The organism is Leptothrix discophora (assembly GCF_030705305.1).
Classification (GTDB): Bacteria; Pseudomonadota; Gammaproteobacteria; order Burkholderiales; family Burkholderiaceae_C; genus Sphaerotilus; species Sphaerotilus discophorus.
Genome location: NZ_JAUZEE010000007.1, coordinates 166304 through 222101 on the forward strand (window position 1 = coordinate 166304; position 55798 = coordinate 222101).

53 protein-coding genes and 1 tRNA gene (2 of these 54 cut by a window edge) are annotated in these 55798 nt (G+C 70.6%); 36 read left to right on the forward strand and 18 right to left on the reverse strand.

Translation table 11 applies throughout. The features are described from left to right. Positions 1–953 carry the 5' portion of an arginine--tRNA ligase gene (gene argS / locus Q8X39_RS14275; RefSeq protein ID WP_305750349.1) on the reverse strand. Its footprint begins 733 nt before the window's first position, so the window shows 953 of its 1686 coding nt (coding positions 1–953); the start codon lies at positions 951–953; its stop codon lies beyond the left edge, outside the window. A 169-nt stretch (positions 954–1122) separates the two neighbouring features. Here argS and Q8X39_RS14280 point away from each other — a divergent pair, with 169 nt between their 5' ends. From Q8X39_RS14280 to Q8X39_RS14320, 9 genes are all read left to right on the forward strand, one after another. Next, on the forward strand, positions 1123–2457 hold the full coding sequence (locus tag Q8X39_RS14280; protein ID WP_305750350.1) for a serine/threonine-protein kinase: 1335 nt from the start codon (positions 1123–1125) through the stop codon (positions 2455–2457). 140 nt (positions 2458–2597) lie between these two features. Then, positions 2598–2855 (forward strand): hypothetical protein, encoded by a 258-nt coding sequence (locus tag Q8X39_RS14285; RefSeq protein WP_305750351.1) that lies wholly within the window; start codon positions 2598–2600, stop codon positions 2853–2855. Positions 2856–2964: 109 nt separating this feature from the next. Further along, complete coding sequence (locus Q8X39_RS14290; RefSeq protein ID WP_305750352.1) at positions 2965–3405, forward strand: CopD family protein; 441 nt, start codon at positions 2965–2967, stop codon at positions 3403–3405. A gap of 16 nt (positions 3406–3421) precedes the next feature. Then, positions 3422–4540 (forward strand): VanZ family protein, encoded by a 1119-nt coding sequence (locus Q8X39_RS14295; RefSeq protein WP_305750353.1) that lies wholly within the window; start codon positions 3422–3424, stop codon positions 4538–4540. A 38-nt stretch (positions 4541–4578) separates the two neighbouring features. Next, the gene (locus tag Q8X39_RS14300; protein ID WP_305750354.1) at positions 4579–4911 is read left to right on the forward strand and encodes a (2Fe-2S) ferredoxin domain-containing protein; all 333 of its coding nucleotides are present in this window, start codon (positions 4579–4581) and stop codon (positions 4909–4911) included. Between the two features lie 28 nt (positions 4912–4939). Then, positions 4940–5566 carry an alpha/beta hydrolase gene (locus tag Q8X39_RS14305; protein WP_305750355.1) on the forward strand — a complete coding sequence of 209 codons (627 nt, stop codon included), beginning with the start codon at positions 4940–4942 and terminating at the stop codon, positions 5564–5566. Between the two features lie 41 nt (positions 5567–5607). Further along, positions 5608–6801, forward strand: a complete 1194-nt coding sequence (locus tag Q8X39_RS14310; RefSeq protein WP_305750356.1) for a D-alanyl-D-alanine carboxypeptidase family protein — start codon at positions 5608–5610, stop codon at positions 6799–6801. A 114-nt stretch (positions 6802–6915) separates the two neighbouring features. Beyond that, positions 6916–7827, forward strand: coding sequence for a D-amino acid aminotransferase (locus Q8X39_RS14315; protein ID WP_305750357.1), 912 nt, complete (start codon positions 6916–6918; stop codon positions 7825–7827). A gap of 39 nt (positions 7828–7866) precedes the next feature. Then, entirely contained in the window at positions 7867–8142 is a 276-nt protein-coding gene (locus Q8X39_RS14320; RefSeq protein ID WP_305750358.1) for a DUF493 family protein, read from the forward strand. Positions 8143–8247: 105 nt separating this feature from the next. On the opposite strand, the gene Q8X39_RS14325 is transcribed toward Q8X39_RS14320, so the two are convergent. Beyond that, positions 8248–8457: a DUF2788 domain-containing protein gene (locus Q8X39_RS14325; RefSeq protein ID WP_305750359.1), complete on the reverse strand. Its 210-nt coding sequence runs from the start codon at positions 8455–8457 to the stop codon at positions 8248–8250. Positions 8458–8473: 16 nt separating this feature from the next. After that, positions 8474–9274 (reverse strand): DUF2189 domain-containing protein, encoded by an 801-nt coding sequence (locus Q8X39_RS14330; protein WP_305750360.1) that lies wholly within the window; start codon positions 9272–9274, stop codon positions 8474–8476. A 185-nt stretch (positions 9275–9459) separates the two neighbouring features. Here Q8X39_RS14330 and Q8X39_RS14335 point away from each other — a divergent pair, with 185 nt between their 5' ends. Beyond that, positions 9460–10332: an HDOD domain-containing protein gene (locus tag Q8X39_RS14335; RefSeq protein ID WP_305750361.1), complete on the forward strand. Its 873-nt coding sequence runs from the start codon at positions 9460–9462 to the stop codon at positions 10330–10332. Here Q8X39_RS14335 and Q8X39_RS14340 read toward each other — a convergent pair. After that, entirely contained in the window at positions 10280–11368 is a 1089-nt protein-coding gene (locus Q8X39_RS14340; RefSeq protein ID WP_305750362.1) for an esterase/lipase family protein, read from the reverse strand. The two genes, Q8X39_RS14335 and Q8X39_RS14340, sit on opposite strands and share 53 nt — an antisense overlap. A 114-nt stretch (positions 11369–11482) precedes the next feature. Here Q8X39_RS14340 and Q8X39_RS14345 point away from each other — a divergent pair, with 114 nt between their 5' ends. Together Q8X39_RS14345 and Q8X39_RS14350 are read left to right on the forward strand one after the other, a co-directional pair. Next, positions 11483–13192 carry an AMP-binding protein gene (locus Q8X39_RS14345; RefSeq protein WP_305750363.1) on the forward strand — a complete coding sequence of 570 codons (1710 nt, stop codon included), beginning with the start codon at positions 11483–11485 and terminating at the stop codon, positions 13190–13192. A 425-nt stretch (positions 13193–13617) separates the two neighbouring features. Next, the gene (locus Q8X39_RS14350; RefSeq protein ID WP_305750364.1) at positions 13618–16302 is read left to right on the forward strand and encodes a bifunctional acetate--CoA ligase family protein/GNAT family N-acetyltransferase; all 2685 of its coding nucleotides are present in this window, start codon (positions 13618–13620) and stop codon (positions 16300–16302) included. Between the two features lie 25 nt (positions 16303–16327). Here the strand turns inward: Q8X39_RS14350 and Q8X39_RS14355 are convergent, their stop codons facing one another. The 4 genes from Q8X39_RS14355 to Q8X39_RS14370 all read right to left on the reverse strand — a co-directional run bounded on the left by Q8X39_RS14355 (position 16328) and on the right by Q8X39_RS14370 (position 18471). Then, positions 16328–16516, reverse strand: a complete 189-nt coding sequence (locus tag Q8X39_RS14355; RefSeq protein ID WP_305750365.1) for an oxidoreductase-like domain-containing protein — start codon at positions 16514–16516, stop codon at positions 16328–16330. A 19-nt stretch (positions 16517–16535) separates the two neighbouring features. Beyond that, positions 16536–17396, reverse strand: coding sequence for an archaetidylserine decarboxylase (asd, locus tag Q8X39_RS14360; RefSeq protein ID WP_305750366.1), 861 nt, complete (start codon positions 17394–17396; stop codon positions 16536–16538). A gap of 89 nt (positions 17397–17485) precedes the next feature. Next, a complete protein-coding gene (locus tag Q8X39_RS14365; RefSeq protein ID WP_305750367.1) occupies positions 17486–17938 on the reverse strand; it encodes an iron-sulfur cluster assembly protein in 453 nt (150 codons plus the stop codon). A gap of 104 nt (positions 17939–18042) precedes the next feature. Further along, positions 18043–18471 (reverse strand): iron-sulfur cluster assembly protein, encoded by a 429-nt coding sequence (locus Q8X39_RS14370; protein ID WP_305750368.1) that lies wholly within the window; start codon positions 18469–18471, stop codon positions 18043–18045. 233 nt (positions 18472–18704) lie between these two features. On the opposite strand from Q8X39_RS14370, the gene Q8X39_RS14375 reads away from it, so the two are divergent. Beyond that, on the forward strand, positions 18705–21758 hold the full coding sequence (locus Q8X39_RS14375; RefSeq protein WP_305750369.1) for an adenosylcobalamin-dependent ribonucleoside-diphosphate reductase: 3054 nt from the start codon (positions 18705–18707) through the stop codon (positions 21756–21758). Here Q8X39_RS14375 and Q8X39_RS14380 read toward each other — a convergent pair. After that, the gene (locus tag Q8X39_RS14380; protein WP_305750370.1) at positions 21737–22237 is read right to left on the reverse strand and encodes a DUF2127 domain-containing protein; all 501 of its coding nucleotides are present in this window, start codon (positions 22235–22237) and stop codon (positions 21737–21739) included. The genes Q8X39_RS14375 and Q8X39_RS14380 overlap by 22 nt on opposite strands. A 10-nt stretch (positions 22238–22247) precedes the next feature. Next, positions 22248–22580 (reverse strand): hypothetical protein, encoded by a 333-nt coding sequence (locus tag Q8X39_RS14385; RefSeq protein ID WP_305750371.1) that lies wholly within the window; start codon positions 22578–22580, stop codon positions 22248–22250. Positions 22581–22834: 254 nt separating this feature from the next. Between Q8X39_RS14385 and Q8X39_RS14390 the strand changes: the two genes are divergently transcribed. The 5 genes from Q8X39_RS14390 to clsB all read left to right on the forward strand — a co-directional run bounded on the left by Q8X39_RS14390 (position 22835) and on the right by clsB (position 26681). Next, positions 22835–23464, forward strand: coding sequence for a glutathione S-transferase family protein (locus Q8X39_RS14390; RefSeq protein ID WP_305750372.1), 630 nt, complete (start codon positions 22835–22837; stop codon positions 23462–23464). Continuing rightward, complete coding sequence (locus Q8X39_RS14395; protein WP_305750373.1) at positions 23461–23901, forward strand: hypothetical protein; 441 nt, start codon at positions 23461–23463, stop codon at positions 23899–23901. Before Q8X39_RS14390 ends, Q8X39_RS14395 begins: the two co-directional genes overlap by 4 nt. A 97-nt stretch (positions 23902–23998) precedes the next feature. Continuing rightward, on the forward strand, positions 23999–24508 hold the full coding sequence (nudB, locus tag Q8X39_RS14400; protein ID WP_305750374.1) for a dihydroneopterin triphosphate diphosphatase: 510 nt from the start codon (positions 23999–24001) through the stop codon (positions 24506–24508). Continuing rightward, positions 24505–25314, forward strand: coding sequence for an endonuclease/exonuclease/phosphatase family protein (locus Q8X39_RS14405; protein ID WP_305750375.1), 810 nt, complete (start codon positions 24505–24507; stop codon positions 25312–25314). The genes nudB and Q8X39_RS14405 overlap by 4 nt, the downstream gene beginning before the upstream one ends. Further along, positions 25311–26681, forward strand: a complete 1371-nt coding sequence (clsB, locus tag Q8X39_RS14410) for a cardiolipin synthase ClsB (RefSeq protein ID WP_305750376.1) — start codon at positions 25311–25313, stop codon at positions 26679–26681. The genes Q8X39_RS14405 and clsB overlap by 4 nt, the downstream gene beginning before the upstream one ends. 189 nt (positions 26682–26870) lie before the next feature. On the opposite strand, the gene htpX is transcribed toward clsB, so the two are convergent. From htpX to Q8X39_RS14440, 6 genes are all read right to left on the reverse strand, one after another. Next, positions 26871–27746, reverse strand: coding sequence for a protease HtpX (gene htpX, locus Q8X39_RS14415; protein WP_305750377.1), 876 nt, complete (start codon positions 27744–27746; stop codon positions 26871–26873). A 126-nt stretch (positions 27747–27872) separates the two neighbouring features. Continuing rightward, the gene (gene aspS, locus Q8X39_RS14420; protein ID WP_305750378.1) at positions 27873–29669 is read right to left on the reverse strand and encodes an aspartate--tRNA ligase; all 1797 of its coding nucleotides are present in this window, start codon (positions 29667–29669) and stop codon (positions 27873–27875) included. Positions 29670–29762: 93 nt separating this feature from the next. Continuing rightward, positions 29763–30452: a DUF502 domain-containing protein gene (locus Q8X39_RS14425; protein ID WP_305750379.1), complete on the reverse strand. Its 690-nt coding sequence runs from the start codon at positions 30450–30452 to the stop codon at positions 29763–29765. A 58-nt stretch (positions 30453–30510) separates the two neighbouring features. Further along, entirely contained in the window at positions 30511–30873 is a 363-nt protein-coding gene (locus Q8X39_RS14430) for an FmdB family zinc ribbon protein (RefSeq protein ID WP_305750380.1), read from the reverse strand. 86 nt (positions 30874–30959) lie between these two features. Beyond that, entirely contained in the window at positions 30960–32540 is a 1581-nt protein-coding gene (gene ubiB / locus Q8X39_RS14435; RefSeq protein WP_407068013.1) for a ubiquinone biosynthesis regulatory protein kinase UbiB, read from the reverse strand. Between the two features lie 8 nt (positions 32541–32548). Further along, positions 32549–33064 carry a hypothetical protein gene (locus Q8X39_RS14440; RefSeq protein WP_305750382.1) on the reverse strand — a complete coding sequence of 172 codons (516 nt, stop codon included), beginning with the start codon at positions 33062–33064 and terminating at the stop codon, positions 32549–32551. A 173-nt stretch (positions 33065–33237) separates the two neighbouring features. Between Q8X39_RS14440 and galE the strand changes: the two genes are divergently transcribed. The 11 genes from galE (at position 33238) to Q8X39_RS14495 (ending at position 44413) form a co-directional block, all read left to right on the forward strand. Continuing rightward, a complete protein-coding gene (gene galE, locus Q8X39_RS14445) occupies positions 33238–34287 on the forward strand; it encodes a UDP-glucose 4-epimerase GalE (RefSeq protein ID WP_305750383.1) in 1050 nt (349 codons plus the stop codon). 99 nt (positions 34288–34386) lie between these two features. After that, positions 34387–35667: a glutamate-5-semialdehyde dehydrogenase gene (locus Q8X39_RS14450; protein WP_305750384.1), complete on the forward strand. Its 1281-nt coding sequence runs from the start codon at positions 34387–34389 to the stop codon at positions 35665–35667. 16 nt (positions 35668–35683) lie between these two features. After that, complete coding sequence (queC, locus tag Q8X39_RS14455) at positions 35684–36391, forward strand: 7-cyano-7-deazaguanine synthase QueC (protein WP_305750385.1); 708 nt, start codon at positions 35684–35686, stop codon at positions 36389–36391. Positions 36392–36437: 46 nt separating this feature from the next. Then, positions 36438–36998, forward strand: a complete 561-nt coding sequence (locus tag Q8X39_RS14460; protein ID WP_305750386.1) for a LemA family protein — start codon at positions 36438–36440, stop codon at positions 36996–36998. Positions 36999–37150: 152 nt separating this feature from the next. Further along, positions 37151–38131: a hypothetical protein gene (locus Q8X39_RS14465; RefSeq protein WP_305750387.1), complete on the forward strand. Its 981-nt coding sequence runs from the start codon at positions 37151–37153 to the stop codon at positions 38129–38131. Positions 38132–38265: 134 nt separating this feature from the next. Continuing rightward, positions 38266–39594 carry a 16S rRNA (cytosine(967)-C(5))-methyltransferase RsmB gene (rsmB, locus tag Q8X39_RS14470; RefSeq protein ID WP_305750427.1) on the forward strand — a complete coding sequence of 443 codons (1329 nt, stop codon included), beginning with the start codon at positions 38266–38268 and terminating at the stop codon, positions 39592–39594. Between the two features lie 237 nt (positions 39595–39831). Then, a complete protein-coding gene (locus tag Q8X39_RS14475) occupies positions 39832–40350 on the forward strand; it encodes a DUF4390 domain-containing protein (RefSeq protein ID WP_305750388.1) in 519 nt (172 codons plus the stop codon). A 68-nt stretch (positions 40351–40418) separates the two neighbouring features. After that, complete coding sequence (locus tag Q8X39_RS14480; RefSeq protein WP_305750389.1) at positions 40419–42767, forward strand: sensor histidine kinase; 2349 nt, start codon at positions 40419–40421, stop codon at positions 42765–42767. 7 nt (positions 42768–42774) lie between these two features. Next, positions 42775–43632: a response regulator gene (locus tag Q8X39_RS14485; RefSeq protein WP_305750390.1), complete on the forward strand. Its 858-nt coding sequence runs from the start codon at positions 42775–42777 to the stop codon at positions 43630–43632. A gap of 68 nt (positions 43633–43700) precedes the next feature. After that, positions 43701–43776, forward strand: a tRNA-Phe gene (locus Q8X39_RS14490). 154 nt (positions 43777–43930) lie between these two features. Next, entirely contained in the window at positions 43931–44413 is a 483-nt protein-coding gene (locus tag Q8X39_RS14495; RefSeq protein ID WP_305750391.1) for a DUF488 domain-containing protein, read from the forward strand. On the opposite strand, the gene Q8X39_RS14500 is transcribed toward Q8X39_RS14495, so the two are convergent. Further along, positions 44370–45194, reverse strand: a complete 825-nt coding sequence (locus tag Q8X39_RS14500; RefSeq protein ID WP_305750392.1) for a hypothetical protein — start codon at positions 45192–45194, stop codon at positions 44370–44372. The two genes, Q8X39_RS14495 and Q8X39_RS14500, sit on opposite strands and share 44 nt — an antisense overlap. A gap of 477 nt (positions 45195–45671) precedes the next feature. Between Q8X39_RS14500 and Q8X39_RS14505 the strand changes: the two genes are divergently transcribed. The 5 genes from Q8X39_RS14505 (at position 45672) to Q8X39_RS14525 (ending at position 53314) form a co-directional block, all read left to right on the forward strand. Next, positions 45672–48941: a site-specific DNA-methyltransferase gene (locus tag Q8X39_RS14505; RefSeq protein ID WP_305750393.1), complete on the forward strand. Its 3270-nt coding sequence runs from the start codon at positions 45672–45674 to the stop codon at positions 48939–48941. Beyond that, entirely contained in the window at positions 48938–51760 is a 2823-nt protein-coding gene (locus tag Q8X39_RS14510) for a BPTD_3080 family restriction endonuclease (RefSeq protein ID WP_305750394.1), read from the forward strand. Before Q8X39_RS14505 ends, Q8X39_RS14510 begins: the two co-directional genes overlap by 4 nt. A gap of 145 nt (positions 51761–51905) precedes the next feature. Further along, positions 51906–52280, forward strand: a complete 375-nt coding sequence (locus Q8X39_RS14515; protein WP_305750395.1) for a DUF779 domain-containing protein — start codon at positions 51906–51908, stop codon at positions 52278–52280. Between the two features lie 14 nt (positions 52281–52294). After that, positions 52295–52921 (forward strand): LysE family translocator, encoded by a 627-nt coding sequence (locus tag Q8X39_RS14520; RefSeq protein WP_305750396.1) that lies wholly within the window; start codon positions 52295–52297, stop codon positions 52919–52921. Between the two features lie 60 nt (positions 52922–52981). Beyond that, a complete protein-coding gene (locus Q8X39_RS14525) occupies positions 52982–53314 on the forward strand; it encodes a DUF805 domain-containing protein (RefSeq protein WP_305750397.1) in 333 nt (110 codons plus the stop codon). On the opposite strand, the gene Q8X39_RS14530 is transcribed toward Q8X39_RS14525, so the two are convergent. Then, positions 53315–54160 carry an SDR family oxidoreductase gene (locus Q8X39_RS14530; protein ID WP_305750398.1) on the reverse strand — a complete coding sequence of 282 codons (846 nt, stop codon included), beginning with the start codon at positions 54158–54160 and terminating at the stop codon, positions 53315–53317. It lies immediately after the preceding gene. Between the two features lie 92 nt (positions 54161–54252). On the opposite strand from Q8X39_RS14530, the gene Q8X39_RS14535 reads away from it, so the two are divergent. Further along, entirely contained in the window at positions 54253–54771 is a 519-nt protein-coding gene (locus tag Q8X39_RS14535) for a winged helix-turn-helix transcriptional regulator (RefSeq protein WP_369538110.1), read from the forward strand. A 44-nt stretch (positions 54772–54815) separates the two neighbouring features. Continuing rightward, on the forward strand, positions 54816–55798 hold the 5' portion of the coding sequence (locus tag Q8X39_RS14540) for an ABC transporter permease (RefSeq protein ID WP_305750399.1). Its footprint extends 757 nt past the window's final position; only the first 983 of its 1740 coding nucleotides appear in the window; it begins with the start codon at positions 54816–54818; its stop codon lies beyond the right edge, outside the window.

Below are 55798 nucleotides of genomic sequence, written 5' to 3' on the forward strand. Positions count from 1 at the left end.
AAGTAGGTGTAGGTGCCGTCGGACTTGCGCATCACGCGGTCCTTGTCGTCACCGTAGTCGGTCGAGCGCAGCCACAGCGCGCCGCCTTCCTCGTAGGTCTTGCCGGCGGCGACCAGGCGGGCGACGGTCTGCTCGACCCGGCCGCTGCTGTACAAGCCGGACTCAAGATAGTAGTGATCGAAGCGCACGCCGAAGGCCTGCAGGTCCAGGTCCTGCTCATGGCGCAGGTAGGCGACGGCGAACTGGCGGATGCCGTCCAGGTCGGCCACGTCGCCCGAGGCGGTGAAGCTGCGGTCATCGGCCGAGACCGTGTCGCGCTGCAGGAAGCTGGCGGCGATGTCGGCGATGTAGTCGCCGTTGTAGGCCGACTCGGGCCAACCGGCATCGCCCGGCTTCAGGCCGTTCAGGCGGCACTGGGTCGACGTGGCCAGCGTGCCGATCTGCACGCCCGCGTCGTTGTAATAGAACTCGCGGTGGACCTGCCAGCCCTGGGTCGCGTAGAGGTTGCAGATCGCGTCGCCGAGGGCCGCCTGGCGGCCATGGCCGACGTGCAGCGGGCCGGTCGGGTTGGCCGAGACGAACTCGACCATCACGCGTCGGCCGATCGATGCACGCACGCCGAACGCATCGGTGTCGGCCAGCACCTGGGCCACCACCTGCTGGCGCGCGGCCGGGCGCAGCCGCAGGTTGATGAAGCCGGGGCCGGCCAGCTCGGTGGCGTCGACCCAGCGCTGCACCGCCGGCTGGCGGCCGAGGGCCTCGACCAGCGCCTGCGCCAGTTCGCGCGGGTTCTTCTTCAGGGCACGCGCCAGCGGCATCGCGGCGGTGATGGCGAGGTCGCCGTGGGCGGCCTGCTTGGGGTTCTCGAAGGCGGGGATGAGGGCGTGGCCGGGTGCCACCTCGGCCAGCGCTGCTTCCAGCGCCGCCAACAGTTCCGCTTTGGCTTGAATCATCCAGTCATTCTAGGGTGGGGCCCAAGTCGACCGGGTGCCGCCGCAGCGCCTGCGGCAAGGGCCGACAGCAGGGCCTTGCGTGTCAGATGCCCCTGACTTACCCCTCATATCGGCTTGCCGCCCGGCCGTGGGGGTGAAAAACTCAAGCGTCCCCTTCCGACCCCAGACCATGATCGACCTCAGCATCGCGGAGCAGCCCGAACGCATCGGCAAGTACCGCGTCATCCGACGCCTCGGCGAAGGCACCACCAGCGAGGTCTTCCTGTGCCATGACGAGTTCCACGACCGCCAGGTCGCGGTCAAGCGCGTCCGGCCCAACGTCCTGAACGATGCCCAGGACGGCCACGTCTTCTCGCGCTTCTTCGCCTCCGAGGCCGCGCTGGCCGGCCTGCTGCACCACCCGAACGTGGTCGACATCTACGACGCCGTGCCCGACCCGTCGGCGCCCTACGTCGTCATGGAATACGTGCCCGGCACGACCCTGCGCGCCTACTGCCAGCCCGGCCACCTGCTGCCGCTGGAGCAGATCGTGGAAGTCGGCTTCAAGTGCGCGATGGCGCTGGGCTACTGCTACCGCCAGGGCCTGATCCACCGCGACGTCAAGCCGGCCAACATCCTGGCGCTGGAGGCCAACGGGGTTGTCTCGGACGTCAAGATCACCGACTTCGGCAGCGCGCTGAACCTGGCCTCGGACTCGACCCAGGTCCACCGCGTCGGCTCGCTGGCCTACATGTCGCCCGAACAGCTCGACGGCAGCCAGCTCGACGCGCGGGCGGACATCTACTCCCTCGGCGCGGTGCTCTATCACCTGATCGCCGGCCATGCGCCCTTCGAGGCGGCCAGCCAGGCCAGCCTGATGCACCAGATCTGCCACGCCCAGCCGGTCTCGCTGGTCGGCCTGCGTGCCGGCGTCTCGACCGCGCTGGACCAGGTGGTGCAGCGCTGCCTGGCCAAGCGCACCGACCACCGCTACCCGTCCTGGGAAGCGGTCGGCGACGCGCTCTCCCAGCTGATCTCCAAGCACCACGTGCCGCGCGGCGCGATGCAGGGCGTGCTGGACTCGGAGCGCTTCACGCTGCTGCGCACGCTGGAGTTCTTCAACAACTTCGGCGACGTCGCGCTGTGGGAGGTCGTGCACCGGGCCAAGTGGCAGCGCTTCCCGGTCGGCCACGCGCTCTATGCCAAGGGCGAGGAAGGGCGGCACTTCCACATCATCGCGTCCGGCGCGGTCGAGGTGTACCGCGACGGCCGGCGGGTGGCCGAACTCGGCGCCGGGACCTCGGTCGGCGAGATGGCCTACCTCGCGCCCAGTCCGGAGCTGCGCCGGCACAGCACCGACATCGTCGTCACCGAGACCGCCACCACGATCAGCTTCTCGCCCGACAGCCTCGGCAAGCTCAGCCCCGCCTGCCGCCACCTGTTCGACGAGGCCTTCATCCGCGTGCTGGTGCGACGCCTGCACGCCGCCCACGAGGCGCTGGCGCACCCGCGCCGCATCCTCTGACGCAAGGACGCGACATCGGCGCTCTCGCTTCGGTTGACGGTGGAAGCAGGCCTTGTGCGCCGCCAGGGGCCACGGTTCAATCCGGCCGGACGCCGTCCCAGTCCGGGCCGGCAACCTGCAACCGTGCCGGAGCACATGCCATGAAGACCTGGATCTCCCTGATCGCCCTGACCCTGGCCACCCTGAGCGGCGTCGCCCAAGCCGCCGACTGCGAAGCCCAGGCCGCCGAGAAGAAGCTCGCCGGCGCCGCCAAGAACAGCTTCGTCAAGAAGTGCGAACGCGAGTCGGGCGCCTCCAACGCCGGCGCCGCCTGCGAATCCAAGGCCGCCGAGAAGAAGCTGGCGGGTGCCGCCAAGAACAGCTTCGTCAAGAAGTGCGTGGCCGACGCGGCCAAGTGAGCACAAGCTGACTTCCTGAAGACGCCCGGCCGGTCCGGGCGTTTTTCATGGCGCCGGCCATCCGGAACCCAGCCGGCGACACCCGGACGGCGTGGCTATGATGGATCGCATGAGCGCCAGCTATCTTTGGGTCAAGGCCCTGCACATCGTCTTCATCGCCAGCTGGTTCGCCGGCCTGTTCTACCTGCCACGGTTGTTCGTGAACCTGGCGATGGTCGCGCCCGACAGCGTGGCCGAGCGCGAGCGCCTGCTGCTGATGGCGCGCAAGCTGCACCGCTTCGCCAGCGGCCTGATGTGGATCGCGCTGGCCAGCGGCTTCTGGCTCTGGCTGGGCGTGGGCATCGGCAAGGGCCCCGGCAACGGCTGGCTGCATGCCAAGCTGGCGCTGGTGCTGCTGGTGATCGGCTACCACCACGTCAACGCCGCCCACCTGCGGCGCTTCGAGAACGGCAGCAACACCCGCGGCCACCGCTGGTTCCGGGTCTACAACGAGATCGCCGTGCTGGCCTTTGCCGCCATCGTGGTGCTGGTGGTCGTCAAGCCCTTCTGAGGGCCGGCCGGACACGATGCGCACCCAACGTTCGTCGGCCTGGCCACTCGCGCTGGCCTGGGTGCTGCTCATCGTCTACGCCAGCCTGCACCCGTTCGACGGCTGGCGCTGGCCACCGGGCGAGCCCTGGTACCAGCGGCTGTGGCTGCCCAGCCCGGCCTCGTCGCGCTTCGACCTGTGGTCCAACTTCCTGGCCTACCAGCCGCTGGGCTTCCTGCTGGCGATGGGCTGGCTGCGCGGCGGCACCGGACCGCTGCGGGCCGGCTTGCAGGCTCTCGGTGTCGGCGTGCTGCTGTCGCTGGGCATGGAGTGGAGCCAGGTGATGCTGCCCGGCCGCGTGCCCTCGCGCATCGACTGGGCGCTCAACAGCGCCGGCACGCTGGTCGGCGCGCTGCTGGCGGCGAGCGCGCACGACCTCGGCCTGCTGCGGACCTGGCAGCGCTGGCGCGACCGCTGGTTCGTGCCGCACGGTGCCGTCGGCCTGACCTTGTTGCTGACCTGGCCGGTCGGGCTGCTGTTCCCGCCGCCGGTGCCGATGGGCCTGGGCGAAGGCCTGGTCCGGCTGGGCGAGGCCCTGCACGAGGTCCTGGCGGACAGCGCCTTCGAGGGTTGGCTGAGTGCCCCGGCCGAGCCGCCGCCACTGCCCCAGGGGCTCGAGATGGTCGCCATCGCGCTGGGCCTGCTGGCGCCCGGCTGGATCGCCTGCGCGATCGCGCGTCAGCGCCGCCACCGTCTGGTGCTGCTGCTGGGCGCGGGCGTGCTGGGCGTGGCCACGACCACGCTGTCGACGGCGCTGAACTTCGGCCCCGACCATGCCCTGACCTGGCTGACGCCGGCCTTCTGGCCCGCGCTGGCGCTGGCTGGCGTGCTGGGCGTGCTGCTGACCCTGCTGCCCGTGCGGGTGGTCGCCGCGCTCGGGCTGGTCGGCCTGACGGCGCTGATCGCGCTGGCTTCGCAGGCCGGCACCGATCCCTATTTCGCCTCCAGCCTGGCGCGCTGGGAGCAGGGCCGCTTCATCCGCTTTCACGGGGTTGCCCGCTGGGTCGGCTGGATCTGGCCCTTCGCGGCGATCGGCTGGCTGCTGGCCGAGGTGGCCCGGGTCGGTCACCGGCCCCTGCGCGCGGACAGACGTTGAAACCGTCGCCGCAAGGGCGACTTCTACAATCCGCGCCCATGAGCAGCAGCTACTACCAGCGTCACATCTTCTTCTGCCTGAACCAGCGTTCGAACGGCGAGGCCTGTTGTGCCGACCACGCCGCGCAGGCCGGCTTCGACCACTGCAAGCAGAAGGTCAAGAGCCTCGGCCTGGCCGGTCCGGGCCAGGTCCGCGTCAACAAGGCCGGCTGCCTGGACCGCTGCGCCGGCGGCCCGGTCGCCGTGGTCTACCCGGAGGCCACCTGGTACACCTTCGTCGACCAGGCCGACATCGACGAGATCGTCGAATCGCACCTGCGCGACGGCCAGGTGGTCGAGCGCCTGGTGCTGGCGCCGGACGTCGGCCGTTGACCGCGTCGAGCGTGCAGGAAGGCCCACGATGAACGCGCAGACCGAACGCCGGCTGATCGACGGACCCATCGGCCCGATCGAGTGCGCCATCGACCGGCCGAGCGATGACGCCCACCGCGACACGCCGCGCGGGGTCGCCGTGGTGGCCCATCCGCACCCGCTGTTCGGCGGCACGATGGACAACAAGGTCGCCCAGACCCTGGCCCGCGCGCTGGTGCTGCTGGGCTACGAGACGGTGCGCTTCAACTTCCGCGGCGTCGGTGCCACCGCCGGCACGCACGACGAGGGTCGTGGCGAGTCCGACGACCTGCTCGCGGTGGTTGCCGCGATGCGCCGCCCGGGCCTGCCGCTGGTGCTTGGCGGCTTCTCCTTCGGTGCCTATGTGACGACGCTGGCGGCGGCCCGCCTGGACGGCGCCGACGCGGCCGAGCGCCTGGTGCTGGTCGGCCCGTCGACCCAGCGCGCGACGCCCGCGCCGGTGCCGGCCGACACGCTGGTGATCCACGGCGAGCAGGACGATGTCGTGCCGCTGTCGGCCACCCTGGACTGGGCCCGGCCGCAGCAGCTGCCGGTGATCGTCATGCCCGGCGTCGGCCATTTCTTCCACGGCCAGCTGACCCAGCTGCGCCAACTGATCGTGCGCAGCTGGCATTGAGCCGGCCGCGCCGGGCCCTCGGCCCCAACCGGATACCCACCATGCAGTCGAATCTCTCCGCCCTGTTCACCGGGCTGCGTCGCCGTCTCGGCGTCGCCGCGCTCTCGCTGGGTCTGGCGGCCAGCCTCGCCACCGTTCCGGCCGCGGCCCAGGTCCCCGCGCCCGAGGTGGCCGCGCGGGCCTACATCCTGTATGACGCCAGCGCCAGCCAGGTGCTGGCCGAGCGCGACGCCGACGCTGCCGTCGAGCCGGCCTCGCTGACCAAGCTCATGACCGCCTACCTGGTCTTCCAGGCCCTGCGCGACGGCAAGCTCAGCCTGGACCAGCAGCTCACGGTGTCCGAGCGGGCCTGGCGCACCGGCATGACCGATGCCTCGCGCATGTACATCCAGGTCGGCACGCAGGTGCGGGTCGAGGACCTGATCCTGGGCATGATCGTGCAGAGCGGCAACGACGCCACCGTGCAGCTGGCCGAGGCGGTCGGCGGCTCGCTGGAGAACTTCGTGGCGATGATGAACCGCCAGGCCCAGGCCTTCGGCCTCAAGGTCACGCAGTTCCGCAACCCCGAAGGGCTGCCCGCGCCGGGCCATGTCAGCACCGCGCGCGAGCTGTCGGTGATCGCCACGCGGCTGCTGCTGGACTTCCCCAACGAGGCGAAGTTCTACACGACCAAGGAGTTCACCTACAACAAGATCAAGCAGACCAACCGCAACCTGCTGCTGTGGCGCGACCCGACGGTCGACGGTCTCAAGACCGGCTACACCGATGCGGCCGGCTACTGCCTGATCGCCACCGCGAAGCGTGACCTGCCCGCCGGTCCGCGCCGGCTGGTCGCCGTGGTGCTGGGCTCGGCCTCCAAGGAGACCCGCGCGACCGAGGCGCAGAAGCTGCTCAACTGGGGCTACAGCGCCTGGGACGCGGTCAAGATCTACGACGCCAAGGCCACCATCACGACCGCGCCGGTCTGGAAGGGCGCGGCCAAGGAAGCGAAGCTGGGCCTGATGCAGCCGCTGGTCGTGACCGTGCCGCGCGGCGAGCTGGGCAAGCTGCAGACCGAGGTCACGCGCACCGACCCGCTGCTCGCGCCCCTGACGGTAGGCCAGAACGTCGGCACGCTCAAGATCACCTCGAACGGCAAGGTGCTGGCGCAGACGCCCATCACCGTGACCCAGGACGTGCCGCTGGCCGGCTTGCTGGGCCGCAGCTGGGACAGCCTGCGCCTGTGGGTGCGCTGAGTCCGGCACGGACCCTGCCGCGCGTCATGGCGCCGGCCGGGCAAGCGCGCTAATCTGGCCGCGTCCCGCTGCTGCGGCAACCCTGTCGCAGCCGGGAAAGCCCGGAGACCGCTCATGTCCCACCACGTGTCCCTCAGCGAACTGCCCTGTCACCTCGACGGACGCTGGCTGGCGCTCGACGAAGCCCGCGTGCCGGTGCTGGACCGGGGCTTCATCTTCGGCGACGGCATCTACGAGGTCGTGCCGGTCTACCGTCGACGGCTGTTCCGCTTCGACGAGCACATGCTGCGGCTGGAGCGTTCGCTGGCCGCCGTGCGCATCCCCAATCCGCACGATCGCGACGGCTGGCTCACGCTGATGCGCGAACTGGTCGAGCGTGTCGCGGCGGCCGGTGGCGGTGACGAGCAGTTGCTCTACCTCCAGATCACGCGGGGCGTCGCGCCGCGCGCGCACGGCATGCCCACGGGGCTGCGGCCGACCGTTTTCATGATGAGCACGCCGCACCACCCGCCCGGCCCGGAGGAGCGCCGCCGTGGCGCCACGTGCATCACGCATGCGGACTTCCGCTGGTCGCGCGGCGACATCAAGACCACCTCGCTGCTGGGCAACGTGATGGCGCGCCAGGCGGCCATCGATGCCGGTGCCGACGAGACCATCCTGTTGCGCGAGACCCCGCACGGCGGCGTCACCGTCAGCGAGGGCTCGTCGAGCAACGTCTGGATCGTGCTCGAAGGCGCGCTGATCGGCGTGCCGCCCTCGGGCCACACGCTGGCCGGCATCCGGCTGGAGCTGCTGCAGTCGCTGTGCGAGGAAACCGGCATCGCCTGCCACCTGCGGCCGATCGGCGAGGCCGAGCTGTACGCGGCCGACGAGATCCTGCTGAGTTCGGCCGGCCGCGAGCTGATGCCGGTCACCCGGCTGGACGGCGAGCCGGTCGGCCACGGCGCCGGCCGCGGCAAGCCCGGCCCGGTCTATGCCCGGCTGCACGAGGCCTACGAGCAGGCCAAGCTTGAACAATCGATCTGACGCCCCACGTCCGATGACCCACACGAGACGACGCCCGCCATGCCCGACATCCCGCCCGAACAGTCCCTGATCGAGTACCCCTGCGACTTCCCGATCAAGGTGATGGGCCCGCACGTCCCGGGCTACCTCGACGCCATCGTCGCCGTCGCCCGCGAGTTCGACCCCGGCTTCGACCCCACCACCGTCGAGCAGCGCCCCAGCAAGAGCGGCAACTACCTCGGCCTGACGATCACCATCCACGCCACCAGCCGGGAACAGCTCGACGCGCTGTACCGCGCCCTGTCCGGCCATCCGATGGTCAAGATCGTGCTCTGAGCGAGGGGCGGACATCCCCGCAGGCCAGCGCCGGGCCGCCCCAAGCGGCCTGCGCGTCCCCTCGGGGGACCGACCGGCGTACCCGCCGGGCGAGGGGCGGACATGTCACATCTCGAGGACCCAGGCGATCACGTTCTTGGCGACAAAACCCAGCATCCCGAACGACAGCACCAGGAACAGCACGAAGGTGCCGAAGCGGCCGGCCTTCGACTCGCGAGCGAGCTGCGCGATGATGAAGAGCATGTAGAGGATGAAGGCCGAGACGCCGACCGTCAGGCCGAAATGGGCGAGCTGTTCTTCGGAGTAGCCGAACATGGTGTCGTCCGCTGGATCAGGCGCCGGCCAGGGCTCGGGCGGTGGCGTCGAGGTCCGATGACGGCGGCACCAGGTCGCGGTAGGCATACCAGCTGGCATGGCCCAGCATCGGCACCACCGCGATCAGCCCCATCAGCAGGGAGCCCAGCCCGAGCAGCGTGAAGCCCATCAGCAGCGCGGCCCAGATCGCCATCGGCAACGGGTTCTCCAGCACCGCGCGCCAGCTCACCAGCACGGCGGTCAGCACGCCGACCGGGCGGTCCAGCATCAGCGGAATGGCGAGCACGCTGGAGGCATAGACCGGCGCGGCCAGCAGCGCGCCCAGCGCCAGCCAGATCTCGAACAGCCAGGACTGCCGGTTGGCGACCACCAGGCGCAGGAAGTCGATCGGCGTGACGACCGGGGCCGGCGACATCGCATGGATCAGCGCCGCCGAGGTCAGCACCCAGCCGGTCCCGGCCAGCCCGAGCAGCAGCCCGAAGGCGACCAGCCGGCGATCGACCGACAGCCAGACCGAGATCACCGTCGACCAGCCGACCGGCTCGCCGCGCTCGATCGCGCGGCTGACCGCGTAGAGGCCGGTGGCCGCCACCGGCGCGACGATCAGGAAGCCCGACAACGCGCCGGCCATGACCCAGAACTGGTGCCGCGCCACGCCCAGGATGAACCAGCCGGCCAGCGCCAGCAACGCCCCATGCGAGAAGGCGATGCCCGGAGCCTGCCGGATGTCGTGCCAGGCGCGCTCCAGCCAGGTCAGCGGCTGCAGGGGCCGCAGGATGCGGATCGGCGTCTGGTGGGCGGTGGCGTCGACAGTCATCCGGCGATGCTAGACCAGCGTCCGGCACGCTTTCATGCGCTTCGTCATGGCCCGCTCGGGCATGGCGAGGTTCAAGGCGATGTCGGAGCCGGCCGATAAGTTCATCATCAGGGCCCCTGTCGGTGTCCGTGTTCATGCCCATGCGGACATGACGACCACGCCGACACCGCCGGAAGACCGCTGCCATGTCCACAGACCTGCCCACCGCCCACCGCCCCCTCACCGACGCCCCACGCGACCTGGCCGGCTGGACCGCCGCGCTGCGTGACCGGCCGATCCCGGTGCTGGCCAGCAGCGCCGCCGCGCTGGCCGTGCTGGCCGAGGCAGAAGAGGCACGCGGCAACGTCGACGCGCACCGCATCGACACCGCCATCGACGACGACCCGCTGGCCACGCTGTGGGTGCTGAACCTCGCCGCCCGCCAGCGTCACGTCCGCCAGGTCACGCCGGCCGAGACCATCACCTCGGCGGTGATGATGCTGGGCATCGGCCCCTTCTTCCGCGCCAGCGCCGACGTCGAGGTGGTCGAGGCCCTGCTGGCCGAGCAGCCGCAGGCCCAGGATGGCTTGCGCGCGGTGCTGCGCCGGGCCCACCGCGCGGCCCGCTTCGCGCTGGGCTTCGGCATCCACCGCATGGAATCCGACGTGACGCTGCTGCGCGTCGCCGCGCTGCTGCACGACGTCACGGAGATGCTGCTGTGGTGCCATGCGCCGGCGCTGATCGGCGAGGTCGCCGCACGCCTGCGGGCCGACCCGACGCTGCGTTCCGAGACGGCCCAGCGCGAGGTGCTGCACGTCAGCCTGGTCGACCTCGAACAGGCGCTGCTGCGCGCCTGGCACCTGCCCGAGCGCCTGCTGCGCCTGACCGACGACCATGCCGAGGGCATCGCCCTGGTCCAGCCCCAGCGCCGGATGGTCAAGCTGTCGGTCCAGCTGGCCCGTCACACCCAGGCCGGCTGGGAAAACGCCGCGCTGCCCGATGACATCGAGGAACTGGCGCTGCTGCTCAACCTGTCGCCACTGTCGGTGCGCACCTTGCTGGGCGAGCTGGACAGCTGAGGGGTCCGGCCTCGGTCGTGCCTTCGGCGGCCACCTCCGCCAGCAGCCGTTCCAGCAGCGGCCAGACCCGCGCATCGCGCGACAGCTCCAGGTGCGCCAGGCCGGGCCAGTGCAGCGCCTCAGCCGCACCGTCCAGCAGCGCCCTTGCGGGCGGGAACACGACGTTGTCGCAATGGCTGTGAACGCAGGTGAACCGGGCACGCCAGCGGGCGTCCTCGCCGGCGGCCAGGGCGAGCAGCCAGGCGCTGTCGGGCTGCATCTGGCGGGCGTTGGGCGGGCCGAAGCCGCGTGACAGCCAGGTGCCACGGTGCGGCGTGGCCAGTGTCAGCACGCGTGGCATCGGCAGGTCCGGGCGTCCGATCGCGCCACGCCAGCGCCACCAGGCCCGCACCGCCAGCCCGCCCATGCTGTGGGCCACGATCAGCGGCGGCCGGCCGGTGACGGCGACCAGCCGGGCCACGGCGGCCTCGATCTGCGGCGCGTAGGTGTCGATGCCGGTCCAGGCCGGCACCAGGTCGACGGCGATGAAGGGCTGGCCACGCGCGGCCAGCCAGGCGGGCCATTCCGGCCACCAGAAACCGCGGTTGCAGTGGTAGCCGTGGACCAGCAGCACGCCGACGCGGCCGGATGCCAACCCGGTGCCGGGCTCGAGCCGGTCGGCAAAGGCCCGGCTGCGCCAGACCTGGCGCCAGCCGAACACCCGCGTCGCCAGCACCGACTCGCGCCAGCCCGCGCGCAGCAGGGCGCCCGGGCCGGGACGCGGCGCCGGATCGTCGCGGTGCTGGGCCGCCACGGCCAGCATCTCCAGGCCGAAGGTCAGCCACGTCAGCGCCATGAGCGACCACAGCGGCAGGCCGGCCACCAGCAGCCTCGCCGGCATCGGCAGGCCGCTCGCGCCGAACCAGGCCAGCATGCCGAGGATCAACGCACCGGCCAGCCCGAGCAGCCAGACGACACGGGCCAGCAGGATCGCGGCGGGAAGGCGGGGGTTCGCCGGCACGTTGCGCGGCCCGGCAGGTCGATGGGACGGGTGCATGTCGCCAGTCTGACCGATCGTTGCGGCCCCGACATGGTGCCGATCCCAGTGGGCCGGGCGCCGTCCGGCTGGCATGCTCGATGCGCATCTGTTTTGGTTCGACGAGGACAACGCATGGACACGCCCACCGCCCGCCCCTGGCTGGCCCAGTATCCCGACGGCGTCGGGGCCGACATCGAGCCCGGCGGTTGGACCAGCCTGGTCGACCTGCTCGACGCGTCGTTCGAGCGCCATGCCCGGCGCGAGCAGCTGCTCTTCATGGGTCACGCGCTGCGCTATGCGGACGTCGACGCCCAGTCGCGCGCGATCGGCGCCTGGCTGCAGTCGCTCGGCCTGAAGCCGGGCACGCGGGTCGCGCTGATGTTGCCCAACGTGCCGCAGATGGTCGTCTCGCTGGCGGCGGTGCTGCGGGCCGGCTACGTCGTCGTCAACGTCAACCCGCTCTACACGCCGCGCGAGCTGGCGCACCAGCTGGTCGACTCGGGTGCCGAGGCCATCGTCATCCTGGAGAACTTCGCCAACACGCTGGCGGCGGTGATCGAACAGACCCGCGTGCGCCACGTGCTGCTGACCCAGCTCGGCGACGCGCTGCCGGCGGTTAAGCGGCTGCTGGTCAACACCGTGGTGCGGCATGTGAAGAAGCTGGTCCCGCCCTGGACGCTGCCCGAACGGACCGGCCACACCCTGGCGCGCTGGCCGCAGGCGCTCAAGGCCGGGGCCAGCCTGCCGTGGCGCAGCGCGGCGCCGCGTCCGGACGACCTGGCCTTCCTGCAGTACACCGGCGGCACCACCGGCGTGTCCAAGGGCGCGATGCTCCAGCACCGCCACGTGCTAGCCAACATCGCCCAGTGCGAGAGCTGGTTCAGCCCGGCCACCCGTGGCCATGAGGACGAGCAGCTGACCGGTGTCTGCGCGCTGCCGCTCTATCACATCTTCGCGCTGACGATCTGCTTCATGCTGGGCGCGCGGCTGGGCCAGCGCATGCTGCTGGTGCCCAACGCGCGCGACATCCCCGGCACGATCAAGACCCTGGCCAGCGTGCGCTTCCACCTGTTTCCGGCGGTCAACACGCTCTACAACGCGCTGCTCGACCATCCGGACATCAAGCAGGTCGACTTCTCCGGGCTGGTCATCTCGATGGGCGGCGGCATGGCCGTGCAACAGGCCACCGCACAGCGCTGGCTGGCGCTGACGGGCTGCCCGATCGTCGAGGGCTACGGCCTGTCGGAGACCTCGCCGGTGGCCTGCGCCAACCGGGTCGACGTGCGCGACTACACCGGCACGGTCGGCTACCCGATGCCGTCGACCGAGATCGCGATCCGCGACGACGACGGCCACGACGTGGCGATCGGCGAGTCCGGCGAGATCTGCATCCGCGGGCCGCAGGTCATGGCCGGCTACTGGCAGCGCCCGGACGAGACCGCGCTGGCGATGGACGCGGCCGGCTGGTTCCGCAGCGGCGACATCGGCGTGATGGATGCGCGCGGCCAGGTCCGCATCGTCGACCGCAAGAAGGACATGATCCTGGTGTCCGGCTTCAACGTGTACCCAACCGAGATCGAGCAGGTCGTCAACCTGATGCCCGGCGTGACCGACTGCGCTGCCGTGGGCATGCCCGACGAGCGCACCGGCGAGGCCGTCCGGCTGTGCATCGTGCGGCGCGACCCGCAGCTCACGGCCGAGGACGTCGCCGCCTGGTGCCGCGAGCAGCTGACCGCCTACAAGCGGCCGAAGGTGATCGAGTTCCACGCCACGCTGCCCAAGACCAACGTCGGCAAGATCCTGCGCCGCGAGCTGCGCGACTCGCCGCTGCAGGGCTCCTGAGAGCGGACTTGCCCACACGCTGGCCACAGCCTGCACACAGGCCGGGACAAGTCTGTGGGCAAAGCCAGCACAGACCGGGATGGATCCACAGGCGCGGCGCCGCCCGCCAAGTTGTTGTCACCTTGCCCTGCGGCAAACAGGTGCCTGGCCCACAGGCTTGCGGGCTCGACAAGTCCTTGATCCAAAAAGGATTTCCTGTCTTGTCCACAGGACGGATCGGCCCCTATTACTACGACTACCCTTGAAATTTTCAAGAAATCCGGTGAATACAGGGAACAACTTCCGACCCTTCGGGCCCTTGCCGGGGTGGACGCCGGTGCCGGTGTTGCGGTGCAACAAGAAAGCGTGAACCGGGCCGGAAACCGACGTGCGGCTGACCTCGCGCTGGCCTATCCTGAACCCACCCAGCTGTCCGGACCTTCGATGTGGACCGTCATTTCCTGAACCCCCTGTTCCTGCCTTCCAGCCTGGTCGTCTTCGCCGGCGGCGACGATCCCGAAACCCAGACGCACGGCCCCGCCCGGGTGCTGTTGAAGGCCCTGAAGGCGCAGCCCTTCGCGGGACGCATCACCCACCTCGACACCGAGATGACCGGCACGCTCGGCGACCTGGCGGTCACGCGGGCCGACCTGGCGGTGATCGCGCTGCCGCACGAGCGCATCGCCGCCGCGCTGGAGATCGCCGGACGCATCCGCTGCCGCGCCGCGCTGGTGCTGTCGAGCAACCTGCCGCTGGCGGCCTGCCAGGAACTGCACGCGATCGCGCGGCGGCACGACATCCACCTGCTCGGCCCCAACAGCCTGGGCTTCCAGCGCCCGCACGAGAAGCTCAACGCCAGCCTGGCCGGCCGGCTGGCTGCGCCGGGGCCGCTGGCGCTGGTCTCGCAGTCCGGTGCGCTGACCGCGTCGATGCTGGACTGGGCCGCGCGCAACGGCGTGGGCTTCTCCAACGTCATCTCGCTGGGCGCCAACACCGCCGTCGACCTGCCGCAGGTGCTGGACTTCCTGGCCCATGACGCGGCCACCCAGAGCATCCTGGTCTATCTGGAAGGCATCCAGAACGCCCGCCGCTTCATGAGCACGCTGCGTGCAGCGGCCTATGCCAAGCCGGTGGTCGTGATGAAGGCTGGCCGCCGGCCGGCCGGCAGCCACGTGGCGCTGACGCATTCGGCGGCCATCGTCGGATCGGACGACGTCTTCGAGGCCGCGCTGCGCCGTGCCGGCGTGGTGCGGGTGCGCACCTTCACGCAGATGTTCTCGGCCGCCAAGTGCCTGGCCTCGCGCTACCGGCCGACCGGGCGCGGCCTGGCCATCATCACCAACGGCGGCGGCCCGGCGGTGCTGGCCGCCGACCATGCCAACGAGATGGGCCTGAACGTGGTCAGCCTGGGCAAGGCGCTGCGCGACGAGCTGACACCGACGCTGCCCCAGGGCGCGACGCTCGACGGCGTGATCGACCTGAGCGAGGACGCCGGCCCCGAGCACTACCGCGCCGCGCTGCTGGCCTGCGCCCGCGACCCGGCCGTCAACGGCCTGCTGGTGCTGCACGCGCCCAAGCCCGAAGGCGATCCGGACGCGATCGCGCAGGTGGTCTGCGAGACGCTCTCGCGCGTCGCCAAGCCGGTGCTGACCAGCTGGATGGGTGAGGAAAGCGTGCGCGACGCCCGCATCCTCCTCAACGACCGCCAGATCCCGACCTTCCGCACGCCGGAATCGGCCGTCGACGCCTTCCACAACATCGCCAGCTTCTATCAGAACCAGCAGCTGCTTCAACAGACGCCGCCGCCGCTGTCCAACCTCGCGGTGCCGGATGCGGAAGGCGCGCGGCTGCTGATCGAGGGCGTGCTGGCCGAGCGCCGCAAGGTCCTGACCGAGATGGAATCGAAGGCGCTGCTGGCGGCCTTCCACATCCCGGTGACGCGCACCATGCGGGCCCGCGACGGCAACGAGGCCATGCTGATCGCCAGCCAGCTGGGCTATCCGGTGGCGCTGAAGATCGACTCGCCCGACATCAGCCACAAGTCCGACGTCAACGGCGTGGTGCTCAACCTGCGCAGCGCCACCGCCGTGCGCGACGCCTGCCAGGACATGCTCTCGGCGGTCGCCCGGGCGATGCCTCAGGCGCGCATCCACGGTGTCACCGTGCAGCCCATGAGCGGCAAGCGACATGGCCGCGAGGTCTACATCGGCATGACCACCGACGACCCCTTCGGCCCGGTGATCACCTTCGGCGCCGGCGGCACCATGATCGAGCTGATCGCCGACCGCTCGATGGAACTGCCACCGCTGAACCAGTTCCTGGCGCACCGGCTGATCGAGCGCTCGCGCATCGCCGAGATGCTGGACGCCTGGCGCGGGCTGCCGGCGGTGAAGATGGAGGCGATCGAGCAGGTGCTGCTGCGGGTCTCGGAGATGGTCTGCGCGCTGCCGCACCTGCGCGAGATGGACATCAACCCGCTGATCGTCGACGAGGACGGCGTGGTCGCGGTCGACGCGCGCATCGTCATCGAACACACCGCCAGCGCGATGCACGGCTATGACCACCTGGCCATCCTGCCCTACCCGGCCAGCCAGGAACGCGAGTGGCCGATGAAGGGCGGCGACCTCTACACGATCCGGCCGATCCGGCCGGACGACGCCGACATGCTGCAGGCCTTCACCCGCAACCTGTCGGAGGAAAGCCGCTACTTCCGCTTCGCCAGCGCGATGCACGAGCTGCCCGCGCGCATGCTGGCGCGCTACACGCTGATCGACTACGACCGCGAGATGGCGCTGGTGGCTGTGCACGTCGACAAGTTGCCCGACGACAGCGTCGAGGGTGGCGTGCGCGAGGTGCGCCAGATCATCGGCGTGTCGCGCTACATCACCAACCCGGACCAGACCAGCTGCGAGTTCTCGCTGGTGGTGTCGGACGCCTACAAGGGCCAGGGCCTGGGCTCGCGGCTGATGCTCAGCATCATCGAGGTGGCGCGCAGCCGCGGCCTGTCGGAGATCGACGGCCTGGTGCTGGCCAACAACCCGAACATGCTGAGGCTGATGCGTGGCCTGGGCTTCAGCGTCGCGGCCTTCCCGGAAGACCCGGAGTTCAAGCTGGTCAGCAAGCCGCTGTAGGGCTGCGTCGGCTCCTGGGAAGGGCTCAGGAGGGGTCGGGCTGGATCGGGATGACGCGCGCGGCCTGGCGGCCTTCCCAGGCCTTCAGCGCCGCCTTCCAGGCCAGCCACTCGGCCCGCCAGGTGTCCTGCACGCAGGGGTCGCAGCCGCTGTCGCAGCAGGCGCCCTCGGGCAGCGCTTCGGGCTCGACCGGGCGCGGGTCGTCGGGGGTCATGCTGGCGAGCGTCCCGCGTTCAGAGGCTGGCCATCGCCTCGCCGAGGCGGATCGCGCGGGCCGGCGCCCAGGCCGGGTTGAAGCGCAGCGGGCCGGCCGGGAACAGCATCACGACCGTCGAGCCGAGCAGGAAGCGGCCCATCTCCTCGCCCTTCTTCAGGTGGACCGACTGCGCACCGGCGGCGTCGTAGGTCCAGGTCCGCAGGTGGCCGGGACGCGGCGGGTTGACCATGCCGTGCCAGACCGTGGCCATGCTGCCGACGATGGTCGCGCCGACCAGCACCAGCACGAAGGGGCCGTGCGGGCCCTCGAAGAAGCAGACCACCCGCTCGTTGCGCGCGAACAGGCCGGGCACGCCGCGGGCGGTGGTCGGGTTGACCGAGAACAGCGCGCCGGGCACGTGCGTCATGCGCGTCAGGCGGCCGTCGCAGGGCATGTGGATGCGGTGGTAGTCGCGCGGGCTCAGGTAGAGCGTGGCGAAGTGGCCGCCGGCAAAGGGCACGGCCTGGAAGGGGTCGCCGCCGAGCAGCGCGGTGGTGCTGTAGTGGTGGCCCTTGGCCTGGAAGACCTGGTCGCCGGCGTCACCGGTCAGGCGGCCGAACTGGCTGATCGCGCCGTCGACCGGGCAGATCAGCTCGGCGTCGGCGAGCGGCCGGGCGCCGGGCTTCAGCGCGCGGGTGAAGAACGCGTTGAAGCTCGGATAGCTGGCGATGTCCGGGTTCGCGGCCTCGGCCATGTCCACGCCGTAGCGGGCCACGAAGCGCCGGATCACCGCCGTCGTCAGGCCGCCGGCACGGGCCGATGCGAAGCGGCCGGCGAGCGCCGTCAGGGCTTGTTTCGGCAGGAGGTACTGCGGCAGGACGGCAAGGCGATCGGACACGGCAGGCACCGGTGGTGGACAAACGGGCCGCAGTGTATCGGCGCGACCTTGCGCGTCCTGACCCCCGTCGGCACGGGGAAGCCAACGTCTCAGCCGGCCGTGCTGACCTTGCCGCCGCAGCCGACCGGGCGGTCGTGGCGCAGGTAGAGGTCGGTGTCGGGCAGCGTGCTGCGCAGGGCCTCGAAGGCCCTTTCGGCCAGCGCGTGGGCGTCGACGCACAGGCCCTGGCCCATGCGCAGCGTCAGCGTGGCCTCGCCGTCGGCGATCTCGAGGGCCTGGACCCGACCGCTGGTGACGATGTCGCGGCCTTCGCGGAATTCCTGCACCCCGCGCAGGGCGGCCAGCACCGCGGCCAGCTGCTCCGGCGGGCCGTCCAGCAGCGGCTGGCCCTGGCCTTGCCAGCTGGCCGACGGCAGGCTGGCGCAGGGGCCGCAGATCTCCGCCTCGGCACCCCCTGGGGCGGTGCGTCCTCCGGAGGTCTGGCCCGCGCCGGGGCCGGGCGCCGGCTGGATCCAGATCGTCGTGCTGCCGCGTGTGTCCATGGGGTGGGATGGTGCGCCCGGACGGGTCCAGGCAAGTTGAGCGAAGTCAAGCTTGGCACGGCCGGCCCCGAAAGTCGACGCCTGTTGCCGTTGGGGTCTCCGGATCAGCCGCAGCGGGCCCGTTCCAGCGCACCGCGCAGGGCGCGCGAGGCCCGTCCCGGCGTCCACTCGAGCCAGGGGTCGTGGCCGACGTAGATGTCGGTATCGGGCAACGCCGCCTGCAGCGCGCGCAGCGCCCGGTCGGCGGCGAAGTCGCACAGGGGGCAGTCCGCCCCGATGCCCACCAGGCGCAGGCGGACCTCGCCGTCCTCGATCTGCAGCGACTCGACCAGGCCCAGCGCGACGATGTCCGCGCCCAGCGCCGGGTCGTGCACCGAGCGCAGCGCGGCAAGCGCGCGCAGCAGCGGCTCGACCGGACCGGCCAGCGTCAGTTCGGCATCGACCGGCGCATGCCAGCGTTCGGACGGCCGCGCCGCCGCGTGCGTGGTCGGACAGCTCATCGGCGTGTGCGAGGCATGGGGGGATGGCGGCATGGCGGACCTCCGAGGGGCACGGGACGGGTCCGGGTCACTATGGAACGGGTCGTCCGTGACGGCTTGCGCCGGGTCAAGCGAAGCGATTTGCGCGGCGCTGTCAAGCGGTCCGAATGCACCTGAACTGATCCAGCGCGCATCCACCCGCCGGCCGTCCCGACCTTCCCGGCTTGGGCCTGTGCGAGCCTGGGCGTCCGCACTATGCTCCGCCCCTGATCCACGGAGACCCCTCCATGTCCGACCCGAATCGCCAGGATTTGTCGCTGTTCGACAGCGACGCCGCTGCCCCTCCAAGCCGTGCCGCCACCGTCCGCCGCACCGCCGTCACCGCCCCCGAAGCCCCCAGCCGCGCCAACCTGCCGCCGCAGGCCATCAGCACCGAGTTGCTGCAGGAAAAGTACGCCAAGGGCGACGAGAAGACCATCGCCGACGTGCGCCAGCGCGTGGCCGCCGCACTGGCCGCGGTCGAGGCGCCCGAGCAGCGCGAGGCCTGGGCCGCGAAGTTCCTGTCCGCCCAGGAACGCGGCTTCGTGCCGGCCGGCCGGATCGCCTCGGCCGCCGGCACGACGCTCAGCGCCACGCTGATCAACTGCTTCGTCCAGCCGGTCGGTGACTCGATCGCCGAGCCCGAGGACGGCTTCCCCGGCATCTACACCGCCCTGACCGAAGCCGCCGAGACCATGCGGCGCGGCGGTGGCGTCGGCTATGACTTCTCGCGCATCCGGCCGCAGGGCGCCTGGGTCGGCTCGACCGAGAGCCATGCCTCCGGCCCGGTCAGCTACATGCGCGTGTTCGACCGCAGCTGCGAGACGGTCGAATCGGCCGGCAGCCGGCGCGGCGCACAGATGGGCGTGCTGCGCTGCGACCACCCGGACATCGAGACCTTCATCCATGCCAAGGACCAGGGCGACCTGCGCAACTTCAACATCTCGGTGGGCGTGACCGACGCCTTCATGCAGGCGGTCGAGGCCGACGGCCCGATCGAGCTGGTTCACAAGGCCGAGCCCGGCCCGAAGCAGAAGGCGGCCGGCGCCCGCCAGCGCGCCGACGGCCTGTGGGTCTACCGCGAGGTCCCGGCGCGCGACCTGTGGGACCAGATCATGCGGTCGACCTACGACCATGCCGAGCCGGGCGTGCTGTTCCTGGACCGCATCAACCAGGACAACAACCTGGGCTACTGCGAGACCATCGCCGCCACCAACCCCTGCGCCGAACAGCCGCTGCCGTCCTATGGCTGCTGCTGCCTGGGCTCGGTCGACCTGACCCACTTCGTGACCCGCCCCTTCGAGGCCGATGCCCGCTTCGACGCGGCCGGCTTCCGCGAGGTCTGCGCGGTCGCCACCCGCATGCTCGACAACGTGCTGGACGCCACCGTCTGGCCGCTGCCGGCGCAGCAGCAGGAAGCGGCCAACAAGCGCCGCGTCGGCCTGGGCTTCACCGGGCTGGGCGACACGCTGATCATGCTGGGCCTGCGCTACGACACGCCGGCCGCGCGCGACATGGCGCGCCACATCAGCGAGGTCATGCGCGACGCGGCCTATGACGCCTCGGTCGACCTGGCGATCGAGCGCGGCGCCTTCCCGCTCTTCAACGCCGACCTGTACCTGAGCCGCGGCAGCTTCGCCTCGCGCCTGCCCGCCGCCGTCAAGGACCGCATCCGCAGCCACGGCCTGCGCAACTCGCACCTGCTGTCGATCGCGCCGACCGGCACCATCAGCCTGGCCTTCGCCGACAACGCCTCCAACGGCATCGAGCCGCCCTTCAGCTGGACCTACACCCGCCGCAAGCGCGAGGCCGACGGCAGCTTCAAGGAATACAGCGTCGAGGACCACGCCTGGCGCCTGCACCGCCACCTCAAGGGCGCCGACGCGCCGATGGGCGAGGCCTTCGTCACCGCGCTGGAGATGAGCGCCGAGGCCCACGAGATGATGGTCGCGGCGGTCGCACCCTGCGTCGACACCTCGATCAGCAAGACCGTCAACGTCCCGGCCGACTACCCCTACGAGGACTTCCAGGGCCTCTACATGGCGGCCTGGAAATCCGGCCTGAAGGGCCTGGCGACCTACCGCCCGAACAGCGTGCTCGGCGCGGTGCTGAGCGTCGAGCCGACCCCCGTCGCAGCCGTGGCCACCCCGGCCGTCGAAGCCAGCCCGGCGCCGCTGACGGTCGCCGAGACCACGCCCTCGGGCGCCAACCAGCGCCTGCGCCTGGACCGCCTGCCGCAGCCGGTGATGGCCAGCCTGCGCTGGCCGAGCCGGCCGGAGATGAGCGGCGGCAACCCGGCCTGGAGCTACATGATCCAGCACCCGCATGGCGACTTCGCGCTGTTCGTGGGCGAGCTGCCGGCCGCCGCCGGGCCGGATGCCGGCCTGTTCGAGCGCAACGTGCCCTTCGAGGTCTGGGTCAACGGCGCCGAGCAGCCGCGTGGCCTGGCGGCGCTGGCCAAGACGCTGTCGCTGGACATGCGGGCCAACGATGCCAGCTGGCTCAAGCTCAAGCTCGATGCGCTCGCGACGGTCGCCGAGGAACGGGCCTTCGAGATGCCCTTCCCGCCGACCGGCGAGAAGAAGCTCTTCCCCGGCGTCGTCGCGGCCACCGCGGCGGTGATCCGCTGGCGCTGCGAGCAGCTCGGCGCGTTGCAGGAAGGCGGGCCGTCGCCGGTCCTGGCGGCCATGTTCAGCCGCGAGGAGCCGCGCACCGGCACCCAGGGCACGCTGGCCTGGGCGGTCGACATCCACAACCCGGCCACCGGCGAGGAGTTCACGCTGACGCTCAAGGAAGTGACCCTGCCCGGCCCGGACGGCAGCCACGTCACGCGGCCCTGCGCGATCGGCTTCGCCGGCAACTACCCGCGCGCCCTCGACGGCCTGGCCCGCCTGCTGTCGCTGGACATGCGCGTGATCGACCCGGCCTGGGTCGGCATGAAGCTGCGCAAGCTGCTCAACGTCGGCGAGCCGCTGGGCCACTTCATGGCGCCGCTGCCGGGCCAGAAGCGCCAGCAGGTCTGGCCCAGCACGGTCGCCTACGTCGCCCGCCTGGTGATCCACCGCTACGCCATGCTGGGCGTGCTGACCGAGCAAGGCGAGCCCGTCAGCGCGATGGGCGTGCTGGCCGCACCGGTCGCGGCGCTGTCGTCGTCCGACAGCGCCGAGCCTGGCGACGCCGCCACGCCGTCTCGCAAGCCCATGGCCGGCAAGCCCTGCCCCGAGTGCGGCAACGCCACCATGATCCACAAGGACGGCTGCGACTTCTGCACCAGCTGCGGCTATGTCGGTGCCTGCGGCTGAACGGCCGGCGGCAGGACGGCCGTTCCGGCCCGTTCCTGCCGCCACAGACGCCACGTCAGATACCCCACCAGCGCGGCGTTGAAGGCCATCACCGACACGTTGAGCCAGCCCGGGCCGCGCAGGATGTCGGCCAGTTCGAAGGGCAGGTAGATCGCGCCCGAGGTGGCGCCCAGCCACACGCCCCAGCGGCGGGCGTGCCAGAGGCCCCAGGCTTCCAGCAGGCGCACGCTGGCGTAGGCGGCCACCAGCAGGGTCAGCGGCGTGTAGGAGCCCGTCGTGCCGGTCGTGCCGCCGTGCAGCAAGGCGGGCGGGGCCAGGTCGGCGGGGTGCAGGCCGAGCAGGCCGGCGACGTTGGCCAAGCCCAGGCCCAGCTCGCGGGCCGGCAGGTGCAGCACCGCGACCAGCAGGGCGATGGCCAGCAGGCCCTTGAGCGCTTCCAGGCCGGCGATGACGCGCAGCGGGCGCGGGTTCGAGCGCATCGGGCCGGCCTCAGGCGGGGCCGGCCGAACGCAATGCCTCGAGGCTGCTCACCGCCCCGACGTGGTCGTTGTGCCGGACCTGCCAGGCGGCCTGTTCCAGCACCACCCGCTGCTGCGCCGTGCCGGCGTCGGCGACCAGCTCGCGGCGGGCCCGCTGGATCGCGTGCAGGGCCTGCCCGCGGTGGTCGCAGGACAGCTCGACCTGGGCGGTGCGCAGCTCGGCGTTCAGGCGCGCGCGGGCGCTGGAGGACTCGACCGGCTCGATGGCATCGCTGCTGCCGTAGCCGACGGCGCCGGTCAGGGCGGTCACCAGGGCGACCACGGGCGTGGTGGCGTTGATCATGCGGAGCTCCTTGCAGGACGACGGTGGGGATGACGGGCCGGACCCGATCCGACAGGCCGATGCTGGGCGGCCCGGATGTCAGCGCCGCTTCCGGATCGGGCTCGCCTGTTTCAGCTGCAACGTGGCACGAGGTGACGATCACCGGCGACCCGGCGACCCGTGGCATCGCCGCGATTGCGGACTTGCCCGGGGCCGACAGGCGCGGGCTTCTGCGCTACGGTCGGCGTCCATTGCCTGCCTCCCGGAGAGCCTTCATGCCCAGCGAACTCGTCTACTACACCCACCCGCAGTCGCGCGGCCGCATCGCGCACTGGATGCTCGAGGAGGTCGGCCAGCCCTACGACACCGTCTGGCTGCCCTTCGGGCCGGAGATGAAGTCGGCCGACTACCGCGCCATCAACCCGATGGGCAAGGTGCCGGCGCTGCGCGACGGCGATGCCGTCGTGACCGAGGCCGCCGCGATCTGCGCCTACCTGGCCGACCGCTTTCCCCAGGCCGGCCTGGCGCCCGAGCCCGGCCGCCGCGAGCGCGCCGCCTACCTGCGCTGGCTGTTCTTCGCCGCCGGGCCGCTCGAACAGGCGACCGTCGCGCATGCGCTGGGCTGGCAGGTGCCCGAAGGCCGCAGCGGCATGGTCGGCTTCGGCAGCCGGGACGACACGCTGGCCGCGCTCGAAGGCCTGCTGTTGAACTCGACCTGGGTCTGCGGCGAGCGTTTCAGCGCGGCCGACGTCTACCTCGGCTCCAGCCTGGGCTGGGGCCTGATGTTCGGCACCATCGACCGTCGCCCGGCCTTCGAGGCCTACGTCGCCCGCGCCCAGGCCCGCCCGGCTGCGCAGCGTGCCCACCAGATCAACGAGGCCCGCATCGCGGCGACGAAGGCATGACGAACCGGCCCGCAACCTGGACCGCGCTGGCCGGCCTGCTGGCTCTTGGCGCGATCACGCCGGCGCGCGCGCAGGAGGCGGCCCAGCCCCTGCCCGCCATCCCGTACACCCGCGTGGCCGAGGCGCTGGCCGCGCTGGCGGCACGCGACGGCAACGGCACCGTCGTCACCCATGCCGACGGCTGGACCACCGTCAACGAGCCGATGGCCTCGGCCCAGTGGTCCTTCACGCCCGCCGGCCACCCGGCCCACCCGGCGCTGGTGCGCCGCATCGTCGAGCGCCAGCCGGTCGGCGAGCTGCGCATCGACGTCCAGACGCTCTGCGAATCACCCAGCGCGGCCGCCTGCGCCCAGCTGCGCAGCGACTTCGAGGCCATGAACGACCGCATCCGCCAGGCCATGAAGGCGCGTGGGCGCATGCCGCAGCAGGCGCGCTGAAGGCAGGGAACGCGGGGAACGGCCGCCTGCCGTCCGACCCAGGTCATGGCCGGCCGGTATCCTGAGAGGATCGCCACCCGCGCCCCGTCCGTCGACCATGTCATTGCCCGAACCCGTCGTCCCGCCGGCATCGTCCCGACCGACCAAGATCCCCGAATCGGTGCTGGTCGTGATCCACACGCCCGAGCTGGAGGTGCTGCTGATCGAGCGGGCCGACAAGCCCGGCTACTGGCAGAGCGTGACCGGCTCGAAGGACCATCCCGACGAGGACCTGCGCCTGACCGCCGTGCGCGAAGTGGCCGAGGAGACCGGCATCGTGGTCGGCTCGGCGGCGGTGCCCGAGGCGGCCCTGCGCGACTGGGCGCTGCGCAACGTCTACGAGATCTACCCGGTCTGGCGCCACCGCTACGCAAGCGGCGTGACGCACAACACCGAGCATGTCTTCGGCCTGACCGTACCGCGCGACATCGCCGTGACGCTGGCCCCGCGCGAGCACCTGCAGCATGCCTGGCTGCCCTGGCGCGAGGCGGCCGACCGCTGCTTCTCGCCGAGCAACGCCGAGGCGATCCTGATGCTGCCCCGCCACGCGCCCGGGGCTCGCCCATGACGCGCAGCCTGCGCCCGGTCCCGCGCGTCGACCCCGAGGGCGGCCCGAGCCGGCACCTGCGGGTGGCGACCTACAACATCCACAAGGGCGTGCGCGGGGTCGGTCCGCGCAAGCGCCTGGAGATCCACAACCTGGGCGATGGCGTGGCCCAGCTCGATGCCGACCTGGTCTTCCTGCAGGAAGTCCGGCTGTTCCACCACGGCGACGCGCGACGCTTCGACCACACCTCGTTCGGCTGGCCGGCCCAGGGCCAGGCCGAGTTCCTCGCGCCCGACGGCTACGAGACCGCCTACCGCACCAACGCGGTGACGAACGGCGGCGAGCACGGCAACGCGCTGCTGTCGCGCTGGCCGCTGGGCGACATCGGCCACCACGACGTGTCGGACCACCGCTTCGAGCAGCGCGGCCTGCTGCACGCGATCGTGCACTGGCAGGGCGTGGCGGTGCACGGCATCGTGGCCCACTTCGGGCTCTTCCATGCCAGCCGGATGCGCCAGGCGCTGCGCCTGGGCGAGTACGTCGCCAGCCGCGTGCCGGCCGACGCGCCGGTGATCGTCGCGGGCGACTTCAACGACTGGGGCGAGCGGCTCGACCCGGCCTTCACGCGGGCCGGGCTGGCACGCGCGGCGGTGGCTGGGGTGGGGCGGCATCCGCTGACCTTCCCGTCGCGGCTGCCGCTGTTCTCGCTCGACCGGGTCTACACCCGCGGGCTGCGCTGCCTGCGCACCGAGGTGCCGCGCGGCGCACGCTGGGCCCGCATGTCGGACCACCTGCCGCTGGTGGTCGAGCTGGAGCTGACCGGGTGACGACGCCGGCGCCGCCGCTGGAGAAGGCCCGCCATCGCCTGCGCCGTGGCCGCTATGGCTGGTACCTGCAGCAGCGCCCGGTGCTGCAGGGGGGTCACCGGATCACGCTGCTGCGCGGGGGCGAACAGCTGTTCCCGGCGATGCGCGCGGCGATCGACGCGGCGCAGCACGAGGTCTGGCTGGCAACCTACATCTTCAACGACGACGACGAGGCGCTGGCCATCGCCGATGCGCTGGTGGCCGCCGCTGCGCGGGGCGTGCGGGTGCGGGTGGTGATCGACGGCTTCGGCACCAAGCACAGCCGCAGCCGCATCGAGCGACGCCTGAGCGCCGCGCCCGGCGTCGTGCCGGTCCCGTCCGGCCGCAGCGCCCGGCGGCTGCAGCTGGCGGTGTTCCGTCCGATCGAGCGCTGGACCCACTGGCTGCAGCCCGGCCAGCTGCGCCGACTGCACATGAAGCTGTGCACGGTCGACGACACGGTCGGCTACATCGGCGGCATCAACCTGATCGACGACCGCATCGACCTCAACCACGGCCGCACCGAGGCGCCCCGGCTGGACTATGCGCTGGCGGTGCACGGGCCGGTCGTTGACACGATGGCGCAGGTGGTCCGTGCGATGTGGTCGCGCGCCTGGCATGGTCGCGACTGGCGCGATGCGCTGCGCCGGCTGATCGTCGCGCCGCGGCCGGTCCAGCGCCTGCGCACGCTGATGCGCGAGCTGCGCATGCCGATGCGACCCGGGACGCAGGCGGGTTCAGGCGAGCCGGTGCTTCCGGCGACGCTGCAGCCGGTCCAGGCCGCCCTGGTGGTGCGCGACAACCTGCGCCAGCGCCGCACCATCGAACGCGCCTGCATCGAGGCGATGCGCGGCGCGCAGCGGCGCATCTGGCTGGTCACGCCCTACTTCTATCCCGGCACCGATTTCCGCCAGGCCCTGGCCGACGCGGCACGGCGCGGCGTCGAGGTCCGCCTGCTGCTGCAGGGCAAGGCCGACTACCGCCTGGCCGCCTGGGCGGCGCGCGCGCTCTACCGCGAGCTTCACCTGCACGGCGTGCATGTCCACGAGTACCTGCCGGCCTTCCTGCATGCCAAGGTCATGCTGATCGACGACGACTGGTGCACGGTCGGCAGCAGCAACATCGACCCGCTGTCGCTGCTGCTCAACCTGGAGGCCAACCTGATCGTGTCGGATGCCGGCTTCCACGCCACGCTGGCCACCGAGCTGTCGCGGGCCTTTGCCGACAGCCGCGAGATCCTGCCGGACAGCCTGCGCGAAGGCAGCTGGATGCGGCTGGTGCGCCGCGCGGTGGTCGCGTGGGTGGCGTATGTCTACCTGCGCGTGGCTGGCGTGACAGGCCGGTACTAGGTGCCCCTCGCCCGGCGGGTACGCCGGTCGATCCCCCGTGGGGATGCGGGCCGGCTTGGGGCGGCCCGGCGCTCGGCCCGGGGGGTATGAGGTGCCCCTCGCCCGGCGGGTACGCCGGTCGATCCCCCGTGGGGATGCGGGCCGGCTTGGGGCGGCCCGGCGCTCGGCCCGACGGGGCAGGGGCTCCGATCAGCGGGCGTTTTCGAGGGCGCGGATGCGCTCCTCGATCGGCGGGTGGCTGGACATCAGCGCCATCAGGCCGCCGGCGCGGCTGCCGATGCCGAGGGCTGCGATGCTCTTGGGCAGGTCGCCGGGCTCGAGGCCGCCCAGGCGTGCCAGCGCACGCTGCATCGGCACGCGGCTGCCCATCAGCTGCGCGGCGCCGGCGTCGGCGCGGAACTCGCGCTGGCGCGAGAACCAGGCCACCACCATCGCGGCGACCACGCCCAGGACGATGTCGAGCACGATGGTCGAGACGTAGTAGCCGATGCCCGGCGCGTCCTTGTCGTTCTTCAGGATCACGCGGTCGACCACGTAGCCGACCACGCGCGAGAGGAAGACGACGAAGGTGTTCATGACGCCCTGGATCAGCGTCATCGTGACCATGTCGCCGTTGGCGACGTGGGCGACCTCGTGGCCGATGACGGCCTCGACCTCCTCGCGCGACATGCTCTGCAGCAGGCCGGTCGAGACGGCCACCAGGGCCGAGTTCTTGAACGCGCCGGTGGCGAAGGCATTGGGCTCGCCCTCGTAGAGCGCGACCTCGGGCATCTGGATGCCGGCGGCGGCCGAGAAGCGCTGCACCGTGCCGACGATCCAGCGGTGCATCGGGTCGTGCGAGTCGTTGATGACGACCGCGCCGGTGCTCCACTTGGCCATCGGCTTGGACATCAGCAGCGAGATGAAGGCGCCGCCGAAGCCCATGATCAGCGCGAAGCCCAGCAGCGCGCCGAGGTTCAGGCCGTTGGCGGTCAGGAACTTGTTGACGCCGAGCAGGCTGGCCGTGACGCCCAGCACCAGCATCACGGCGAGGTTGGTGACGAGGAAGAGCGCAATGCGTTTCATGTGGGTTCCGACGAAGGTGGAGGCGCGAGACGCGAAGCCCTCAGATGCAGGCAGGCCCTGAAAAGTTCAAGCCGGCTGCACGCACGATGGCGTGAGCCGGCTTGAAGGGCCCGGGCGGTGCGGGTTTCAGCCCTGGGCGGCGATCGTGGCGTTGCGCAGGCGGATGTGCAGCTCGCGCAGCTGCTTCTCGTCGACCAGGCTGGGCGCGCCGGTCAGCAGGCACTGGGCCCGCTGGGTCTTCGGGAAGGCGATGACGTCGCGGATCGACTCGGCCTTGGTCATCAGCGTGACCAGGCGGTCCAGGCCGAAGGCCAGGCCACCGTGCGGCGGCGCGCCGTACTGCAGCGCATCGAGCAGGAAGCCGAACTTGACCTGGGCGTCTTCCTTGTTGATGTTGAGCGCGCTGAAGACCTTGCTCTGCACCTCGGCGCGGTGGATCCGCACCGAGCCGCCGCCGAGCTCCCAGCCGTTCAGGACCATGTCGTAGGCCTTGGCGATGCAGGCACCCGGGTCGGTGTCCATCAGGTCCTCGTGACCGTCCTTGGGCGCCGTGAAGGGGTGGTGCACCGCGTTCCAGCGGCCCTCTTCCTCGTCGTGCTCGAACATCGGGAAGTCGACCACCCACAGCGGCGCCCACTTGTCCTCGAACAGGCCGAGCTTCTTGCCGAACTCGCTGTGGCCGACCTTGATGCGCAGCGCGCCGATGGCGTCGTTGACGACCTTGGCCTTGTCCGCGCCGAAGAAGATCAGGTCGCCGTTGCAGGCACCGGTGCGGGCGATGATCTCGGCGATCGCGCCGTCGTGCAGGTTCTTGACGATCGGCGACTGCAGGCCGTCACGGCCCTTGCCGGCGTCGTTGACCTTGATCCAGGCCAGGCCCTTGGCGCCGTAGATCTTGACGAACTCGGTGTAGCCGTCGATCTCGCCGCGGCTCATCTCGGCACCGCCGGGCACGCGCAGGGCGACGACGCGGCCGCCCTTGCTCTGGGCCGGGGTCGAGAAGACCTTGAAGTCGACGTCCTTCATGACCTCGGTCAGCTCGGTGAACTGCAGCTTGACGCGCAGGTCGGGCTTGTCCGAGCCGTACTTGAACATCGCCTCGGCATAGGTCATCACCGGGTAGACCGGCAGGTCGACGCCGATGGCGTGGCGGAAGACCGTGCGGATCATGCCCTCGAACATCGCGCGGATCTCCTCCTCGCCCATGAAGGAGGTCTCGATGTCGATCTGCGTGAACTCGGGCTGGCGGTCGGCGCGCAGGTCCTCGTCGCGGAAGCACTTGGTGATCTGGTAGTAGCGGTCGAAGCCCGCGACCATCAGCAGCTGCTTGAACAGCTGGGGCGACTGCGGCAGCGCGAAGAAGTGGCCGTCGTGCACGCGGCTGGGCACGAGGTAGTCGCGCGCGCCCTCGGGCGTGCTCTTGGTCAGCATCGGGGTCTCGATGTCGACGAAGCCGTTGGCGTCGAGGAACTTGCGCACCTCCATCGCGACGCGGTAGCGCAGCATCAGGTTCTTCTGCATCTGCGGGCGGCGCAGGTCCAGCACGCGGTGCGTCAGGCGGGTGGTCTCGCTGAGGTTCTCGTCGTCGAGCTGGAAGGGCGGCGTCACGCTGGGGTTGAGCACCTCCAGCGCGTGGCACAGCACCTCGACCTTGCCCGAGACCAGTCCGGCGTTCTCGGTGCCCGACGGCCGGGCGCGGACCAGGCCGGTGACCTTCAGGCAGAACTCGTTGCGCACACCCTCGGCCGTCTTGAACATGTCGGCGCGATCGGGGTCGCAGACGATCTGCACGATGCCTTCGCGGTCACGCAGGTCGATGAAGATCACGCCCCCGTGGTCGCGACGGCGATGGGCCCAGCCCATCAGGGTGACGGTCTGGCCCATCAGCTTCTCGCTGACGAGGCCTGCATAGCTGCTGCGCATGGTGGGGAGTCTCCGGGGCAAGTCTGTTCGGGTGGGAAAGCGCCCGGGCACGGGCCGGGCGCGGGGCGGGCACCAGGCCCGCCGGGGCGGTCGTCAGTTTCGGGCCGGCTCGACCGCGGACGTCGCCACTGCAGCGTTCGCAGCGGCGTGGTCGCCGCCACCGTGGCCGCCGGGCTCGGGGCCGACGACGCCCATCGAGATGATGTACTTCAGCGCCTCGTCCACGCTCATCGCCAGCGGTCGCACGTCGGTGCGCGGGGCGATCAGGAAGAAGCCCGAGGTTGGGTTGGGCGTGGTCGGCACGTAGAGGCTGACGAAGTCGCCATCGAGCGCCTGGCCGACCTCGCCGCCGGGCTTGCCGGTGACGAAGGCGATGGTCCACAGCCCTTCGCGCGGGTACTGCACCAGCACCGCCTCGCGAAAGGCCTGGCCGCTGCTGGAGAACAGCGTGTCCGACACCTGCTTGACCGAGCTGTAGATCGACTTGACGATGGGGATGTTCTGGAACACGCGGTCCCACATCCGGATCCACCACTGACCGACGAAGTTGGCCACGAACATGCCGGTCAGCAGCATCAGGCCGATCAGCACGATCACGCCCAGACCCGGCACGTGCGCCAGCGCCTCGAGGGCGGCTGCCGCGCTGGTCGGCAGCACGGCGGCGGCCATCGACAGCAGCGCCTGGAAGACGCCGTCGAGCACGCCCAGCACCCAGGCCAGCACCCAGATGGTGACGGCCAGCGGGAGCCAGACAAGCAGGCCGGCGACGATGTATTTCTTCACGACGGGGCGCCCAGCGGCGTGGTGAGGACGGACGGTTGAGGAAGCCGACGACGCGGGGTCAGTGGCAGGCGCAGGAGCCGCCGCAGGACGCGCCACCCGAGGCGCCACCGGAGGCGGACGCGGTCGGGCCGCTGTCGCCGCTGGTACTGCCACCGGTGTTGCCGCCGGTGTTGCCACCGTCAGCCGGCGCCGGGGTCGCGCCCGTTGCCGGTGCGCTGGCGGTACCCGAGGAACTGCCGCCGTTGCGGAAGTCGGTCGCGTACCAGCCCGAGCCCTTGAGCTGGAAGCCGGCGGCGGTCACCTGCTTGGCGTAGGCCTCGGCGCCGCAGGACGGGCAGGTGGTCAGTGCCGGGTCGGACATTTTCTGCAGCACGTCCTTGGCATGTCCACACGCGCTGCATCGGTAGGCATAGATCGGCATGGCTGTTGAAACAGTGGATCAGACCGTTGATGCGAAACCCAAAATTATAGGTGGCAGGCATGACCGGCTGCCTCCCGACCCCCGGCTCAGTGCAGTCGGTGCAGCCAGTGCCACAGCCCGGGCAGCAGCCACCAGGCGAACAGCGCGCCGCTGACGAAGCCGCCCGTCGCGCCCAGGCCGATGGTCAGCAGCCGGTTGGTGCGGCGCTGCTCGCGCAACAGCGCGCGCAGCAGCTGGTCGTGGGCAGGGTCAGGATGGGCCTGCCGCCTGAGCGCATCGTGCAGCAGCCGCGGCAGCTCGGGGATCAGCTTGGCGTAGCGCGGGGCCTCGTCCTTGATCGACGCCAGCAGCGCGCGCCAGCCGACCTGCTCGTTCATCCAGCGCTCGAGGAAGGGCTTGGCGGTCTGCCACAGGTCCAGTTCCGGATCGAGCTGACGCCCCAGCCCCTCGACGTTGAGCAGCGTCTTCTGCAGCAGCACCAGCTGCGGCTGGATCTCGACGTTGAAGCGGCGCGAGGTCTGGAACAGCCGCATCAGCACCTGGCCCAGCGAGATGTCCTTGAGCGGTCGGTCGAAGTGCGGCTCGCAGACCGCCCGCACCGCGCCTTCGAGCTCGTCGACGCGCGTGCTGGCCGGCACCCAGCCGGACTCGACATGCAGCTCGGCCACGCGCCGGTAGTCGCGCCGGAAGAAGGCCAGGAAGTTCTGCGCCAGGTATTCCTTGTCGCGTGAATCGAGCGTCCCGACGATGCCGAAGTCCAGCGCGATGTAGCGCCCGAAGGTCGCCGGCGCGATCGACACCATGATGTTGCCGGGGTGCATGTCGGCGTGGAAGAAGCCGTCGCGGAAGACCTGCGTGAAGAAGATCGTCACGCCGTCGCGGGCCAGCTTGGGGATGTCCACGCCGGCCGCGCGCAGCGTGTCGATCTGGCTGATCGGCACGCCGCGCATGCGCTCCATCACCAGCACCTCGGCGCTGGAGAGGTCCCAGATCATCTCGGGGATCAGCAGCAGGTCCAGGCCGGACATGTTGCGGCGCAGCTGGGCCGCGTTGGCGGCCTCGCGGCCGAGGTCCAGCTCGTCGTGCAGGTACTTGTCGAACTCGGCGACGACCTCGCGCGGACGCAGCCGGCGACCGTCGGGCGACAGGCGCTCGATCCAGGCGGCGGCCTTGCGCAGCAGGCCCAGGTCGGCCTCGATGATGTCGAGCACGTTCGGGCGCAGCACCTTGACGGCGACCTCGCGGCCGTCGTGCAGCACGCCGAAGTGGACCTGCGCGATCGAGGCGCTGGCCACCGGATCGGGCTCGAAGCTGCGGAACACCGCCTCGATCGGCCTGCCGAGCGAGCGTTCGACCATGGCACGCGACTGCTCGCTCGGGAACGGCGGCACGCGGTCCTGCAGCCGCGCCAGCTCGTCGGCGATGTCGTGCGGGATGAGGTCGCGGCGGGTCGACAGGACCTGGCCGAACTTGACGAAGATCGGCCCCAGCCGCTCCAGCGCCAGGCGCAGGCGTTCGCCGCGCGGCGCGTCGTGGGTGCGGCCAATCGCCAGCACGCGGGCCAGCAGCCGCAGGCCGGCATGCGGCAGGCTGCGCAGGACCAGCTGGTCCATGCCGTGGCGCATCAGGACCCAGACGATCAGGCCCAGGCGCAGCGTGTTGCGCAGGCTGCCCTTCATGCCTGCGGGCGCAGGCGTTGCAGCAGGGCCTGGATGCCCTGTACGGCGGCGCGGCCGAATTGCGCCAGCTGGCGGGCCGGCGCGTCGCCGACGACGCGGGCGAGGTCGTCCTCGATGTCCCAGCGCAGGTGCTCGGCCAGCCAGCCGATCTCGGCGGCCAGGCCGACGTCGCCGCGCACGGCCATCGGCGGGCGTCCCTGGGCGCCGGCGAAGGCCCAGGCGGTCAGCGCCGGCTGGTCCAGCGAGACCACCAGCGTGCGGGCTGGATCGACCGGGTCGGCGGCCGAGCCGTCCTCGACCTCCAGCAGGCCGGCCGGCGTGACGCGCCATTGCGCCGGGGGCGGCGGTGGCAGGAAGGCCGGCCAGCCGGTCCACTCGACCTCGACCAGCGCGCCGGTGTGGTCCATCAGCCGGCGCATGGCCTCGGGCTCGGCGGCGATGACGTGGTTGACCAGCAGCGTGACGCGGGCCTGGGCCTCGCGGCCAAGGGGTTCGAGCAGGGTTTGAAACATCGCGGAATTGTAGGAGGCAGTTCACGAAACCTTGATCCGGCGCGATGTCCGGCGCGCAGGGGGTTTGACAGAATGTTTTGTCCGGGATCTGTCGAGTCTGCTGTCCTGGAATGGCCGCGCCGGGCAGGTGGCGGGGCCAGGCTGTACCACCTCCTGCCACGGAATCGACCGCCATGACCACTGTCCTCCTGACCGGTGCCACCGGCTACATCGGCTCCCACACCTGGATCGCGCTCAAGCAGGCCGGCTACGACGTCGTCGGCGTCGACAACTTCGCCAACAGCTCGCCGCAGGTGCTTGACCGGCTCGCGCTGCTGCTGGGCGAGGCGCCGGTGTTCGAGGAGGCCGACGTCAACGACGGTGCCGCGATGGCGCGCGCCATCTCGGCCCACGGCGCCCAGGCGGTGGTGCACTTCGCCGCCCACAAGGCGGTCGGCGAGTCGGCCGAGAAGCCGCTCGAGTACTTCCGCAACAACCTCGGCGGCCTCGTCAGCGCGGCCCAGGCGATGGCCGACCAGGACGTCTTCTCGCTGGTCTTCAGCTCCTCGGCGACGGTCTATGGCCAGCCCGAGACCCTGCCGATCGCCGAGACCGCCGCGCTGTCGGCCACCAACCCCTACGGCCTGACCAAGCTGATGGGCGAGCAGCTGCTGCGCGAGCTGGAGCGCTGCGACCCGCGCTGGAAGATCGCCTACCTGCGCTACTTCAACCCGGTCGGCGCCCATCCCAGCGGCCTGATCGGCGAGGACCCGCGTGGCATCCCGAACAACCTGATGCCCTACGTGGCCCAGGTCGCCGTCGGCAAGCGGCCCTTCCTGCAGGTCTACGGCAACGACTACGGGACGCCCGACGGCACGGGGGTGCGCGACTACATCCACGTGCTGGACCTGGCCGCCGGCCACGTCGCGGCGGTGCGGCACCTGCTCGAACGCAAGCAGTCGCTGACGGTCAACCTCGGCACCGGCCAGGGCTACAGCGTGCTCGACGTGATCCGTGCCTTCGAGCGCGCCAGCGGCCGCCCGGTGCCGTACAAGACCGTCGCGCGCCGCCCCGGCGACGTCGCCGCCTGCTACGCCGACGCGACGCTGGCGCGCGAGCTGCTGGGCTGGCAGGCCGAGCGCGGCCTGGACGCGATGTGCGAGGACGCCTGGCGCTGGCAGTCTCGCAACCCGCAGGGCTATGCGCCGGCGCTGGGTGCGGCCGGCACCTCGATGGCGGCCTGATCCGGGCCTGGCCTCGGCCACGTCCCGAGACGCGTTTTGCGGCCTCGGGACGACCCTGCCGGGGCCTGCGCGGTGGCCTGCTCTGCGACAATCCGGGCCATGGACGTGCACGATCTTTCCGCCTACATGGCCCATGTCGGCGCTGCCGCCCGCAGCGCCTCGACCCGCATGGCGGCCGCCTCCACGGCGGCCAAGAACGAGGCCCTCGTGGCGCTCGCCCGGCTGCTGCGTGACAACGGCCCGACGCTGGCCGAGGCCAATGCCCGCGACCTGACGGCCGCGGCCGCGGCCGGTCTCGACGGCCCGATGCTTGACCGCCTCAAGCTCGGCGACAAGGTCATCGCCACGGTGGCCGAGGGCTGCGAGCAGATCGCCGCGATGCCCGATCCGATCGGCGAGATCCTCAACCTGAGGCGCCGCCCGAGCGGCATCAGCGTGGGCCAGATGCGCGTCCCGCTGGGTGTCTTCGGCATGATCTACGAGAGCCGCCCGAACGTGACCATCGAGGCCGCCTCGCTGGCCATCAAGAGCGGCAACGCGGCGATCCTGCGCGGCGGCTCCGAGGCGCTGCATTCCAACGTCGCGCTGTGGAAGCTGGTCCAGGCCGCGCTGCTGGAAGCCGGTCTGCCGGCCGAGGCGGTGCAGCTGATCGAGACCACCGACCGCGCCGCCGTCGGCAAGCTGATCACCATGCCCGAATCGGTCGACGTGATCATCCCGCGCGGCGGCAAGGGCCTGATCGAGCGCATCAGCGCCGAAGCCCGCGTGCCGGTCATCAAGCACCTGGACGGCAACTGCCACACCTACGTCGATGCCGAGGTCGACCTCGACATGGCCCTGGTCGTGACCGAGAACGCCAAGACCCAGAAGTACAGCCCCTGCAACGCGACCGAGTCGCTGCTGGTGCATGCGGCCCAGGCCGAGGCCTTCCTGCCGCGCATCGCGGCGGTGTTCGCCGCCAAGGGCGTGGAGGTGCGCGGCTGCGCCCGCACGCTGGCGGCCGTCGCCGGCGTGCCCGGCCTGAAGACCGCGGCGGCGACCGAGCAGGACTGGGGCGAGGAATACCTCGGCCCCATCATCAGCGCCAGGGTGGTCGACTCGCTCGACGAGGCCATCGCCCACATCAACCGCCACGGCTCGCACCACACCGACGCGATCCTCACGACCCACCACCCGAGCGCGATGCGCTTCCTGCGCGAGGTCGACTCGGCCAGCGTGATGGTCAACGCCAGCACCCGCTTCGCCGACGGCTTCGAGTACGGCCTGGGCGCCGAGATCGGCATCAGCACCGACAAGTTCCACGCCCGCGGCCCGGTCGGCCTGGACGGGCTGACCTCGCTGAAGTACGTCGTGCTGGGCCAGGGCGAGATCCGCACCTGATCGGGCTGCCACCGCGATGAGCCGTGACCCGCGCACCGCCCTGGTCCTGTTCTCGGGCGGGCAGGACTCCACCACCTGCCTGGCCTGGGCGCTGGACCGCTACGCGCGGGTCGAGACCGTGGCCTTCGACTACGGCCAGCGCCACCGCATCGAGCTGGACTGCCGCCTGACCGTGCGCGCCGAGGTCCGCCGCCGCTTCCCCGACTGGACCGACCGCCTCGGCGACGACCACCTGCTGGACCTTTCCGTGCTGGGCCAGGTCGGCGACAGCGCGCTGACGGTCGAGCGCGGGATCGAGATGCAGGCCAACGGCCTGCCCAACACCTTCGTGCCCGGCCGTAACCTGCTGTTCCTGACGCTGGCCGGCGCGCTGGCCTACCGGCGCGGCGCCAGCGTGCTGGTCGGCGGCATGTGCGAGACCGACTATTCCGGCTATCCGGATTGCCGCGACAACACGCTCAAGGCGCTGCAGGTCGCGCTGTCGCTGGGCCTGGCCGCGCCGATGACGCTCGAGACGCCGCTGATGTTCCTGACCAAGGCGCAGACCTGGGCGCTGGCCGAGGACCTCGGCGGCGCCGCGCTGGTCGAGCTGCTGGTCGAGCACAGCCACACCTGCTACCTCGGCGAGCGCGGCCAGCGCTATCCCTGGGGCTACGGCTGCGGCCACTGCCCGGCCTGTGCGCTGCGTGCCGCCGGTCATGCGGCCTGGCTGGGCGGGCGCTGAGCCGCGTCGCCGCCGGCACCGTCGCACCAACCCGAACCCGAACCCGATGCCGAGCACGCTCGCCTGGGCCCTCTTCCTGGCCGTGCTCGGCTTCTGGATGCTGGGCGCGCACAACCGGCTGGTGCGGCTGCGGCACACGATGCGGTCGGCCTATGCGCCGCTGTCGAGCGCACTGCGCCAGCGCCATGCCGTCGCGCTGACGCTGGCCGAGACCTCGCGCTCACGCATGGCCGATGCGCCGCAGGCCGACCTTGTCGATGCTGCCGCAGGCGCCGCGCGCCGGGCCGGCCATGCCTGCGACCAGGTCCAGCTCAAGTCGCTGCGCGGCGACGTCCTCCAGCAGCTCGCCGTCGCCGAGGAACGCCTGGTGGCGATGCTGGAGGAGCTTGGCCTCGCGCTGCAGGACCTGACCTCGGGCGACGGCCCCGATCCGGCCATCAGCGATCTGCTGCGCCAGCGCGACCAGCTGCAGGAGCAGATCGCCTTCTCGCGCCAGGTCTACAACCGCGCCGCCGACGACTACAACCAGGCCATCGCGCTGTTCCCGACCACGCTGGTGGCCAACCTGCTGCGCTTCCACCGCGCACCCGAGTTCCCGCCGATCTGAGCCCTGCCGCCGGGCGCGGGTTACACGCGCCGGCTGGACAAGCGCCCGGCAGCGGCGGAGCATAGGCAGGCCTTCCGCCCCGATCGCCCGTTCCCATCCCGCCTCTGGCGCAGTTCCAGGCCGTGCATGCCGAGATGACCGAGACGCCCGCGATGCCTCCTCCTGCCGTCCTGCCCATGGCCGCACCTGCTGTCCCGGACTCGCCCGCCACCCTCGGGCCGGTGACGGTGCCGATGGGTGCCGCCCCGCGTGTGGCGACCGGCGGCCGGTCGGCCGTGCCGCTCGGACCGGCGGCACGCGACGCCTGGGCCCGGCTGCGGCTGCGGCGTGGGCCCGGCGAGCTGCGCGCGATGCTGCTGGCGCTGGTCCTGACGCCCGGCAGCTCGCGCGAGCGGCAGTGCTGGATCGAGGAGACCGACGACCTCGATGGCGCCGCCTTCCTGATGGGCGACCTCGAGACCCTGCCCGCGCATGCCCGCCTGCCGGCGCTGGAGGCGGTGCTGGCGCATGCCGCCCTGCTGCCGCTGGCCGACCGGCAGGACCTTGCGCCGGCGGTGCGCCGCGTGATGTGCGCCGACGGCCGCGTGCGTCCGCTCGACCGCCTCAAGCTGCTGCTGGTGCGGCACCGCCTGGCCGGCGTCCAGGTGCCGCAGCGGGCCAGCCTGCGCGAAGCCGATCCGGACCTCGGCCACCTGCCGCTGGCGCTGCGCATCGCGGCGGCCGACGTCAGCGCCTTTCTGGCGCGCCTGGTGCCGCAGGCCGATCCGCGCGTCCGTGTCTGTGCGGCCGGGGCCGGCTGGCATGCCCGCGTCGTCACGGCGCTGTGGGGCAGCTCGCCGCATCCGCCCGCCTGCCAGGTGCCCGACACCGACGCGCTGGTGCGCGCGCTCCAGACCCTGCGCCATCTCGACTGGATGCGCCGGCCGCTGCTGGTGCGGGTCTGGCTGGACGCGCTGCATGCGCTGGCCGAGCAGGTGGGTGCGCCGGCCGCCAGCGGCGGCGTGTCCGGGCTCGGCGGGCTGGACCTCGACGGCGCCGAAGCCCTGCGCATCGCCTGCGGGTTGCTCGACACCCCGGTGCCGCCCGAGCTGTCGCGCCTGTTCGCCGAACTGCCGGGTGCGCCGGCGGCCTGACAGGGCGCGCAGCCTGCGCCCGTAGACTGCCGCCCGTGACCCGAACCGACCCCGCCCACGCGCGCCGCGCTGCCGCCTTCGCCGCTGCCCTTCCTGCCGCCCATCCCGCTGATGCCCACCTCTCGCCGGCCAGCCTGCCGCTGCAGCGCCTGCTCGGCCATGCCGCCGATGCGGTCGGCGCCGTGCTGGCCGGGCGCTCGCTGACCGACGCGCTGGCCGCCTGCCCGGCGCCGGCCCGTCCCGGCACCCAGGCGCTGGCCTTCCATGCACTGCGCCAGCTGGGCGGCGCCCAGCGCGCGCTGGCCCACCTGGCGCCGCGCAAGCCGCCACCGGAGGTCGCCTCGCTGCTGTTGTGCGCGCTGGCGCTGCTGTGGCCGCAGACCGACCCGGATGCCGCCACACCCAGCTACGCCGATCACACCCTGGTCGACCAGGCGGTGGCCTGCATGCGCCAGCGGCGTGCGGCCAGCGCCGGCTTCGTCAACGCCGTGCTGCGGCGCTTCCAGCGCGAGCGCGACGCCCTCGTGCCAGCCTGGCAGGCCGACGACCCGGTCGTGCGCTGGCAGCATCCGCGCTGGTGGATCGAGCGCCTGCAGCGCGACTGGCCGCAGCACTGGCAAGCGCTGTTGACGGCGGCCAACCGCGCCGCGCCGATGGCCTTGCGCGTCCATGCCCGCCAGACCGATGCGGTCGGCTACCTGGCCGAGCTGGCCGAGGCCGGCATCGAGGCCGAGGCGGTCGGCACCCATGCGCTGGTGCTGACCCGCCCGGTGCCGGTGACGGCGCTGCCGGGCTTCGCCACCGGCCGCGTCTCGGTGCAGGACCTGTCGGCCCAGATCGCCGCGCCGCTGCTGCTGGGCGAGGGCGCCGACCGCCTGCCGGCCGGCGCCCGCGTGCTCGACGCCTGCGCCGCGCCCGGCGGCAAGACCGCCCACCTGCTGGAGCTGGCCGACCTGGACCTGCTGGCGCTGGACGTCGAGCCCGAACGCCTGGCTCGCGTCGACGACACCCTGCGCCGCTGCGGCCTGAAGGCCGACCTGAAGGCGGCCGACGCCGCCCGCGTCGACCGCTGGTGGGACGGCCGGCCCTTCGACGCCATCCTGCTCGACGCGCCGTGCAGCGCCTCGGGCATCGTGCGGCGCCATCCGGACGTGCGCTGGCTGCGCCGCCCGGCCGACATCGACGCGCTGGTGCGCACCCAGGCCGGGCTGCTGGACGCGCTCTGGCCGCTGCTCAGGCCGGGCGGTCGTCTCGTCTACGCGACATGCTCGGTCTTCAAGGCCGAAGGCGAGGCCCAGCTTGCGGCGTTTCTGCAACGAAGCAGCGATGCACGCACACAAGCGGTGCCCGGTCATCGCCTGGGCATCGCTGAAAATGGTCCCAAGACGGCGGGCGAGGCGTCCGTGCAACCCGCGATCCGGGGTGACGGCTTCTTCTACGCCCGCGTCGACAAGATTTCCTGACCTGCGGCGACGACGTCCCGGGTCGCGGAGCGGCCCGACGGGCGCGTGGCCGCGAACCGGCCGGATGCGACGCAGCGGTGACGCCAGCCCCCGCTCCCCATCCCCGTGTCCTCGCCCGCTCCGACCGACCTTCGCACCCTCGCCCTGCCCCTGGCGGCAGCCGGTGCGGGCGCGTCCGGGCCTGCGGCGGCGCGGTGCCGAATCGGGTGCGGCTGGCGTGTCCTGCTGGCCCTGCTGGTGCTGCGGGCGACCGGCCTGATGCCAGCCCGGGCCGCCGCCCCGGTCGAGCTGGCCCGGCTGGAGGTACTGCGCACCGAACAGGGCCTGGCGATCGACTTCGACGCCCGCTTCGAGCTGCCTGCCGGCGTCGAGGACGCGCTGCTCAAGGGCGTCGCGCTGCACTTCGTCGCCGAGGCCGAGCTGCTGCGCTCGCGCTGGTACTGGCGCGACAAGCGCCTGGCCCAGGCGCGCCGGACCTGGCGCCTGGCCTACCAGCCGCTGACGCTGAACTACCGCGTCAGCCTGGGCGGCCTGTCACAGACCTACGCGACCCTGAACGAGGCGCTGCGCGCCATCCAGCGCCTGAGCCCCTGGCGGATCGGTGACGCCGACGACGCCCAGGAGGCCGACTCGCTCGAATTCCGCTACTGGCTGGACGTCGACCAGCTGCCCCGGCCGCTGCTGATATCGGTCGGCAACCAGCCGGAATGGAGCCTGCGCATCGAGCGTACGATCCTGCTGCCGCCGGCCCGCTGAGGCCGCGCCAGTCCGCCGCTTCCCGCCGCCCCCGAGCGCGTGCGCGCCTTCCCTTCCACCTGCCGCCGATGAGTCGCCGTTCCCTGCGCTGGACCCTGCTGGTCGCCCTGATCGCCGCCGGCGCGACCGTGCTGGTGCTGGCCTTCCTGCTGGCCGTCGCCACCAACAACCGGGCCCTCTACGAACGCCACTTCGGCTGGCTGCTGTGGGTCAACATCGGCGTGGCCTCGGTGCTCGGGCTGGTCGTCCTGGCCGCGCTGGTCCACCTGTGGCGGCGCATGAAGCGCGGCAAGTTCGGCAGCAAGCTGCTGTTCAAGCTCGCGGCCATCTTCGCCTTCGTCGGCGTGGTACCGGGTGCGCTGATCTACGGCGTGTCCTACCAGTTCGTCTCGCGCAGCATCGAGAGCTGGTTCGACGTCGAGGTCGAGGGCGCGCTCGAGTCCGGTCTCAACCTCGGCCGCACCTCGCTGCAGATGCTGGTGACCGACCTGGGCGGCAAGACCCGCCTGGCCGCCGAACGCGCCGCCGAGACGCCCGACCGCCTCGGCGTCATCGCCCTGGAGCGCCTGCGCGAGCAGCTCGCCGCGCAGAGCGTCGCGGTGCTGTCGCCCAACGGCCAGGTGATCGCCAGCGCCGGCGGCTCTCTAGCCAGCGCCTTCCTGCCCGACCGGCCCAGCGCGGCCATGCTGCGCCAGGCCCGCAGCCAGCGCGTGCTGTCGCAGCTCGAGGGCCTGGACGGCGACCCGAGCGAGAAGCGCGACCAGCTCGCCACCATCCAGGACGCCCGCATCCGCGTGATCGCCTGGGTGCCCTCTGGCACCTACAGCCTGACCAGCGAGGATCGCTTCCTGCAGGTCTCGCAGCAGGTCCCCTTCGAGCTGGCCAACAACGCCCTGCACGTGCAGGCCGCCTACAGCGAGTACCAGCAGCGCGCGCTCGGCCGCCTGGGCCTGCGCAAGATGTACATCGGCACGCTGACGCTGGCGCTGATCCTGGGCGTCTTCAGCGCCCTGCTGCTGGCCGCCGCGCTCGGGCACCAGCTGGCCCGGCCGCTGCTGGTGCTGGCCGACGGCGTGCGCCAGGTGGCCAGCGGCGACCTGCGGCCCAAGGAGGTCTTCAGCTCGCGCGACGAGCTTGGCGGCCTGACGCGGTCCTTCGCCGACATGACCCAGCAGCTGGCCGACGCGCGGGCCCAGGTCCAGACCAGCCTGGCGACCGCCGAGAGCGCACAGGCGCACCTGCAGACCATCCTCGACAACCTCAGCGCCGGCGTGATCCTGTTCGCCGCGCGCGGCCTGGTCGACACGGTGAACCCCGGCGCGGCGCGCATCCTGCGCGTGCCGATGGCCGCCTGGCGCGGTCACCCGCTGGCCCAGGTGCCTGGGCTGGAGACCTTCTCGCGCTCGATCGACCAGCACTTCGAGCGCGCCCTGCAGGACACCGCCGATGGCGCCGACACCCCCAGCCCCGAGCGCGAGCGCGGCCACTGGCAGCACACCTTCGAGCTGGCCGGCGTCGACGGTGCCGAGCTGACCCTGCTGGTGCGCGGCGCGCTGCTGCCCGACGGCAACCGCCTGATCGTCTTCGACGACATCAGCGACGTCGTCTCGGCCCAGCGCAGCGTCGCCTGGGCGGAGGTCGCCCGCCGTGTCGCCCACGAGATCAAGAACCCGCTGACGCCGATCCAGCTGTCGGCCGAGCGGCTGCGCCACAAGCTCGAGGCCAAGCTCTCCGAGCCCGATGCGCAGATGCTCGAACGCTCGGTCTCGACCATCGTCAACCAGGTCCAGGCCATGAAGACGCTGGTCAACGAGTTCCGCGACTACGCCCGGCTGCCGGCCGCGCAGCTGGTCGCGCTGGACCTCAACGAGCTGGTCGGCGAGGTGCTCGGCCTGTACGGCCAGCACCTCGAGTCCGGCCGGCTCGAAGCCCGGCTGGCCGGCGACCTGCCGCCGTTGATCGGCGACGCCAGCCAGCTGCGCCAGGTCATCCACAACCTGGTCCAGAACGCGCTGGACGCGGTGGCCGAACGCGGCGAGGCCGGTCATGTCGTCGTCTGCACCGAGGCCGCCCAGCACGACGACGGCAGCCTGCGCAGCGTGCGGCTGAAGGTGCAGGACAACGGTGCCGGCTTCAGCGAGGCGCTGCTCAAGCGCGCCTTCGAACCCTATGTCACGACCAAGAGCCGGGGCACCGGATTGGGCCTCGCGGTGGTCCGCAAGATCGTCGAGGAACACGGTGCGCGCATCCAACTCGGTAACCTTGCCGACTTGACGCCTGTTCAACCGGGTAGCCCCCCGCGGAGTGGTGCGCAAGTTTCGATATCATTTTCCCGCTGGGCAGAGACGGCCCAGCCGGCCCTCGATGCCCGGACGCCCCGGGGTCGAACCCCGCCTCCCCTGGTGAGCGTGTCCTGATTCCCCCATGGCCAACATCCTTGTCGTCGACGACGAAATGGGCATTCGTGCCCTGCTGCACGAAATCCTTTCGGACGAAGGCCACCATGTCGAACTCGCGGAGAACGCGGCCCAGGCCCGTGCCGCGCGCGAACGCATGCGACCCGACCTGGTCCTGCTCGACATCTGGATGCCCGATGTCGATGGCATCACCCTCCTGAAGGAGTGGGGTGCCGCGACCCAGATGGGCATGCCCGTGATCATGATGTCCGGTCACGGCACCATCGACACGGCGGTCGAGGCCACCAAGTACGGCGCGATGGCCTTCCTCGAGAAGCCCATCACCCTCCAGAAGCTGCTGCGCGCGGTCGAACAGGGCCTGGCCAAGCCGGCGCCCGCCGCCGCCCCGCGAGCGGCAGCCCCGGCGGTCGCCCCGCTGGGGTCCGGCCTTGGGTTGGCGTCAACGCTCGCACCGATGCGCAGCCCGACCTCCAGCCTCGGCAGCGGCATGGGCGGTGGCATGGGCTACGGCCTGTCCGACCGCGACGTCGGCCTGGCCGACCCGCCGATGCTCGGCAGCGTCACCGGCCACGCGATGGGCCACACCAGCCTGCACCCCGGCAGCCACCCGGTCGGCGGCGCACCGATGATCTCGGCGATGCTGTCCACCGGTCCGCAGCCCGAGCAGAGCTTCTCGCTCGACCGCCCGCTGCGCGAGGCACGCGACGCCTTCGAGAAGGCCTATTTCGAGTTCCACCTCGCCCGCGAGAACGGCAGCATGACCCGCGTGGCCGAGCGCACCGGCCTCGAACGCACCCACCTCTACCGCAAGCTCAAGCAGCTCGGCGTCGACCTCAACCGCAGCAAGCGCGGCGCCGGCAACTGAGGTTCCCCCCGCCAGCCCCACGAAGTGCTGGTGTTCCAGCTATTTCAGGTTATACTTTCGGGCTTGATGGCCTGGTAGCTCAGTTGGTAGAGCAGCGGATTGAAAATCCGCGTGTCGGTGGTTCGATTCCGCCCCAGGCCACCAGAACATTCCGAAGTGCCACGAGCACTCCGCGCAGCAAGACAGCCCGGCTCGACCGGGCTTTTTTGCGCCTCGCGAAAGGCGGTCCGACGGCCGCTATCTCCTCGTGCGCGTCCCGCAGGCGCGCGGTACGCTGAGGGAATTCCAGATCCAGACCATGGCCAGCACCGCGCTCTACACCTTCGGCTACGAGGGCCTGACGATCGAGGCGTTCATCGAGCGGCTCCAGCAGGCCCGCGTGCAACTCATCGTGGACGTGCGTGAACTGCCCTTGTCCCGCAAGAAGGGCTACTCCAAGACCGCCTTCCGCGCCGCGCTGGCTGCAGCCGGGATCGACTATCAACATCGCCCCGCGCTGGGTTGCCCCAAGCCCGTGCGAGATCGCTACAAGGCGGACGGGGATTGGCAGGCGTACACCCACAGCTTCCTGGCCTACCTGTCCACCCAGGCGCCTGAGATCGACGCGCTGAGCCGCACGGCACTAGCCCGTCAGGCCTGTCTGGTCTGTTTCGAGGCCGACTTCGGGTTCTGCCACCGCACCTACGTGGCCCGTGCGGCACATGCGAGCGGCGCTCCCGTCGTCCGGCATCTGACCGCTAGAACAGTGCTTGCTGACGAGCCAGAACGTCTGGCAGCCTAGGCGGGTACAGCACGCTGACGATCAGCCACTGCTTCGGGAAGCGGTGGATGGTGCCGAGCAGGAACAGCACGTCCTTGGCGCCGAACTCGGTGATGTATTTCTGGCGGAACGCGGCCTGCCAGTCAGACCGGCGGTGGATGTTCCAGTACAGGGCGCCAGCTTCCCAGTCCACCAGCTTGTGCGTGTGCTCGGTCGTGCCCGCAGCCGACTCGCAGGCGTAGCGGTAGTGAAAGTCGAAGGGCAGCTTTTTCAACGTCTTCAGCGACCGCTGATCCGCCACGGCATCGAACAGGTTGCCCTGTTGTTGTTCCTGCAGCAGCTTGGCCTTTTCGTCCTCCGTCCAGTCCGGATTCGTCACGGCCTTGATATCCATGCCCAACAGGCGCGTGGGCCTGACCAGTCCCAGCGTCACGCCTCGGGATTCGCGCGCCGCGTCCAGATCCGTGAACGATTCGAAGACCGGCACGGCCTTGATCGCCTCCCGCCGCGCGATCCAGTGATCATCCAAGGGTAGTTGTTCACCTTCGAGTTGAATGGTGTCGACCGATATCCGATGGCTTTCGGGCCTGGCGTCATCCTGGGCTCGGCGGACGCGGGCGCTGATCCATTGCCACTTCTTGAATTGCTGCTGGTCTTCCACGAGCCGGAATGGCACCGGGAACAGTCGCACCAGGCGGCCATCCTCGGCCATCCCGGCCACGCAGGAGGTTTCGACGTAGCGCGCGCTGGGCGACGGGTAGGTCTTGCAGAGGACCAGGATGCGCTGGTGGTCTGATGCCATGTGAGTTCTCCCTGAGATACCGGCATCGTCTATGACCTCGTCCCATCGGCGCACAGGATCAACCCGCTCCCCGCGACGATCGATGATTCGCTTGGGAATATCGATGACATGACGTAGCGTCTTTCCGCGTATCACTCTGCGGCGACCCGCTGCAGACGTTCCTGCGTCGGAGCCTTGATCGCTGCATCCTGGGCGCCGGAGTTTGCGCACCGTGATCGCCAGGTCCGGTGCTGGCCGGTGCTGGCTGTTGCGGGCTGTTGCGGGCCATCGCCCGATATCGCCGGGCTGGCGAGAGACAGCCTGCCGATCCCCGACGTCGGGGGGGGGGGCCGCAAGACGCCAAGCCGAGAAGTTCATCGCACGCGGTGGCGTGAACGACTGGGGCGTGTCCCGCCTGTCGACGGTCTCGCTTGGATATCTTGCCTGCGGTCGACTGTTAATCTTCGAGTTTCAAGCGATCGATATCAGGGACGAAACATGGGTCAGGCGCGTCTGGACAAGCTCGAAGGCATTCTTCTGGATCTCCTGCCGGTCGACGGCAGCAACCTCGGCAACGGCCAGCTCCAGACACGCTGGATCACGGCCGCGGCGGCCGCCGGCGAGGACGTCACCGAAGCCGACTTCACCGCCCTGCGCGAGGACCTCGTCGCACGCGGGAAGGTGGTGAAGGGCCGCGGGCGGGGTGGTTCCACAGGCCGGGCGGCGGCTGCGGCGCCCGATGCGGCGGCCTTCGATCTCCAGTCCGTCCAGCCGGACGATGAAGAGGCCGCCGAGCCGACGCTGGCCGCGTCGCGCAAGGCGCGTTCGACCGCTCCGAGGCCCCGAGTCGCCGACGAGGGCGATGCCCAGGTGCTGAGCTACCGCCATACCGACCGCCGCAAGAACAATCCCGAGGTCGGCCTCGTCAGCGAAGCCAGCGACCCGCAGCAGCCCAAGCAGGCCTGGGCCTACAACCCGCACCTGGACCCGGTGCTGAACTTCGATTCCAGCCGCGCCGAGCTGGAGAACCAGGTGGCCGATGCGCTGGCATCCGGCGACCCGGCCGTGATGAAGGCCGCGCTCGAAGAGATCCAGCGCCGTGGCGCGCCCTACCTGCAGTGGGCGGGCAAGGCCGAGCGCACCCGCTTCGAGGTCGACACCGTCAGCCTGCACGTGCACGAGCGCATCGACCCGATGAGCATCCTGTCGGCGGTCCGCCAGGGCGGCCCCGGCGAGAAGAACGCGAAGCCGGCCCGGGATCAGGACCAGGCCCGGATGCGCCAGGCCAGCCTGTTCGAGGCCCCCTTCGAGGCCCTGCCGCTGCGCGACGCGGTGGACTTCTATCGCCACGACAAGGGCTGGGCCAACCGCCTGGTCAGCGGCGACAGCCTACAGGTGATGAACAGCCTGCTGGTCAAGGAGGGCATGGCAGGGCAGGTGCAGATGGTCTATATCGACCCGCCTTATGGCATCAAGTACGGCAGCAATTTCCAGCCCTTCGTGGGCAAGCGCGACGTCAAGGACAAGAGCGACGCGGATCTGACCCAAGAACCCGAAATGATCAAGGCGTTTCGGGATACTTGGGAGCTGGGTATTCATTCCTATCTAAGTTACCTGCGTGATCGACTTCTTGCGGCGCGAGAACTGTTGGCAGAGTCGGGTAGCCTATTCGTCCAGATTTCCGATGAAAACCTCCACCATGTGCGCGAGATCATGGACGAAGTGTTCGGTCCTGACAATTTTGTCAGCGTCGTTGTTGTACAAAAGACGGGAGGACAAACCTCAGAGCTGCTTTCAAATATCGCTGACTACCTTGTTTGGTTCGCTAAAGATAAGTCGAGTTTGAAGTACCGACAGATCTACCTTGATAAAGTTTCCGGTCAGGGCCATGGCTCAGGAGAGCGATACAACCTATCCGATCGTGACGGCCGTGCCTACCGCTGGTCGCCGCTCGTTTCTAACCGGCCTCCGGGCTCGTTTGATGTGCAGTTTCAAGGAAAGCCTTGGGGCCCTAGCGGAGGGTACTGGAAGACTGGCGAAGTGGGCTTTTCTCGCTTGATTATGTCCGGCCGTATCAGCGGCGGGAAGAAGACTCTTCAATACAAGCGGATGCTCGAAGACTTTCCCGCCTACGAGATCTCGAATGTATGGTCCGACGTCGCCGGAACTTCTGACAAGGTATACGTAGTGCAAACTGCGCTGGCCGTCTTGCAGCGCTGCATTTTGATGTGCACTGATCCTGGTGATATTGTCCTCGATCCGACATGCGGGTCCGGCACCACGGCTGTTGTTGCCGAAAAGTGGGGCCGCCGTTGGATCACCTGCGATACCTCCCGCGTCGCCGTCACGCTCGCCAAGCAGCGCCTGATGACCGCCAGCTTCGACTACTACGAACTGGCCTACCCGCATGAGGGACTGAAAGGCGGGTTCATCTACAAGACGGTGCAGCACGTCACCCTGAAGTCGATCGCCAACAACGCCGACATCGACGCCATCTACGAGCGGCTGCATCCGGGCATCGAAGAGGCCCTGAGCCGGCTGAATCTGGCCTTGGACAAGCATCCGCCGCTGGAACTGATGCTGGTCACCGAAGGCGTGCGCAAGGGTCAGAAGCTGAAGCTGGGCAAGGCCGGCGTCGCGCTGCATGAGTGGGAGGTGCCTTTCCCTGGCGACGACGGGGCGCTGCCGCTGGGCTGGCCGGCCGAGCTGCGCGAGCCCTTCGAGGCCTTCCATGCCGCCCGCCAGCGCATGCAGGCCGAGATGGACCGCTCCATCGCCGCCAATGCCGACAACGAGACGCTGTACGACCAGCCCGAGAAGAGCCGCACCAAGCTGCGCATCACCGGCCCGTTCACGGTCGAGGCCGTGCCCTTCCCGACGGTGCTGGGCCTGGAGGCCGCCGAGGGCGGCCAGGCCTCGGACGGAACCACGCCCACCGAGGACCAGGCGTGGCAGAACAGCATCGCCCGCAGTGGCGAGAGCCACCGCCAGCAGCAGTGGCGCGATGAGCTGCTGAAGACCGGCATCCGCGGCAAGGGCGGCCAGAAGCTCGAGTTCTCCGAACTGGAGGTGATGGCCGGCACCACCTGCCTGCACGCCACCGGCACGCTGGCCGAAACCGGCGAGCGGGTGGTGGTGAGCTTCGGTCCCGAGCATGGCGCGCTGGAGCAGCGCCAGGTCGAGCATGCGTTGAACGAGGCGGGTGAACTCTTTCCTCGCCCGAAGATGATCGTGTTCTGCGCCTTCACCTTCGATCCGGAAGCGGCCAAGGACATCGACGCGCTCAAGGGCATCACCGCGCTGAAGGCGCAGATGAACACCGACCTGCTGACCGAGGACCTGAAGAAGGCGCGCTCCAGCAACCAGAGCTTCTGGCTGATGGGCCAGCCCGACGTGGCCCTGACCCAGACGGCCGACGGCCTGTGGCGGGTGGAGGTGAACGGCTTCGACTACTTCGACACCGTCCAGGGCGAGCTGATCTCCGGCGGCAAGGGCAAGATCGCCATGTGGAGCCTGGACACCGACTACGACGGTCGCAGCCTGTTCCCGCACCAGGTGTTCTTCCCCATGGCCGGCAAGGACGAGGGCTGGAAGAAGCTGAAGAAGACCATCCGCGCCGAGCTGGACGAGTCGCTGCTCGACCAGTTCCACGGCACCGTCTCGCTGCCCTTCGAGGCCGGCAAGCACGGCAAGGCGGCGGTCAAGATCGTCGATGACCGGGGCATCGAGTCGTTGAAGATCCTGCCGCTGGTGAAGGGTGCGGCATGAGGCGCCCCGGCAACGTCATCATCAACTCGCCCTTCCTCGTCCCGCAGCGCCATTGGCAGCAGCAGAACGACGGCACGTTGGCGCTCATCGACGGCCGCCGGCCGGCCAGCTACGAGATCTACGACGTCCGCAACAACACGCGGCGCGTGGAGGTGTTGGATCAGGTCAACGAGATCCGCAGCCGCGTCGACGCCTGGCGTGCCGACGACTACTCCGGCGTGACGGCGGTGACGCGCCAGCTTCTGGCGCACTGGCACGACCAGGCGGCCGGCGTGCGCACCCATGCCTTCTATTTCTGCCAGCTGGAGGCGGTGGAGACGCAGATCTGGTGGGTGGAGGCTGCCGCGTCCTACCGGCAGGGCGTCTTCCTGCAGGGCGACGGCGGACCGTTCGAGCGGGTCTGCAACAAGATGGCCACCGGCTCGGGCAAGACCGCCGTGATGGCGATGCTCATCACCTGGCAGGTGCTCAACGCGGTCACCTACCCGAAGCGCCACAAGGACTTCTCGCGCGCCGTGTTCGTCGTGGCGCCCGGACTGACGGTCAAGGGCCGGCTCAAGGTGCTCTACCCCGGCGAGCCGGGCAATGCCTACGACGAGTTCGTCACCTGCCCGTCGGATGCGCTGCGCAGCAAGCTCAACCAGGCCGAGATCCTGGTGGAGAACTGGCACACGCTGATGCCGCTGAAGGAGCCCGACCGATCGGTGGTGAAGAAGGGCAAGGAGCCCGACGAGGTGTTCACCCGGCGCGTGCTGGGCAAGCTGGCCTCGTTCAAGGACATCGTGGTCATCAACGACGAGGCCCACCACGCCTACCGCAAGCCCGCCGACGTGAAGATCGGCAAGGCCGAGGCCGAGCGCCTCGGCATCGACCTGGACGAGGCGACGCGCTGGATCGAGGGACTGGACCGCATCCACAAGACTCGCCGCATCCAGCGCTGTTTCGACCTGTCGGCCACCCCGTTCGCGCCGACCGGCAGGACCAACACCGAGGAAGGCCTGTTCACCTGGGTGGTCAGCGACTTCGGCCTGAACGACGCGATCGAGGCCGGCCTGGTCAAGACGCCACGGGTGGTGGTGCGCGACGACGCGCTGCCGAACGCGCAGACCTACCGGTCCAAGCTCTACCACCTGTACCGCGAGCCCGAGGTGCAGGAAGACCTGAACCGCCGGGGCGCCGAACCTCATGAGGCCTTGCCCAAGCTCGTGCAGGACGCCTACACGCTGCTGGGCGCCGATTGGCGCGCTGCGTTGCTGGACTGGCGCGCGGCAGGACATGCCTCGCCCCCGGTGATGCTGACCGTCTGCAACCGCGTCGAGACGGCCGCGCGCATCGAGCACTACCTCAACCACGGCGATGCGCACTGGACCGAGCTGCGGGCGCCGGAGCGCACCTTGCGGGTCGATTCCAGGGTGCTGGAGAAGGCCGAGATCGGTGAGAAGGCAGCCAGCAGCCCGGAGTACCTCAACCGCCTGCGCGACATCGTCCGCGCGGCCGGCTTGCCGAAGGACCGCGAAGAGCGCCTGCTGTCGCTGGACAAGGAAGACCTGCTGCGCGCCATCGTGGACAGCGTGGGCAAGCAGGGTCAGGCCGGCCAGGCCCTGCAGAGCGTCATCTCGGTGGCGATGCTGTCCGAGGGCTGGGACGCCAAGAACGTCACCCACATCATGGGTCTGCGCGCCTTCACCAGCCAGCTGCTGTGCGAGCAGGTGATCGGCCGCGGCCTGCGCCGCGTCGGCTACGACCGCGACGAGAACGGCCTGTTCACGCCCGAGTACGTCAACGTCTTCGGCGTGCCGCTGTCGGTGTTCGTGGATGCCGGCGAAGGCGGCGAGACGCCGCCGCCGCCCAAGCCCAGCACGCAGATCGAGTCGCTGCCCTCACGCAACGAGCTGGAAGTGCGCTGGCCCAACCTGCTGCGGGTCGATGCGGTGGTCAAGCCCGTGCTGGCGGTGGACTGGAGCGCCGTGTCCACCTTGCGCCTGGACCCCGCCGCCACGCCGATCAGTGCCGAGCTGGCACCGGCCGTCGGCGGCGCGACCGACCTCGGCAAGACGACGAGCATCGACCTGGAGAAGCTGCCGGAAGACTTCCGCGCGCAGCGCATCATCTTCCAGGCCGCTCGCAAGGCCTTCGACCAGATGAGCGGGCGATTCAAGGGCAACCGCGCGTACCTGGTCTTCCAGCTGATCCGCCTGGTCGAGCAGTTCATCAGCCCGGAGACCGGCAAGCTGGACATCCCCAGCCTTTACCACCGCGACGGCCTGCGCCGCCGCATCCTGATCGCGCTGAACGCCGATCTTGTCGTGCAGCACCTGATCAAGCACGTCGAGCAGCAGAACGTCGCGAGCATCGAGCCGGTGTTCGACCCCGAGCAGCCGATCGGCTCGACCCGAGCCATGCGCACCTGGTACACGACCAAGGCCAACCAGCCGACGAAGAAGTCGCAGATCAGCCATGTGGTGGGCGACAGCTCGTGGGAGATCTACGCGGCCAACATCTTCGAGAGCAGCGAGCTCATCACGGCCTACGCCAAGAACGATCACCTCGGCTTCCAGATCATCTACCTGTGGGGCGGATCTCGTCGTCGCTTCCTGCCCGACTTCATCGTGCGCCTGGCCAACGGCAAGACGCTGGTGCTGGAGATCAAGGGCGAGGACTCGCCGCAGAACGTCGCCAAGCGCGATGCGCTGAAGCACTGGGTCGATGCCGTCAACGCGAAGGGCGGCTTTGGCACGTGGTGCTGGGATGTGGCGTTCGAGCCGGCGCAGGTGCATGACATCGTGCGTCGGCATGGCGCGGTGGGCGCGCTCGGCTAGGCGTCAAGTTGCTCGGCGGACCTGAATCGCGTCGGGGCGATGCCATGGATCCGGGGATGGCGGATCGGACAGCGTCAGGCTCGCTGTGAACCGCTCCTCGACCCCCTTCCTATACTCCGCGCGCCCATCCGTCCGGAGCCCCCGCATGCCCGCCGTCCAACGTGTCATCACCACCCCCGCCGCCCAGGCGCTGATCGAGTTGCTGCGGGAGCGGCATGGGGCGATCTACTTCTATCAGAGCCACGGTTGCTGCGACGGCAGCACGCCCATGCTGTTTGCGCCGGGTGAGATGCCGATCGCGGCGGACGACGTGCTGTTCGCGACCGTGCATGGCGTGCCCTTCTGGGCCGGACGCACGCAGGCCGACTACATGCAGGGCACGCAGCTGACGCTGGACGTCGGCCAGGGCAGCCTGGGCACGATGTCGCTGGAGAACGAGGAGGGCGTCTATTTCCGCACCCGCACCCGGCTGTGGAACGACGAGGAATCGGCCTGGCTCGCGGCACATCCGCTGACCTGAATCGAGGGACCGCCATGCCCAGCCTCGACACCTTGCTCGTCTTCTTCGCCGCCTCGGCCGCGCTGGCCCTGGCACCCGGTCCGGACAACCTGTTCGTGCTGACGCAGTCGGCGCTGCACGGCCGGCTGGCGGGCTGGCTGGTGACGCTGGGCCTGTGCACCGGGCTGATCGTGCACACCGCCGCGGTCGCGCTGGGCGTGGCGGCGGTGTTCCAGACCTCGGCGCTCGCCTTCGACCTGCTGAAGTGGGCCGGCGCGGCCTACCTGCTCTACCTGGCCTGGGGCGCCTGGCGGGCCGGCGCCAGCGCGCTGCCCGACGGGGAACGCGCGCCGCTGGGCCCACGCGCGCTGTATCTGCGCGGCATCGTCATGAACGTGACCAACCCGAAGGTGGCGATCTTCTTCCTGGCCTTCCTGCCGCAGTTCGCCGATCCGGCACGCGGCCCGCTGGCCGGCCAGGTGCTGGTGCTGGGTGCCGTCTTCATGCTGGCCGCGCTGACCGTGTTCGGTGCCATCGCCTGGGCGGCCGGCCACATCGGCCACTGGCTGCGGGGCTCGCCGCGTGCGCAGGTGGTGATGAACCGCGTCGCGGCCGGCGTGTTTGTCGCGCTGGCCGGCCGCCTGGCGCTCAGCTCGCGCTGAATGCGGGCCCACGTCGCGCGGCGGCCACGCCCCCGATCGATCCACTGACGAAAGACCCCGATGGGCTTCACCGACGCCGTCCGCACCTGCTTCACGAAATACGTCGACTTCAAGGGCCGCGCCAGCCGCTCCGAGTTCTGGAACTGGGCGCTGTTCAACCTGATTGCCTCGATCGTGCTGGGCATCCTGAGCGACCGGCTGTCGCTGGCCTTCGCGGTGGCGACGCTGCTGCCCTACATCGCGGTGGCGACGCGCCGCCTGCACGACACCGGGCGCGGCGGCTGGGCGCAGCTGGTCGGCCTGATCCCGCTGATCGGCTGGATCGTGGTCCTGGTCTGGCTGGTGCGTCCGGGCGAGCCGGGGCCGAACCGCTACGGCCCCGAGCCGTCCTGATCAGGCCAGCGCCTGGGCCACCGCGGCCGACAGCGGCGTGGTCGGGCGGCCGATCAGGCGCGACAGCGCATGGCTGTCGTCGAACAGCACGCCCTTGGTGATCTCGAAGTCCCACTCGGCCAGCGCGGCAGCCAGCCAGCCCGGCAGGCCAAAGCTGGCCAGCGCGGCGGCGTGGTCGGCCGGCGGCAGGTCCTTGTAGGGGATGGCCTTGCCGCTCTGGCGCGAGATCTCGGCCGCCAGGTCCGACAGCGTGTAGGCGACGTCGCCGGCCAGTTCGTAGGTCTTGCCCTCGTGGCCGGCGGTGGTCAGCACCGCGACGGCGGCGGCGGCGTAGTCGGCCCGGGTCGCGCCGGCGATGCGGCCGTCGCCGGCGCTGCCGATGAAGGCACCGGCGGCAACCGCGCCCTTGGCCGAGACGGTGTGGTTCTCGATGTACCAGCTGTTGCGCAGCAGCGTGTGGGCGATGCCGGAGGCACGCAGCATGGCCTCGGTCTCGACGTGCTCGGCGGCCAGGCTCAGCGTCGACGTGTCGGCCCGCAGCAGGCTGGTGTAGACGATGTGCTTCACGCCCGCCGCCTTCGCCGCGTCGATCACCGCACGGTGCTGGGCGCTGCGCTGGCCGACCTCGCTGGACGAGATCAGCAGCAGCGTGTCGACGCCGGCCAGCGCGGCGGGCAGGGTCTCGGGGCGGCTGTAGTCGGCCTCGCGGGCGGGCACGCCCAGGTCGGTAGCCTTGGCCGGCGTGCGCACCAGCGCGACGATGTCGCCGGCCGGCACCTTGGCCTTGAGTTGTTCGACGACGAGGCGGCCGAGCTGGCCGGTGGCTCCGGTGATGGCGATGGTCATGTCGTGGCTTCCTGCACTTGCGGGGTGTGTTGAAGAAGCACACACTTTAAGTTAGCCACAAACTTTTCGTAAGTACGTACGCCGAGGTAAGGATGACCAGCTTTGACAAGACCGGCAAGGCCAGCAAGACCAGCAAGACCGGCAAGACCCCTGCCATGACCACCGGCCCGTCCCGCCCGCGCCGCAGCGCCCAGGCCGACGACGACGGCAACCCGTCCAGCGCCCTGCTGGCCGCCCATCGCGGCAACCTGCTGGCCGAGGCCTGCCCGTCGCGCGAGGTGCTCAAGCACGTCACCAGCCGCTGGGGCGTGCTGGTGCTGATGGTGCTGGAGACCGGCACGCACCGCTTCAGCGAGCTGCGCCGCAGCATCGGCGGGGTCAGCGAGAAGATGCTTGCGCAGACGCTGCAATGGCTGGAGAGCGACGGCCTGGTCGAGCGCATCGCCTACGACGTGGTGCCGCCGCACGTCGACTACAGCCTGACCCCGCTGGGCCAGGAGGCGGCCGAGAAGGTGCGCCAGCTGTCCGACTGGATCGAGGTCAACCTGCCACGCGTGATGGCCGCCCAGGCCGGCCGCGCGGTCCCGGCCGGCGACGGGCTCGGTGCTTGAGCCCGGCGGGAATGTGCCGCCCATGAATTGCCCATGAGCCGCCCATGAGCCGCCCCCAGACCTTCTTCACCCGCACCGTCGTCGAGGCCGGCGGCAACCGCTGGGACTGGGCCCTGCTGCCCATCGTGCTGGGCCTGCTGGTGGCGCTGGCCTACGGCGCACGCCAGATGGCCGTGCCCTACCAGGTCGGGCAGGCGATGCCGATCTCGCTGGACCTGCGCGAGCTGCCCTACGACCTGCTGCGCACGACGCTGCGCATGTTCCTGGCGCTGGCCGCCTCGCTGCTGTTCGCGATCGTCTTCGCGGTCGCCGCCACCCGCTCGCGCACGGCCGAGAAGGTGCTCGTGCCGCTGCTGGACATCCTGCAGTCCATTCCGATCCTGGGCTTCCTGTCGATCACGGTCACCGGCTTCATCGCGCTGTTCCCGGGCAACCTGTTCGGGGTCGAGTGCGCCGCCGTGTTCGCGATCTTCACGTCGCAGGCCTGGAACATGGCCTTCAGCCTCTACCAGTCGCTCAAGACCGTGCCGGCCGAGCTGGTCGAGGCGGCCGAGGTCTTCCAGCTCTCCGCCTGGCAGCGCTTCTGGCGCCTGGACCTGCCCTGCGCGACGCCGGCGCTGCTGTGGAACATGATGATGTCGATGTCCGGCGGCTGGTTCTTCGTGGTCGCCTCGGAGGCGATCTCGGTGTCCAACCAGAGCATCAAGCTGCCGGGCATCGGCTCCTGGATCGCCGCAGCCATCGAGGCCCGCGACCTGCACGCGATCGGCTGGGCGGTTGCCGCGATGGGCGTGGGCGTGCTGCTCTACGACCAGCTGTTCTTCCGCCCGCTGCTGGCCTGGGCCGACAAGTTCCGCTTCGAGGAGACCGGCTCGGCCGACGCGCCGCGCTCCTGGCTGCTCGACGGCTGGCGGCGCACCCGGCGCCTGCGCGCGCTCGGCGAGGCGCTGGTGCGGCCGCTGGACCGCTCGATCGCGCTGCTGCGGCGGCGTCACGACGGCACCTCGATGCGGGCCCGGCCTCGCCT

Bases quoted from the DNA above. Each gene is read 5' to 3' on its own strand.
- Q8X39_RS14320 (WP_305750358.1), top strand. From the start codon at position 7,867: ATGCCCGACATCCCGCCCGAACAGTCCCTGATCGAGTACCCCTGCGAC.
- Q8X39_RS14515 (WP_305750395.1), top strand. From the start codon at position 51,906: ATGCCCGCCGTCCAACGTGTCATCACCACCCCCGCCGCCCAGGCGCTG.
- nudB (WP_305750374.1), top strand. From the start codon at position 23,999: ATGTCATTGCCCGAACCCGTCGTCCCGCCGGCATCGTCCCGACCGACC.
- Q8X39_RS14485 (WP_305750390.1), top strand. From the start codon at position 42,775: ATGGCCAACATCCTTGTCGTCGACGACGAAATGGGCATTCGTGCCCTG.
- Q8X39_RS14525 (WP_305750397.1), top strand. From the start codon at position 52,982: ATGGGCTTCACCGACGCCGTCCGCACCTGCTTCACGAAATACGTCGAC.
- Q8X39_RS14305 (WP_305750355.1), top strand. From the start codon at position 4,940: ATGAACGCGCAGACCGAACGCCGGCTGATCGACGGACCCATCGGCCCG.
- Q8X39_RS14520 (WP_305750396.1), top strand. From the start codon at position 52,295: ATGCCCAGCCTCGACACCTTGCTCGTCTTCTTCGCCGCCTCGGCCGCG.
- Q8X39_RS14285 (WP_305750351.1), top strand. From the start codon at position 2,598: ATGAAGACCTGGATCTCCCTGATCGCCCTGACCCTGGCCACCCTGAGC.
- Q8X39_RS14440 (WP_305750382.1), bottom strand. From the start codon at position 33,064: ATGTTTCAAACCCTGCTCGAACCCCTTGGCCGCGAGGCCCAGGCCCGC.
- Q8X39_RS14390 (WP_305750372.1), top strand. From the start codon at position 22,835: ATGCCCAGCGAACTCGTCTACTACACCCACCCGCAGTCGCGCGGCCGC.
- Q8X39_RS14365 (WP_305750367.1), bottom strand. From the start codon at position 17,938: ATGGACACACGCGGCAGCACGACGATCTGGATCCAGCCGGCGCCCGGC.
- Q8X39_RS14295 (WP_305750353.1), top strand. From the start codon at position 3,422: ATGCGCACCCAACGTTCGTCGGCCTGGCCACTCGCGCTGGCCTGGGTG.
- Q8X39_RS14430 (WP_305750380.1), bottom strand. From the start codon at position 30,873: ATGCCGATCTATGCCTACCGATGCAGCGCGTGTGGACATGCCAAGGAC.
- Q8X39_RS14280 (WP_305750350.1), top strand. From the start codon at position 1,123: ATGATCGACCTCAGCATCGCGGAGCAGCCCGAACGCATCGGCAAGTAC.
- Q8X39_RS14460 (WP_305750386.1), top strand. From the start codon at position 36,438: ATGCCGAGCACGCTCGCCTGGGCCCTCTTCCTGGCCGTGCTCGGCTTC.
- Q8X39_RS14370 (WP_305750368.1), bottom strand. From the start codon at position 18,471: ATGCCGCCATCCCCCCATGCCTCGCACACGCCGATGAGCTGTCCGACC.
- Q8X39_RS14495 (WP_305750391.1), top strand. From the start codon at position 43,931: ATGGCCAGCACCGCGCTCTACACCTTCGGCTACGAGGGCCTGACGATC.
- Q8X39_RS14450 (WP_305750384.1), top strand. From the start codon at position 34,387: ATGGACGTGCACGATCTTTCCGCCTACATGGCCCATGTCGGCGCTGCC.
- Q8X39_RS14330 (WP_305750360.1), bottom strand. From the start codon at position 9,274: ATGACTGTCGACGCCACCGCCCACCAGACGCCGATCCGCATCCTGCGG.
- Q8X39_RS14355 (WP_305750365.1), bottom strand. From the start codon at position 16,516: ATGACCCCCGACGACCCGCGCCCGGTCGAGCCCGAAGCGCTGCCCGAG.
- queC (WP_305750385.1), top strand. From the start codon at position 35,684: ATGAGCCGTGACCCGCGCACCGCCCTGGTCCTGTTCTCGGGCGGGCAG.
- Q8X39_RS14300 (WP_305750354.1), top strand. From the start codon at position 4,579: ATGAGCAGCAGCTACTACCAGCGTCACATCTTCTTCTGCCTGAACCAG.
- Q8X39_RS14325 (WP_305750359.1), bottom strand. From the start codon at position 8,457: ATGTTCGGCTACTCCGAAGAACAGCTCGCCCATTTCGGCCTGACGGTC.
- Q8X39_RS14530 (WP_305750398.1), bottom strand. From the start codon at position 54,160: ATGACCATCGCCATCACCGGAGCCACCGGCCAGCTCGGCCGCCTCGTC.
- Q8X39_RS14405 (WP_305750375.1), top strand. From the start codon at position 24,505: ATGACGCGCAGCCTGCGCCCGGTCCCGCGCGTCGACCCCGAGGGCGGC.
- Q8X39_RS14510 (WP_305750394.1), top strand. From the start codon at position 48,938: ATGAGGCGCCCCGGCAACGTCATCATCAACTCGCCCTTCCTCGTCCCG.
- Q8X39_RS14340 (WP_305750362.1), bottom strand. From the start codon at position 11,368: ATGCACCCGTCCCATCGACCTGCCGGGCCGCGCAACGTGCCGGCGAAC.
- Q8X39_RS14505 (WP_305750393.1), top strand. From the start codon at position 45,672: ATGGGTCAGGCGCGTCTGGACAAGCTCGAAGGCATTCTTCTGGATCTC.
- Q8X39_RS14500 (WP_305750392.1), bottom strand. From the start codon at position 45,194: ATGGCATCAGACCACCAGCGCATCCTGGTCCTCTGCAAGACCTACCCG.
- galE (WP_305750383.1), top strand. From the start codon at position 33,238: ATGACCACTGTCCTCCTGACCGGTGCCACCGGCTACATCGGCTCCCAC.
- Q8X39_RS14335 (WP_305750361.1), top strand. From the start codon at position 9,460: ATGTCCACAGACCTGCCCACCGCCCACCGCCCCCTCACCGACGCCCCA.
- Q8X39_RS14380 (WP_305750370.1), bottom strand. From the start codon at position 22,237: ATGCGCTCGAACCCGCGCCCGCTGCGCGTCATCGCCGGCCTGGAAGCG.
- aspS (WP_305750378.1), bottom strand. From the start codon at position 29,669: ATGCGCAGCAGCTATGCAGGCCTCGTCAGCGAGAAGCTGATGGGCCAG.
- Q8X39_RS14535 (WP_369538110.1), top strand. From the start codon at position 54,253: ATGACCAGCTTTGACAAGACCGGCAAGGCCAGCAAGACCAGCAAGACC.
- Q8X39_RS14480 (WP_305750389.1), top strand. From the start codon at position 40,419: ATGAGTCGCCGTTCCCTGCGCTGGACCCTGCTGGTCGCCCTGATCGCC.
- Q8X39_RS14375 (WP_305750369.1), top strand. From the start codon at position 18,705: ATGTCCGACCCGAATCGCCAGGATTTGTCGCTGTTCGACAGCGACGCC.
- Q8X39_RS14310 (WP_305750356.1), top strand. From the start codon at position 5,608: ATGCAGTCGAATCTCTCCGCCCTGTTCACCGGGCTGCGTCGCCGTCTC.
- Q8X39_RS14345 (WP_305750363.1), top strand. From the start codon at position 11,483: ATGGACACGCCCACCGCCCGCCCCTGGCTGGCCCAGTATCCCGACGGC.
- Q8X39_RS14385 (WP_305750371.1), bottom strand. From the start codon at position 22,580: ATGATCAACGCCACCACGCCCGTGGTCGCCCTGGTGACCGCCCTGACC.
- Q8X39_RS14315 (WP_305750357.1), top strand. From the start codon at position 6,916: ATGTCCCACCACGTGTCCCTCAGCGAACTGCCCTGTCACCTCGACGGA.
- htpX (WP_305750377.1), bottom strand. From the start codon at position 27,746: ATGAAACGCATTGCGCTCTTCCTCGTCACCAACCTCGCCGTGATGCTG.
- Q8X39_RS14290 (WP_305750352.1), top strand. From the start codon at position 2,965: ATGAGCGCCAGCTATCTTTGGGTCAAGGCCCTGCACATCGTCTTCATC.
- Q8X39_RS14395 (WP_305750373.1), top strand. From the start codon at position 23,461: ATGACGAACCGGCCCGCAACCTGGACCGCGCTGGCCGGCCTGCTGGCT.
- Q8X39_RS14465 (WP_305750387.1), top strand. From the start codon at position 37,151: ATGCCTCCTCCTGCCGTCCTGCCCATGGCCGCACCTGCTGTCCCGGAC.